The 56,366-nt window shown below is 68.7% G+C and carries 55 protein-coding genes and 1 tRNA gene (1 of these 56 only partly in view); 22 read left to right on the forward strand and 34 right to left on the reverse strand.

Annotated elements, in window-relative coordinates; all coding sequences use genetic code 11:
• Positions 1-172: 172 nt before the first annotated feature.
• Positions 173-1,771: a ribosomal protection-like ABC-F family protein gene (abc-f, locus tag RIN43_RS08545; protein ID WP_309128484.1), complete on the reverse strand. Its 1,599-nt coding sequence runs from the start codon at positions 1,769-1,771 to the stop codon at positions 173-175.
• A gap of 162 nt (positions 1,772-1,933) precedes the next feature.
• On the opposite strand from abc-f, the gene RIN43_RS08550 reads away from it, so the two are divergent.
• From RIN43_RS08550 to RIN43_RS08565, 4 genes are all read left to right on the forward strand, one after another.
• On the forward strand, positions 1,934-2,602 hold the full coding sequence (locus RIN43_RS08550; protein WP_309128485.1) for a DedA family protein: 669 nt from the start codon (positions 1,934-1,936) through the stop codon (positions 2,600-2,602).
• 5 nt (positions 2,603-2,607) lie between these two features.
• Entirely contained in the window at positions 2,608-3,831 is a 1,224-nt protein-coding gene (locus RIN43_RS08555; RefSeq protein ID WP_309128486.1) for a sensor histidine kinase, read from the forward strand.
• Positions 3,828-4,499 carry a response regulator transcription factor gene (locus tag RIN43_RS08560; protein WP_309128487.1) on the forward strand — a complete coding sequence of 224 codons (672 nt, stop codon included), beginning with the start codon at positions 3,828-3,830 and terminating at the stop codon, positions 4,497-4,499. The genes RIN43_RS08555 and RIN43_RS08560 overlap by 4 nt, the downstream gene beginning before the upstream one ends.
• Before the next feature lie 121 nt (positions 4,500-4,620).
• The gene (locus RIN43_RS08565) at positions 4,621-5,913 is read left to right on the forward strand and encodes an acyltransferase (protein ID WP_309128488.1); all 1,293 of its coding nucleotides are present in this window, start codon (positions 4,621-4,623) and stop codon (positions 5,911-5,913) included.
• Between the two features lie 12 nt (positions 5,914-5,925).
• Here the strand turns inward: RIN43_RS08565 and RIN43_RS08570 are convergent, their stop codons facing one another.
• Genes RIN43_RS08570 through RIN43_RS08580 form a run of 3 tightly spaced genes read right to left on the reverse strand, consistent with a single transcriptional unit; the run spans position 5,926 to position 7,800 of the window.
• The gene (locus RIN43_RS08570; protein WP_309128489.1) at positions 5,926-6,522 is read right to left on the reverse strand and encodes an energy-coupling factor transporter transmembrane protein EcfT; all 597 of its coding nucleotides are present in this window, start codon (positions 6,520-6,522) and stop codon (positions 5,926-5,928) included.
• Positions 6,519-7,244: an ABC transporter ATP-binding protein gene (locus tag RIN43_RS08575; RefSeq protein ID WP_309128490.1), complete on the reverse strand. Its 726-nt coding sequence runs from the start codon at positions 7,242-7,244 to the stop codon at positions 6,519-6,521. The genes RIN43_RS08570 and RIN43_RS08575 overlap by 4 nt, the downstream gene beginning before the upstream one ends.
• Entirely contained in the window at positions 7,225-7,800 is a 576-nt protein-coding gene (locus RIN43_RS08580; RefSeq protein WP_309128491.1) for a biotin transporter BioY, read from the reverse strand. The genes RIN43_RS08575 and RIN43_RS08580 overlap by 20 nt, the downstream gene beginning before the upstream one ends.
• A gap of 76 nt (positions 7,801-7,876) precedes the next feature.
• Between RIN43_RS08580 and RIN43_RS08585 the strand changes: the two genes are divergently transcribed.
• Positions 7,877-8,428, forward strand: coding sequence for a TetR family transcriptional regulator (locus tag RIN43_RS08585; protein ID WP_309128492.1), 552 nt, complete (start codon positions 7,877-7,879; stop codon positions 8,426-8,428).
• Here the strand turns inward: RIN43_RS08585 and RIN43_RS08590 are convergent.
• From RIN43_RS08590 to sufB, 7 genes are all read right to left on the reverse strand, one after another.
• Positions 8,403-9,809 (reverse strand): MFS transporter, encoded by a 1,407-nt coding sequence (locus tag RIN43_RS08590; protein WP_309128493.1) that lies wholly within the window; start codon positions 9,807-9,809, stop codon positions 8,403-8,405. The two genes, RIN43_RS08585 and RIN43_RS08590, sit on opposite strands and share 26 nt — an antisense overlap.
• Positions 9,806-10,975 carry an aminotransferase class I/II-fold pyridoxal phosphate-dependent enzyme gene (locus RIN43_RS08595; RefSeq protein WP_309128734.1) on the reverse strand — a complete coding sequence of 390 codons (1,170 nt, stop codon included), beginning with the start codon at positions 10,973-10,975 and terminating at the stop codon, positions 9,806-9,808. The genes RIN43_RS08590 and RIN43_RS08595 overlap by 4 nt, the downstream gene beginning before the upstream one ends.
• Before the next feature lie 78 nt (positions 10,976-11,053).
• Complete coding sequence (locus RIN43_RS08600) at positions 11,054-11,383, reverse strand: metal-sulfur cluster assembly factor (protein ID WP_309128494.1); 330 nt, start codon at positions 11,381-11,383, stop codon at positions 11,054-11,056.
• A gap of 9 nt (positions 11,384-11,392) precedes the next feature.
• Positions 11,393-12,163 carry a Fe-S cluster assembly ATPase SufC gene (gene sufC / locus RIN43_RS08605; protein WP_309128495.1) on the reverse strand — a complete coding sequence of 257 codons (771 nt, stop codon included), beginning with the start codon at positions 12,161-12,163 and terminating at the stop codon, positions 11,393-11,395.
• Positions 12,164-12,490, reverse strand: a complete 327-nt coding sequence (locus tag RIN43_RS08610; RefSeq protein WP_309128496.1) for a non-heme iron oxygenase ferredoxin subunit — start codon at positions 12,488-12,490, stop codon at positions 12,164-12,166.
• Complete coding sequence (gene sufD / locus RIN43_RS08615) at positions 12,487-13,716, reverse strand: Fe-S cluster assembly protein SufD (RefSeq protein WP_309128497.1); 1,230 nt, start codon at positions 13,714-13,716, stop codon at positions 12,487-12,489. The genes RIN43_RS08610 and sufD overlap by 4 nt, the downstream gene beginning before the upstream one ends.
• A gap of 1 nt (position 13,717) precedes the next feature.
• Positions 13,718-15,136 (reverse strand): Fe-S cluster assembly protein SufB, encoded by a 1,419-nt coding sequence (gene sufB / locus RIN43_RS08620; RefSeq protein ID WP_309128498.1) that lies wholly within the window; start codon positions 15,134-15,136, stop codon positions 13,718-13,720.
• Positions 15,137-15,372: 236 nt separating this feature from the next.
• Between sufB and RIN43_RS08625 the strand changes: the two genes are divergently transcribed.
• Positions 15,373-16,485 (forward strand): COX15/CtaA family protein, encoded by a 1,113-nt coding sequence (locus tag RIN43_RS08625; protein WP_309128499.1) that lies wholly within the window; start codon positions 15,373-15,375, stop codon positions 16,483-16,485.
• A gap of 74 nt (positions 16,486-16,559) precedes the next feature.
• Here RIN43_RS08625 and RIN43_RS08630 read toward each other — a convergent pair whose 3' ends face one another.
• On the reverse strand, positions 16,560-17,474 hold the full coding sequence (locus tag RIN43_RS08630; protein ID WP_309128735.1) for a heme o synthase: 915 nt from the start codon (positions 17,472-17,474) through the stop codon (positions 16,560-16,562).
• A 231-nt stretch (positions 17,475-17,705) separates the two neighbouring features.
• Here RIN43_RS08630 and tkt point away from each other — a divergent pair, with 231 nt between their 5' ends.
• The 6 genes from tkt to pgl are packed head-to-tail and all read left to right on the forward strand — an operon-like array spanning position 17,706 to position 25,820.
• Positions 17,706-19,811, forward strand: coding sequence for a transketolase (gene tkt, locus RIN43_RS08635; protein ID WP_375163725.1), 2,106 nt, complete (start codon positions 17,706-17,708; stop codon positions 19,809-19,811).
• Positions 19,808-20,920, forward strand: a complete 1,113-nt coding sequence (gene tal / locus RIN43_RS08640) for a transaldolase (protein ID WP_309128501.1) — start codon at positions 19,808-19,810, stop codon at positions 20,918-20,920. The genes tkt and tal overlap by 4 nt, the downstream gene beginning before the upstream one ends.
• Positions 20,917-22,521 (forward strand): glucose-6-phosphate isomerase, encoded by a 1,605-nt coding sequence (locus RIN43_RS08645; RefSeq protein WP_309128502.1) that lies wholly within the window; start codon positions 20,917-20,919, stop codon positions 22,519-22,521. Before tal ends, RIN43_RS08645 begins: the two co-directional genes overlap by 4 nt.
• A 32-nt stretch (positions 22,522-22,553) precedes the next feature.
• The gene (gene zwf / locus RIN43_RS08650; RefSeq protein WP_309128503.1) at positions 22,554-24,104 is read left to right on the forward strand and encodes a glucose-6-phosphate dehydrogenase; all 1,551 of its coding nucleotides are present in this window, start codon (positions 22,554-22,556) and stop codon (positions 24,102-24,104) included.
• A complete protein-coding gene (locus tag RIN43_RS08655; RefSeq protein ID WP_309128504.1) occupies positions 24,101-25,030 on the forward strand; it encodes a glucose-6-phosphate dehydrogenase assembly protein OpcA in 930 nt (309 codons plus the stop codon). The genes zwf and RIN43_RS08655 overlap by 4 nt, the downstream gene beginning before the upstream one ends.
• A 10-nt stretch (positions 25,031-25,040) precedes the next feature.
• Positions 25,041-25,820 carry a 6-phosphogluconolactonase gene (gene pgl / locus RIN43_RS08660; protein ID WP_309128505.1) on the forward strand — a complete coding sequence of 260 codons (780 nt, stop codon included), beginning with the start codon at positions 25,041-25,043 and terminating at the stop codon, positions 25,818-25,820.
• On the opposite strand, the gene RIN43_RS08665 is transcribed toward pgl, so the two are convergent.
• Positions 25,814-26,884 carry a DMT family transporter gene (locus RIN43_RS08665; RefSeq protein WP_375163726.1) on the reverse strand — a complete coding sequence of 357 codons (1,071 nt, stop codon included), beginning with the start codon at positions 26,882-26,884 and terminating at the stop codon, positions 25,814-25,816. The genes pgl and RIN43_RS08665 overlap by 7 nt on opposite strands.
• A gap of 55 nt (positions 26,885-26,939) precedes the next feature.
• Between RIN43_RS08665 and def the strand changes: the two genes are divergently transcribed.
• Both def and RIN43_RS08675 read left to right on the forward strand, forming a co-directional pair.
• A complete protein-coding gene (gene def, locus RIN43_RS08670; RefSeq protein ID WP_309128506.1) occupies positions 26,940-27,506 on the forward strand; it encodes a peptide deformylase in 567 nt (188 codons plus the stop codon).
• Positions 27,507-27,630: 124 nt separating this feature from the next.
• A complete protein-coding gene (locus tag RIN43_RS08675) occupies positions 27,631-28,143 on the forward strand; it encodes a septum formation family protein (RefSeq protein WP_309128507.1) in 513 nt (170 codons plus the stop codon).
• A gap of 133 nt (positions 28,144-28,276) precedes the next feature.
• Here the strand turns inward: RIN43_RS08675 and RIN43_RS08680 are convergent.
• The 5 genes from RIN43_RS08680 to dusB all read right to left on the reverse strand — a co-directional run bounded on the left by RIN43_RS08680 (position 28,277) and on the right by dusB (position 33,680).
• A tRNA-Asn gene (locus RIN43_RS08680) sits at positions 28,277-28,352 on the reverse strand.
• A gap of 89 nt (positions 28,353-28,441) precedes the next feature.
• Entirely contained in the window at positions 28,442-29,209 is a 768-nt protein-coding gene (locus tag RIN43_RS08685; protein WP_309128508.1) for an ATP-binding cassette domain-containing protein, read from the reverse strand.
• Between the two features lie 34 nt (positions 29,210-29,243).
• The gene (dnaG, locus tag RIN43_RS08690) at positions 29,244-31,106 is read right to left on the reverse strand and encodes a DNA primase (protein WP_309128509.1); all 1,863 of its coding nucleotides are present in this window, start codon (positions 31,104-31,106) and stop codon (positions 29,244-29,246) included.
• Positions 31,106-32,515, reverse strand: coding sequence for a deoxyguanosinetriphosphate triphosphohydrolase (locus RIN43_RS08695; RefSeq protein ID WP_375163727.1), 1,410 nt, complete (start codon positions 32,513-32,515; stop codon positions 31,106-31,108). The genes dnaG and RIN43_RS08695 overlap by 1 nt, the downstream gene beginning before the upstream one ends.
• Positions 32,505-33,680: a tRNA dihydrouridine synthase DusB gene (dusB, locus tag RIN43_RS08700; protein WP_309128511.1), complete on the reverse strand. Its 1,176-nt coding sequence runs from the start codon at positions 33,678-33,680 to the stop codon at positions 32,505-32,507. The genes RIN43_RS08695 and dusB overlap by 11 nt, the downstream gene beginning before the upstream one ends.
• 60 nt (positions 33,681-33,740) lie before the next feature.
• On the opposite strand from dusB, the gene RIN43_RS08705 reads away from it, so the two are divergent.
• Both RIN43_RS08705 and RIN43_RS08710 read left to right on the forward strand, forming a co-directional pair.
• A complete protein-coding gene (locus RIN43_RS08705; protein WP_309128512.1) occupies positions 33,741-34,244 on the forward strand; it encodes a glutathione peroxidase in 504 nt (167 codons plus the stop codon).
• Between the two features lie 116 nt (positions 34,245-34,360).
• The gene (locus RIN43_RS08710; protein WP_309128513.1) at positions 34,361-35,566 is read left to right on the forward strand and encodes a metallophosphoesterase family protein; all 1,206 of its coding nucleotides are present in this window, start codon (positions 34,361-34,363) and stop codon (positions 35,564-35,566) included.
• Between the two features lie 78 nt (positions 35,567-35,644).
• Here RIN43_RS08710 and RIN43_RS08715 read toward each other — a convergent pair whose 3' ends face one another.
• Complete coding sequence (locus tag RIN43_RS08715) at positions 35,645-36,319, reverse strand: DsbA family oxidoreductase (protein WP_309128514.1); 675 nt, start codon at positions 36,317-36,319, stop codon at positions 35,645-35,647.
• A 52-nt stretch (positions 36,320-36,371) separates the two neighbouring features.
• Here RIN43_RS08715 and RIN43_RS08720 point away from each other — a divergent pair, with 52 nt between their 5' ends.
• On the forward strand, positions 36,372-36,926 hold the full coding sequence (locus RIN43_RS08720; RefSeq protein ID WP_309128515.1) for an AAA family ATPase: 555 nt from the start codon (positions 36,372-36,374) through the stop codon (positions 36,924-36,926).
• Positions 36,911-37,498, forward strand: coding sequence for an AAA family ATPase (locus tag RIN43_RS08725; protein WP_309128516.1), 588 nt, complete (start codon positions 36,911-36,913; stop codon positions 37,496-37,498). The genes RIN43_RS08720 and RIN43_RS08725 overlap by 16 nt, the downstream gene beginning before the upstream one ends.
• Before the next feature lie 32 nt (positions 37,499-37,530).
• On the opposite strand, the gene RIN43_RS08730 is transcribed toward RIN43_RS08725, so the two are convergent.
• The gene (locus RIN43_RS08730; RefSeq protein WP_309128517.1) at positions 37,531-38,334 is read right to left on the reverse strand and encodes an isoprenyl transferase; all 804 of its coding nucleotides are present in this window, start codon (positions 38,332-38,334) and stop codon (positions 37,531-37,533) included.
• The gene (recO, locus tag RIN43_RS08735; protein WP_309128518.1) at positions 38,331-39,074 is read right to left on the reverse strand and encodes a DNA repair protein RecO; all 744 of its coding nucleotides are present in this window, start codon (positions 39,072-39,074) and stop codon (positions 38,331-38,333) included. The genes RIN43_RS08730 and recO overlap by 4 nt, the downstream gene beginning before the upstream one ends.
• 36 nt (positions 39,075-39,110) lie before the next feature.
• Between recO and RIN43_RS08740 the strand changes: the two genes are divergently transcribed.
• Entirely contained in the window at positions 39,111-39,797 is a 687-nt protein-coding gene (locus RIN43_RS08740; protein ID WP_309128519.1) for a TRIC cation channel family protein, read from the forward strand.
• A 137-nt stretch (positions 39,798-39,934) separates the two neighbouring features.
• Here the strand turns inward: RIN43_RS08740 and leuA are convergent, their stop codons facing one another.
• Positions 39,935-41,689 (reverse strand): 2-isopropylmalate synthase, encoded by a 1,755-nt coding sequence (gene leuA, locus RIN43_RS08745; RefSeq protein WP_309128520.1) that lies wholly within the window; start codon positions 41,687-41,689, stop codon positions 39,935-39,937.
• A gap of 199 nt (positions 41,690-41,888) precedes the next feature.
• Between leuA and RIN43_RS08750 the strand changes: the two genes are divergently transcribed.
• Entirely contained in the window at positions 41,889-42,542 is a 654-nt protein-coding gene (locus tag RIN43_RS08750) for a hypothetical protein (protein WP_309128521.1), read from the forward strand.
• Between the two features lie 5 nt (positions 42,543-42,547).
• Here the strand turns inward: RIN43_RS08750 and RIN43_RS08755 are convergent, their stop codons facing one another.
• From RIN43_RS08755 to lepA, 12 genes are all read right to left on the reverse strand, one after another.
• Positions 42,548-43,495 carry an NADP-dependent oxidoreductase gene (locus RIN43_RS08755; RefSeq protein WP_309128522.1) on the reverse strand — a complete coding sequence of 316 codons (948 nt, stop codon included), beginning with the start codon at positions 43,493-43,495 and terminating at the stop codon, positions 42,548-42,550.
• Between the two features lies 1 nt (position 43,496).
• The gene (gene era / locus RIN43_RS08760; protein ID WP_309128523.1) at positions 43,497-44,393 is read right to left on the reverse strand and encodes a GTPase Era; all 897 of its coding nucleotides are present in this window, start codon (positions 44,391-44,393) and stop codon (positions 43,497-43,499) included.
• Positions 44,386-45,681, reverse strand: coding sequence for a hemolysin family protein (locus tag RIN43_RS08765; RefSeq protein ID WP_309128524.1), 1,296 nt, complete (start codon positions 45,679-45,681; stop codon positions 44,386-44,388). Before RIN43_RS08765 ends, era begins: the two co-directional genes overlap by 8 nt.
• Complete coding sequence (ybeY, locus tag RIN43_RS08770; RefSeq protein WP_309128525.1) at positions 45,678-46,136, reverse strand: rRNA maturation RNase YbeY; 459 nt, start codon at positions 46,134-46,136, stop codon at positions 45,678-45,680. Before ybeY ends, RIN43_RS08765 begins: the two co-directional genes overlap by 4 nt.
• Positions 46,133-47,158: a PhoH family protein gene (locus RIN43_RS08775; protein WP_309128737.1), complete on the reverse strand. Its 1,026-nt coding sequence runs from the start codon at positions 47,156-47,158 to the stop codon at positions 46,133-46,135. Before RIN43_RS08775 ends, ybeY begins: the two co-directional genes overlap by 4 nt.
• Positions 47,159-47,225: 67 nt before the next feature.
• Entirely contained in the window at positions 47,226-47,573 is a 348-nt protein-coding gene (locus RIN43_RS08780; RefSeq protein WP_309128526.1) for an HIT domain-containing protein, read from the reverse strand.
• 42 nt (positions 47,574-47,615) lie between these two features.
• On the reverse strand, positions 47,616-48,344 hold the full coding sequence (locus RIN43_RS08785) for a 16S rRNA (uracil(1498)-N(3))-methyltransferase (RefSeq protein ID WP_309128527.1): 729 nt from the start codon (positions 48,342-48,344) through the stop codon (positions 47,616-47,618).
• 21 nt (positions 48,345-48,365) lie between these two features.
• Positions 48,366-49,472, reverse strand: a complete 1,107-nt coding sequence (dnaJ, locus tag RIN43_RS08790) for a molecular chaperone DnaJ (RefSeq protein ID WP_309128528.1) — start codon at positions 49,470-49,472, stop codon at positions 48,366-48,368.
• 43 nt (positions 49,473-49,515) lie between these two features.
• Positions 49,516-50,559: a heat-inducible transcriptional repressor HrcA gene (gene hrcA, locus RIN43_RS08795; protein ID WP_309128529.1), complete on the reverse strand. Its 1,044-nt coding sequence runs from the start codon at positions 50,557-50,559 to the stop codon at positions 49,516-49,518.
• 210 nt (positions 50,560-50,769) lie between these two features.
• Positions 50,770-51,990 carry a radical SAM family heme chaperone HemW gene (gene hemW, locus RIN43_RS08800; protein ID WP_309128530.1) on the reverse strand — a complete coding sequence of 407 codons (1,221 nt, stop codon included), beginning with the start codon at positions 51,988-51,990 and terminating at the stop codon, positions 50,770-50,772.
• On the reverse strand, positions 51,990-52,640 hold the full coding sequence (locus tag RIN43_RS08805; protein ID WP_309128531.1) for a DUF1990 family protein: 651 nt from the start codon (positions 52,638-52,640) through the stop codon (positions 51,990-51,992). The genes hemW and RIN43_RS08805 overlap by 1 nt, the downstream gene beginning before the upstream one ends.
• A 69-nt stretch (positions 52,641-52,709) precedes the next feature.
• A complete protein-coding gene (lepA, locus tag RIN43_RS08810) occupies positions 52,710-54,563 on the reverse strand; it encodes a translation elongation factor 4 (protein WP_309128532.1) in 1,854 nt (617 codons plus the stop codon).
• A 263-nt stretch (positions 54,564-54,826) separates the two neighbouring features.
• Between lepA and RIN43_RS08815 the strand changes: the two genes are divergently transcribed.
• Both RIN43_RS08815 and RIN43_RS08820 read left to right on the forward strand, forming a co-directional pair.
• A complete protein-coding gene (locus tag RIN43_RS08815; protein ID WP_309128533.1) occupies positions 54,827-55,810 on the forward strand; it encodes an ABC transporter permease in 984 nt (327 codons plus the stop codon).
• A gap of 1 nt (position 55,811) precedes the next feature.
• Positions 55,812-56,366, forward strand: the 5' portion of a protein-coding gene (locus tag RIN43_RS08820) for an ABC transporter permease (RefSeq protein ID WP_309128534.1). It continues 378 nt past the right edge of the window; the window shows 555 of its 933 coding nt (coding positions 1-555); it begins with the start codon at positions 55,812-55,814; its stop codon lies off the right edge, out of view.

Below are 56,366 nucleotides of genomic sequence, written 5' to 3' on the forward strand. Positions count from 1 at the left end.
CGCAACCGATGTGCGATCGCGAATCTCCCGCTGTGGACAGATCGCGCACAATCGTCCGCGGTGCAGAACGCCCAGCGCCGCAGATCTGTACAACTTCGCAGGCAGGCGGCAGAACGGCTGCGAAATACGGCAGATCTGTGGAGTTGCGACGAAGCGCCGGCCCGCGCCGGGGTCAGGCAAGCTCGATGAGGTCCTGGTACTCCTTGCTCCAGATGTCCTCCACGCCGTCGGGCAGGATCAGCACCCGCTCGGGATTCAGCGACTCCACCGCCCCCGGATCGTGCGAGACGAGCACCACCGCGCCCTCGTAATGCGCCAGCGCACCGAGGATCTCCTCGCGCGAGGCGGGATCGAGGTTGTTGGTCGGCTCGTCGAGAAGCAGCATGTTCGCCGACGACACCACCAGTGTCGCGAGCGAGAGCCGGGTCTTCTCACCGCCGGAGAGCACACCGGCGGGCTTGTGCACGTCGTCGCCGGTGAAGAGGAACGAGCCGAGGACCTTGCGCGCCTCGGTCTCGTTGAGGTCGGGCGCGGCGGAGATCATGTTCTCGAGCACCGACCGCTGCACGTCGAGGTTCTCGTGCTCCTGCGCGTAATATCCGACCTTGAGGCCGTGGCCGGGTTCGAGCTGGCCCGTGTCGGGCTGGTCGACGCCGGCCAGGATGCGCAGCAGCGTCGTCTTGCCGGCACCGTTGAGCCCCAGGACGACGACCTTCGAACCGCGGTCGATGGCCAGATCCACATCCGTGAAGATCTCCAGCGAGCCATACGACTTCGACAGCCCCGACGCCATGAGCGGCGTCTTGCCGCATGGCGCCGGCTTCGGAAAGCGCAGCTTCGCCACCCGGTCGACCTGGCGTACCTCATCCAGACCCGACAGCAGCTTCTCGGCGCGAGCCACCATCTGGTGCGCCGCGGCAGCCTTCGACGCCTTGGCCCCGAAGCGTGCGGCCTGCAGCTGCAGCTGGGTGGCCTTCTTCTCGGCGTTCGCGCGCTCCTTCTTGCGGCGCTCCTCGTCCGCCACCCGCTGGCGCAGGTAGTTCTTCCAGTTCATGTTGTAGATGTCGATCACCTGACGATTGGCGTCGAGGTAGAACACGCGGTTGACCGTCTCGCCGACGAGCTCGACGTCGTGACTGATCACGATCAGGCCGCCCTTGTAGCCCTTCAGGAACTCACGCAGCCACACCACGCTGTCGGCGTCGAGATGGTTCGTCGGCTCGTCGAGGATCATCGTGCCGGCATCCGAGAACAGGATGCGGGCGAGCTCGATACGTCGGCGCTGACCTCCCGACAGGGTCTTCAACGGCTGCTCGAGGATGCGGTCGGGCAGAGAGAGGTTGTTGGCGATGGAGGCCGCCTCAGCCTCGGCCGCGTAGCCGCCCAGCGCCTCGAACCGCTCGGTGAGGCTGGCGAACTTCTTCATCGCCTTGGCCGCCACGGCCTCGTCTGCCGAGCCCATCTCCTCGGACGCCTTCGCGATGCCGAGCTGCAGTGTGCCAAGGCCGCGCGCGTCGAGGATGCGGGTGCGGGCGAGCATCTCAGGGTCGCCGGTTCGCGGATCCTGGGGCAGATACCCCAGCTCACCTGACCTCGTGACCTTGCCCTCGGAGGGCAGCACGTCGCCGGCCAGCACCTTCGTCAGCGTGGTCTTGCCCGCGCCGTTGCGCCCGACGAGTCCGATCTTGTCGCCGTCGGCGACGCGGAACGACACGTCCGACATGAGTACGCGCGCTCCCACGCGTATCTCGAGTTCATGCACGGCAAGCACAGCAGATGTCCGTTCGTCAGGGGTGAGCGGCCGAAGGGCCAGCCCCCCAGTATAGAAGTCGGAGCTGCATGGAGCCCCGCACCTCGAATGCCCCTCTGGAGTATGACGCGGGCGATACTCCAGAGTGATGTGCGTGTGCGCGGCGCTTCGTAGCGTCGAGACGTGGAGATCATCAACGAGCTCATCCTGCAGGCGACGGCCTCCCCCTGGCTGTACCTGGTCATGTTCGCGACGGCCGTGATCGACGGGTTCTTTCCTCCGATCCCCAGCGAGACCGTACTCGTCGCAGCGGCCGCCGTCGCCGTCTCCACGGGGCAGGCAAACATCCTTCTGCTGTGCGCCGTAGCGGCGGCGGGGGCGATGCTCGGCGACAACATCGCGTACGCGATCGGCCGCTCGGTGGGGACCGCTCGGTTCGCCTGGATGCGGCGGCCTCGGGTCGCTGCCGCGTTCCAGCGGGCGCAGAGCGCACTCGACCGCAGCGGCGCACCGCTCATTCTCGGCGCCCGGTACATCCCCGTCGGCCGCGTCGCGGTCAACATGTCCGCCGGAGCGCTCGGCTATCCGTGGCGCCGCTTCCTGCCTCTGAGCGCCGTCGCCGGCGTCACCTGGGCGCTCTACAGTGCGGGGATCGGGATGCTGGCCGGCCAGTGGCTCGCCGACCAGCCACTGCTCAGCCCGGTGTTCGGCGTCGCCGTGGCACTCGTGATCGGGTTCGCGATGGACCGGGCTGTCGTCATCGCGCGGCGCAGGCGTGCACGCCGGGAAGTCACGACCGCGCAGGAGCGCAGCGGGGCGGGCGAGGCCGAGCGCGTCCCGGTGGCAGGATGACTCCCATGGGTGCGAGACGAAGACGGCGTGATCCCTCCCGCCGTCTCCGCCTGTGGCCGCGCGAACGCGGCACGGCGCTGATCGTCGTTCTCGCGGCGATCGCCGTCGCGCTCTACTCCGTTGTCGTCCCCGTGCACACCGCGGCGTACGGCAGCCCGGTGGCCACCACCATGGCGCTGGCACTGGGCGCGGTGACCGCTCCCCTGGTGTCACTGCGGCATCCGAACATCGCGATCGCCGTGTTCACCGGGTCGGCAGTGCTCATGCCGCTGATGGTCAGCCGCGATGCCGCCGTCGGGGCGCCGTGGCCCTGGTCGGTTCCGATGCTGATCGCGTTCGGCGTCGCCGTCATCGCGATCACGTTCCGGCACGGCTGGAGACCCGGACTGATCCAGCTGGCCCTCGGGACCGCAGCCGGGATCACCGTCGCGGTCATGCTGCCCTCCATACCCGCCGGCACGTCGATCATCGTGACGACCTCGGTGGTGTCGGGCGTCTACCTCATCGCGGTGCTGCTCGCGGGTCGACTCCGGCTGGGTGCTGAGCTCACCCGCGAGCGTGCGCACACCGCTCAGGAGCAGTCCAGACGGGAGCTGGTCGAGGAGCGCACCCGGATCGCACGGGAGTTGCATGACGTCGTCGCTCACAGCATGTCGCTGATCCAGGTGCAAGCGTCCACGGCGCGCTACCGCGTTCCGGACCTCCAGCCGTCCGCGGCGTCCGAGTTCGACGACATCGCGGCATCCGCCCGGTCTGCGCTGACCGAGATGCGCCGGATCCTCGGGGTGCTGCGCACGGAGGACCACACCGCCGAGCTCGCGCCCCAGCGCGGGATCGACGACATCTCCTCGCTAGTGGAAACGACGCGTCGCGCGGGTGCGACGGTCTCGCTCAGCCATTCCGTCGCAGACGAGGTCTCCGCCTCGACGCAGCTGGCCGTCTACCGCATCACCCAGGAGGCCATGAGCAACGCGGTGCGGCATGCCCCCGGTTCGCCGATCTCGATCTCGCTGATCGGCGGCGACGACGACATCTCGGTCGTCATCCGCAATCCGTACTCCGGCGAAGCGCAGCAGGCGCCGGGCGGCCACGGCATGCGGGGAATGAAGGAGCGCGCCGCGTTGCTCGGAGGCTCGGTGACGGCGGGTCCGGACGGCGCGGGCTCCTGGGTCGTCGACGCTCGGATGCCGCGGCACCCCGCTGTTGTAGCCCAGGAAGGATCCCAGTGACGATCGAAGTGCTCATCGCCGACGACCAGGCGATGGTCAGGGCCGGTTTCGCCGCTCTGCTGGACGCGCATGACGGCATCCGCGTCACGGGGCAGGCGGCGAACGGCGCGGAGGCGGTCAGCCTGTCGGCGCGGTTGGACCCCGACGTCATCCTGATGGACGTGCGGATGCCTGAGCTCGACGGCATCGAGGCGACGCGCCGCATCCTGGGACCGTCCTACCCCGCTGCGAAGGTGCCGCGGATCCTCATGCTGACCACCTTCGACATCGACGATTACGTGTACGACGCACTGCAGGCCGGGGCCAGCGGGTTCCTGCTGAAGGATGCGCTGCCCGACGAGCTGGTGCACGCGGTGCGCGTCGTCGCGTCCGGCGACGCCCTGCTGGCACCGAGCGTGACGCGCCGAATGATCGAGCACTTCTCGTCTCGACGGCCACGTACCCCGCGCGCGGTCGGCGCCCTCGCCGAGCTCACCGAACGCGAGCGCGAGGTGCTGACCCTCATCGGGCGCGGACGGTCGAACGCCGAGATCGGCACCGAACTGTTCATCGCCGAACAGACCGTGAAGACGCATGTCGGCAAGGTCTTCGCGAAGCTGGGCCTGCGCGATCGCGTGCAGGCGGTCATCCTGGCGTACGACGCCGGGCTCGTGGAGCCGGCCGGCTGAGCCGTCAGGGCGGCCGCCCGCACGACGGCACCACGGTATGAGGGACATCGACCCTCTGGTGTGATGACCGTAAGGTCGACGGATCCATAGCCTCCGGGGAATGAACTCAGGAGGCCTCCTCATGACCACCCTCACTCCGACTCGCGACCGCGCGGTCGATCTCGTCCGCGCGCTGTGCATCGCAGGTGTCGTCGTCCTGCATTCGCTCATGGTGGGCGTCACGATCGGACCCGAAGGCCCGGTCTTCGCCAACGCGGGAGAGGCGGGCACGTGGCTCGTCCCCGTGAGCTGGCTGTTGCAGGTGATGCCGCTGTTCTTCGTGATCGGCGGGTTCTCCGGCGTGACGGCGTTGCGCGCAGCGCGGCGACGGGGCGAGAGCGGAGCTGATTTCGCGGCGGCGCGCGTGCGTCGTCTGCTGCTGCCTGCGGTGGCGGCGGTCGGCAGCGCTGGGGTGCTCCTCGTCCTGCTCGGCGATGCGGGCGTCGACCCTGAGATCATCGGCATCGCGGGCCACCGGTTCGGGCAGCCGCTGTGGTTCCTCGGAGTGTTCCTGCTCTGCCAGACCCTGCTGCCCGTGCTGGTGCGCCTGCACGAGCGTGCACCGCTGCGCACCGTCACCGCTCTCGTCTGCCTTGCCCTGCTGGTCGATGCGGTGCGCGCGGTCACGGGGACGGCCGGCATCGGCTTCCTGAATCTCGTCTTCGTCTGGCTGGCGATGCAGCAGCTGGGTTTCCTGCTCGCAGACGGGTGGATCGATCGTCTCTCCCGCGCGACTCGTCTGTGCGCGGCGGGCGCATCGCTCGGGCTGTTGGCGGCCTCGTTCGCGTTCGGGTTCCACTCCCCCGATCTGATCGCAAACATCAATCCTCCGACCACTGCCCTGATCCTGGTGGCCGTGGTCCACACGTGTGCGTTCTCGCTGCTACGCGGACGCCTCGCCGTGGCAGCATCCCGCCCCCTGCCCGCGCGGTTCACGCGTTTCGTCACTGCGCGGGCGATGACCATCTACCTCTGGCACATGCCCGTGCTGCTGACGCTCGCGGGGATCTCGGCGCTCGTGGGCATGAGCACCGGCGCGCCGCTGCCTGCACCCGCTTCCCCGGAGTGGTGGCTGACCCGACCGCTGTGGCTGGTCGTCGCCCTCACGGCGACGGCGCTGCTCTCGGTGCCCCTCGCCCGACTCGAGTCCTTCAGGACCCGTTCCTTCACCGTCACCGGCGGTGCGGCGACGGCGGCAGCGTCGATCGGCATCGCGGGAGTCGCACTGCTTCTGCTGGTCGGCACCTCGCCCACGACCGCGGTCGTCGCGGTCACGGCGTGGCTGCTCGCCCTGCTCGTCACATCTCCGGTGCGGGCGGCGGTCGCAGCCCGTGCCGAGCAGCCGGCTTCGGCTCAGCCGAAGTACAGCGCGTGATGCGCTCGCGCATCAGCGCGCGATCCCGCGCGCCACGATGGCGTCGCCGACATCGTCGGCGTGGCGCATGGTGAGAACGAGCAGTGGCAGCGCCGCGCGCGGCCCGAGTCGTGCACCTCTGGCCCGCTGGGCATCTCGCACCTGGTCCGCGAAGCCCGCGACGACCGGGACCATCGCGATCGTCAGGGAGACGGTGAGCGCGACCGGCCCGGGGTCGACTCCCAGCCTGCGGAGCGGCGCGAGGGCGCGAGTGAGTACGTCGAGGATGGCGCCCGTGCGCGTGGTCGCGGTGACCACGCTTGCCAGCAGCAGCAGGGTCACCACCCTCCCTGTGCTCGTCATCGCCTGAGCCGGAGAGGTGAAGAGCCAGAGCGCGCCGCCCAGCACGACGACGAGCCAGCGCAGGCGCCACCATGCCTCGAGGAGTGTCGCCAACGGCAGCCCGCTGAGCGGGTGGAGTGCCGACGCCGCGATGAGGGTCGCCGCGGTGCCGGCGACGCCAAGCGGGACGAGTGACAGTGCGAGCGCGCATGTCGCGAGCGCCGCAAGCTTCACACCGGCCGGCATCCGGTGGAGGACGCCGGTACCGGGTCGGTAGAGCGAGATCACGCGCAGCTCCTGCGATATTCGTCGATGACGGATGCGGGGTCACCGGCAGAGCGCACCGTGCCGTTCTCGAACAGCACCACCTCGTCGCATCGGGCCGCGAGCTCGAGATCGTGGGTGACGAGCACCAGCGGCGACTCGAGAGAGAGCAGCAGGTCGCCGATGCGGCGGGAGTTGCGCAGGTCGAGCAGCGTGGTCGGCTCGTCTGCGACCACGAGCGCCGGGCCTGTCGCGAGCACGGCGGCGATGGCGAGCAGCTGCCTCTGCCCGCCCGAGAGCGCCGAGACGGGCACGTCGCCCTGCTCGGCAAGCCCATACAGCTCGAGAAGCGTCCGCACCTGCTCTGCGCGCACGTGACGGGGCAGGTCGCGCAGCGACAGGGCGAGATCCTCCGCCGGGGTCGGCATGAGGATCTGCGCCTCGGGGTTGGTGAACACGAATCCGACACGACGGCGCAGCTCGGCGCAGTCCCGTCGCGGATCGAGTCCCTGCACCCGGATGCGGCCGCTGGTGATCGGGCGCAGTCCGTTCAGCAGCCGCGCGAACGTCGATTTCCCCGAGCCGTTGGCGCCGATGACAGCGGTGCGCGGCGCGCTCAGCTCGAGACTGACGTCGCGCAGCAGCACCGCGCCGTCGACCGCGACCCGGACCCGATCGAGCGCGATCGCCGCACCGCCCGTGGTCGCCTCGGCGCGCGACGCCCGCTCAGATCGCGTACGACTCACGTGCACGGCCGGGGAAGGCGCGCGGGTAAGCCCGCCGCAGCGCCACCGCCAGCGTGGTCGCGGCGGCGGCCTTCAGGAGGTCGCCGGGCAGGAACACCACACTCGAAAGCGCGGTGGGACCGAGCGGCACTCCGGTGACGAACGCCTGGACGGGGATGCCGAAGAGGTAGACGACGACGATACCGCCAGCGAACGCACCGAGTGCCGCCCGCCACCACGTGAAGGTTCGGTGGTGGGCGATCACCCCCACCACGACCGAACCGACGATCCAGCCCGCCATGTACCCTGCAGTCGGTCCCATGAACGCCCCCAGACCTCCGCGTCCGCCGGCGAGCACCGGCAGGCCCACTGCAGCCAGCGCGAGCACGACCAGCACCGAAAGCGGAGCGCGGCGAGCGCCGAGCACGAGCCCGGCGAGCATGACCCCGAGCGTCTGAGCGGTGACGGGCACGCCCGAGGGCAGGGGGATGGTCACGGTGCCGAGCACGACGATCAGCGCCGCGAACACGGCGACCCTCGCGAGATCGGCGCCGAGGGGTCGGGTGGGTTCGGACATCGGGTTCCTTTCCGAGGCGCGGGATCTCCGCACCTGAACACTGTTCACCTGAACGGTGTTCACTATACTGATTCCCATGTCTCCCGCACGCCACGATCGCCGAAGCGTGGTCGAGCGCGCCCTGCGGCTGCTCGACGACGTCGGCCTGCCCGACCTCTCGATGCGCCGGCTCGCGACCGAGCTCGATGTGCAGCCGAGTGCGCTGTACTGGCACTTCCCGAACAAGCAGCAGCTTCTCGCGGCGGTCGCCGACCGCATCCTCGAGGCGGTGCCGCAACCGGACGCTGGGGCCCCTGTGCCCGACACGGCCCGCGCCATCCGCGACGCGCTGCTCGCGTACCGCGACGGTGCGGAGGTGGTGATGAGCACCTATGCGCTGCGTCTCGGCGCACGGAGGGCACAGGACGCGCTGACCGCATCGCTCGGAGGTGACGCCGGTGAGACGCTCGCGGATGCCGCGTTCGAGTTCATCCTCGGCCACAGCGCGCTGCTGCAGCAGCGCATGCATGCGCAGAGCATCGGAGCCGTGGAGGCGGACTCCGCAGACCCGGCGCATCGAGCCGACCTGGTGTTCGACGCCGGCATCCGCAGCTTCGCCGCGCTCAGCGGCGCCCGTCGCCCATCCTGAGGCCGGGCAGCAGCGACACCAGCAGGATCGCCGCAGCGATCAGATAGACGGTGAGGTAGCCGGAGCCGCCGATCGGCAGCAGCACGAAGCCGAGACCGGCGAGTGCGATCATCACCGCGGAGCCGGTCGAGTCCGAGATCGACAGAGCGGCGGAGTTGAAACCCTCGTCCGCCGTCGTCGAGTATGCGAGCGTCAGCACCGTGAGGCGCGGATAGATCAGCCCCATGCCCGCTCCCGCCAGCCCCCAACCGACCACCGCCACCCAGGGCGCCGCGTCGACGATCACGACGAACAGGATGGATGCGACCGCGAGCATCATCAAGGGGACCCCGACCATCACGATCCTGGTGCTGCCGAGCAAGTCGCCGTAGCGCCCCTGCACGGCCGAGGCCGTCGACCATCCCAGCGCGGCGAGAGTGAGGGCGAGCCCGGCGATCGTGGGCGAGAACTCGAAGCGGTCCATCAACAGCTTCGGAACATACGCCTCCGCGGCGAAGAAGGCGCCCGCGGCGAGCCCCCTCATCAGCACGGTGCTCGGCAGCCCGGCTGACGCACGCAGGGTTCCGCGCGGCAACAGGGGCAGGATCGCGATTCCGATGACCAGGATCGACGCCAGCGCGATCGGCGCGCCGAACGCGGGCGGAGCGTCGGCCGAGAAGCCCACCGCCACGGCGCACACGGCCACGACGACGGCGAGCAGCATCCGGGTCACGATTCCGCCGCGCCGAGCGGGGGCGGGAGATTCGGGTCGCACGCGGTCGGCCTGCGGATCGGCCGGCTCATCGGCGTCCTTCGCCAGCGACACCCCCCGCAGTCGCGCCGCCACCAAGGTGAAAGCGGCGGCCGTCAGCACCGCGACACCGAGGAACGCCCAGCGCCAGTGCAGGAACTCCGCCACGGCTCCGGCGAGGAACGGGCCGATCATCGATGGCACGACCCACGCGGCCGCATATGCGGCGAAGATCCTGCCGTGCAGGTGCGACGGATACACCCTGGCGACCACGACGTACACCGCGACCGTCTGGCCACCGGCGCCGAGTCCCTGGATCAGCCTGCCGACGATGAAGGTGTACATATCGAGCGCGAAGCCCGATACCAGGAGCCCGACCGCGAACAGCAGCACCGCCGTGTACAGCGGGGCGCGGGGCCCGGATCGGTCGCTCCACGCTCCTGCGCCGACCATACCGATGACGCCGGTCGCGAGCGTGCCCGAGAACGCGACGGCGAACAGCGCCTCGCCGTGCAGATCAGCGCTGACGACGGGCATCACGGTGGTGACCGCGAGTGCCTCGATGGCGGCGAGGAAGATCAGTGCGACGGTGCCGACGGTGATGCCGAGCCTGGTGCGATCCCAGATGCTCGCCGCTGCTGTGCTGCTCACTCCTGCGCCGCGCCCGACGCGGCCCGCACCCGTCCGATGCGCTCGAAGGCCTCGGTGAGGATCTCCGGACTGGTGCCGAAGTTCACCCGGACATGCCCCTCTCCCTCGGCGCCGAACGCGGGCCCGAAGTGCAGGGCGACCTTCGCCTCGCGCAGGATGTGCTTCGCGGGGTTCGCCCCCCAGCCCAGCTCAGTGAGATCGATCCAGGCGAGATACCCGGCATCGGGCAGTCTGTATCGCGCCTCGGGCAGGTGATCGGCGAGCAGGTCGGCGATCAGCCTCCTGTTCTCGTCGAGCGTCGCGAGCAGACCGTCCAGCCACTCATCACTCTCAGGTGCGAAAGCCGCCACCGCCGCAAGCATCCCGAACTGACCCGTGCGCCATTCGACCTCGACCGGCAGCCCTCGCAGCAGCGCCGCGTTGGCGTCGGACGCGGCGATCATGAGCGCGCATTTGAGCCCGGCGAGATTGAACGCCTTGCTCGCGCTGACGACCGCGAACCCGACGCGCTCGGCCGCCTCGCCGCTCGCGAGGAACGGGGTGAAGCGCACGCCGGGCTGCGTCAGCGGGGCATGGATCTCGTCGGAGATCACAGCCGCTCCGTACTGCTCGGCGAGCCGGGCCAGCGCGTCGAGGCTCTGAGCGAAGTGCACTGTGCCGGTGGGATTGTGCGGATTGCACAGCAGCACCGCCCTGGCTCCCCCGGCCAGCGCATCCTCGATGCCGTCGAGATCGAGTTCCCAGCCATCGCCCGTGTCGCGGAGCGGCACCCGCTCGACGACCCCGCCCGCCTCATCGACGAGGTCGAAGAACGGCGGGTACACCGGCGGGTTCACGATGACGCGCTCCCCGGGCTGGATGACCCTGCGCAGGATCTCGACGATACCCATGCTGACATCGGCGGTGGAGCGCATGCGCGCGGCATCCGGATGCCAGCCGAAGCGCCGCTGCGCGAAGCCGGCGTAAGCGGCCGCCAGGGGAGTTCGCGATGCGACGTACCCGGTGTCGCCGGTGCGCACCGCCTGCTCGAGCGCACGGGTGATCGCTGGAGCCAGCGGGAAGTCCGTCTCCGCGACGAACAGCGGAAGGACATCCTCCGGATACTCGCGCCACTTCTCGCTGCTGCGCTCGCGAAGCTGCGGAAGGCTCAGGGCTCTGACCGGCATCGTCATACTCTCAGCCTACGCGCGCAGGCGGCCGTCCCTCACGGGGCGACCGCCTGCGGAATGCGTGTGTGAAGCGGATCAGATCGCGAAGCCGAGCGCCCGCATCATGTCGCGGCCATCGTCGGTGATCCGCTCAGGGCCCCACGGCGGCATCCACACCCAGTTGATGCGGAACCGCTCCACGACGTTGTCGAGGGCCTGAGCGGTCTGCTCCTCGAGCACATCGGTCAGCGGGCAGCCGGCACTGGTGAGCGTCATGTGGATGACCAGCGCGTCGTTCTCGTCGTCCCAGGCGAGGTCGTAGATCAGGCCGAGATCGACGACGTTGATCCCGAGCTCAGGATCCATGACGTCCTTGAGAGCCTCGGTGACCTCGTCGTACTTCTCCTCGGTCAGCGTTGCGGTCATGACACCAGCCTACGCTTCGACGGGCGCGCCGGGGTCGAGGAACCGGTCGTAGCCCTCGTCCTCCAGGCGGTCTGCCAGCTCGGAGCCGCCCTCCTCGACGATCTTTCCCGCCACGACGACGTGCACGTAGTCGGGGCGGATGTAGCGGAGGATGCGGGTGTAGTGCGTGATGAGCAGCACGCCGAGGTTCGTGGACTCCTTGGCGCGGTTGACGCCCTCGGACACGATCTTCAGCGCGTCGACGTCGAGACCCGAGTCGGTCTCGTCGAGCACGGCGAGCTTGGGCTGCAGCACCTCGAGCTGAAGGATCTCGTGGCGCTTCTTCTCTCCGCCTGAGAAGCCCTCGTTGACGTTGCGCTGCGCGAACTTCGGGTCCATGCGCAGGTTGGCCATCGCGCCCTTGACATCCTTGGTCCACTGACGGATCGAGGGTGCCTCGCCGTCGAGAGCGGTCTTCGCGGTGCGCAGGAAGTTCGTCACGGTGACACCCGGGATCTCGACCGGGTACTGCATGGCGAGGAAGAGGCCGGCGCGGGCGCGCTCGTCGACGCTCATCGCCAGCACGTCCTCACCGTCGAACGTGATGGAGCCCTGTGTGACGGTGTACTTCGGATGCCCGGCGATGGTGTAGGCCAGAGTCGACTTGCCGGAGCCGTTCGGGCCCATGATGGCGTGTGTCTCTCCGGTGCGGATGGTCAGGTCGATGCCGTTGAGGATCGGCGTGGTGCCCTCATCGGTCTCGACCGTCACGTGCAGATCGCGGATCTCGAGAACAGACATTCAGACTTCCTTCGTGACAGTGGGGTCGATGAGCACGTCGTCGCCGTCGATCTCGACGGCGTAGACGGGGACGGGCTCGTAAGCGGGGAGGTTCAGGGGCTTTCCGGTGCAGAGCGAGAACGCCGAGCCGTGCGCCCAGCACTCCAGCGTCTTACCCTCGACGAAGCCCTCGGACAGCGAGATGTCGCCGTGGGTGCAGGTGTCGCCGATCGCGTGGATCTCTCCGTCGGAGTCCTTCACGATCGCCATGGGGACGCCGTCGAGCTCGACGCGCAGCGGGGCGTCCTGCTCGAGCTCGGCGACACCGCAGGCGCGCTGTGCGCTCACTTGGGCTCCCCCTGGGTAGTCAGCGCCTCGAGAGCGTTCCCCTGTGCGAGCTCGGCCTCGATGGCGGCCAGCAGCTCCTGCTGCAGGGAGGGGATCCCGATGCGCTGCACGATATCGGTGAGGAATCCGAGCACGACGAGGCGACGGGCCTCCTCCTCGGTGATACCGCGGGCCTGCAGGTAGAACAGCTGCTCGTCGTCGAAGCGACCCGTGGCGCTGGCGTGACCCGCGCCGACGATGTCGCCGGTCTGGATCTCGAGGTTCGGGATCGAGTCGGCACGTGCGCCCTCGGTGAGCACCAGGTTGCGGTTCGCCTCGTACGAGTCGGTGCCGGTGGCATCCGGTCCGATCAGCACGTCGCCGATCCACACGCTGTGAGCGCTCGTCCCCTGCAGCGCACCCTTGTAGAGCACGTCACCGACGGTGTGGGCGCCCTTGTGGTGCAGGTAGACCTGGCTCTCGAGGTGCTGCCCCGCGTCGGCGTAGCTGAGGCCGTACATGCGTCCCTCGGATCCCGCTCCGGCCAGCTCCAGGGTCGGGTTCACCCGCACGACGCCGCCGCCGAAGCTGACGACGATGTGGGTGAGCTTCGCATCGCGGTCGACACGGGCCTGGTGGGCTGCGCTGTGGATCGCGTCGTCCTGCCACTGCTGCACCGATACGACGGTCAGCTGTGCGCCGTCGCGCACGATGATCTCGACGTTCTGCGCATACTGCGCGGTGCCGGTGTGACGGAGCACCACCGTGGCCGAGCTGTGCGTCCCGGCTTCGATGACGACGTGCCCGTCGGCACGGCCGCCACGGCCGTCGATCCGCACCACGACGGGTTCCGAGAGCTCCTCGTCGTTCGGGATGCGGATGTGCATCGCCTCATCGGCGCCCTGCCATGCCACGGCGGAGACAATGTCCTCAGGGCGGAAGAACTCACCGCGCGGCGCGTCGCCGTGCGCGAGCGCGGGGCGGATCGCCCCGCTGTGGCTGACCGAGTACTCGACGCCGTCGTTCGACGTCGCCACCTCGAAGAGCGGCTTCAGCTGTGCGACGGGAGTGTGCTTCCAGTTGACCTCGCGACCGTTCGGAGCGCCGAAGTCGGCAGGGTCGAACGAGACGGGCCGCTCGGAGCGGGTCTGCACCGGCACGAAGCCTGCGTTCGCGACCTGGGCGGCCGGGTCGATGTGCGCGTTCGCGTGCGGCGCCTGCTCGGGCGCCTGGGTGGGGGCCGTCATATCAGCCGACCGATCCTTCCATGCCCATCTCGATGAGCTTGTTCAGTTCCATCGCGTACTCCATCGGCAGCTCGCGCGCGATCGGCTCGATGAAGCCGCGCACGATCATCGCCATGGCCTCGTCCTCGGGCATGCCGCGGGACTGCAGGTAGAACAGCTGCTCTTCGCTGACCTTGGAGACCGTGGCCTCGTGGCCCAGCTGCACGTCGTCGACCCGGATGTCGATCGCGGGATACGTGTCGGAGCGCGACTTGGTGTCGACCAGCAGGGCGTCGCAGCGCACGGTGTTGGCCGAATGATGCGCAGCGGCATCCACCCGCACCTCGCCGCGGTAGCCGGCGCGACCGCCGCCTCGCGCGATGGACTTCGAGATGATCGACGACTGCGTGTACGGCGCCATGTGGATCATCTTCGCGCCGGCGTCCTGGTGCTGACCGGGGCCGGCGAACGCGACCGACAGGGTCTCGCCCTTGGCGTGCTCCCCCATCAGGAAGATCGACGGGTACTTCATCGTGACCTTGGAGCCGATGTTGCCGTCGACCCATTCCATGGTCGCACCCTCGTGCGCGACGGCACGCTTGGTGACCAGGTTGTAGACGTTGTTCGACCAGTTCTGGATCGTCGTGTAGCGCACCCGCGCGTTCTTCTTGACGATGATCTCGACGACGGCCGAGTGCAGCGAGTCCGACTTGTAGATCGGCGCGGTGCAGCCCTCGATGTAGTGGACGTAGCTGTCCTCGTCGGCGATGATCAGGGTCCGCTCGAACTGGCCCATGTTCTCGGTGTTGATGCGGAAGTAGGCCTGCAGCGGGATCTCCACGTGCACGCCCTTGGGCACGTACACGAAGGAGCCGCCCGACCATACCGCCGTGTTCAGCGCGGCGAACTTGTTGTCGCCGGCGGGGATCACGGTGCCGAAGTACTCTTCGAAGAACTCCGGGTGCTCGCGCAGCGCGGTGTCGGTGTCCATGAAGATGACGCCCTGCTGCTCCAGGTCCTCTCGGATCTGGTGATAGACGACCTCGGACTCGTACTGCGCGGCGACACCGGCGACGAGCCGCTGGCGCTCGGCCTCGGGGATGCCGAGGCGCTCGTAGGTCTCGCGGATCTCCGCGGGGAGATCCTCCCAGGTCTGCGCCTGCTTCTCAGTGGAGCGCACGAAGTACTTGATGTTGTCGAAGTCGATCTCGCTGAGGTCTGCGCCCCAGGTCGGCATCGGCTTGCGATCGAAGAGGGAAAGTCCCTTGAGGCGCGTCTTGAGCATCCACTCCGGCTCGTTCTTGAGCGTGGAGATGCCGCGGACGACCTCTTCGGAGAGACCGCGTCTGGCGGTGGCGCCGGCGGCGTCCTCATCGTGCCAGCCGAATTCGTACACCCCCAGACCTTCCAGTTCCGGGCGGTCGATCAGCACATCCGACATCACACACTCTCCTCAATCGGGCCTCAACGGTGTCATCCGCCCCGACACACCTGATCTCCGTCGAGTATGCGGAGATCGGATGCCGCTGGTGGGCCCTCATCATCGGCGCTCGCGTCGCGCCTAAACTGTCAGTGATGGACGTCGCGCAACGCGCACCATCCCGAACAATCCGATTCTACAGGTTCCACCTGATCAGCGGGCCGTGCCCGCGGTCGATCGGCGAGCCCGGAGGCATCATGACCGAAACCGCCGCACCCCGAACGAACGAGCGCTCGAAGGGGTCTCAAGGCGGCGCCGTCGACGGGCTGCCCGGCGCCGGCAGGGGGCTGAGGGTGTTCGCCTGGCTGTCGTTCCTCGCCGAGGTGATCATCATCGGCACCGGCGGTGCGGTGCGTCTGACGGGCTCGGGTCTCGGGTGCTCGGAATGGCCGCTGTGCACGCCCGACTCGCTCGTACCGCTGCCCGAGCAGGGCATCCACGGCATCATCGAGTTCGGCAACCGGACGATGACCGGAGTGGTGGGACTGATCGCGCTGGCGGTCGTGCTCCTCACCCTGCACGCTGTGAGCGGTCGCGCGGCCGTCATGCGCGCGCTCGGCTTCGCGGTCGGAGGCGTGATCCTCGGCGTCCTGGTCTACATCGCCGCGTCCGTCCTGTCCCTGCCCGCCGCGGCGCTGATGTCCGGGGCGCTGCTGCTCGCCGTGCTCGTCGGTGCGGTCGACTCGCTCCGGCGCCCGATGCTGCGGCGCGATCTGGCGGTACTCGCCTGGATCGTGCTGGCCGGTGTCATGGCGCAGGCGGTCGTCGGCGGCTTCACCGTGCTGAGCCAGCTCCATCCGTTCATCGTGGGCTTCCACTACACGGCATCACTGCTGCTGGTCTGCGTGACCGCCGCGTATCTCGTACGTCTCGGCTCCGTCCCGGGGCCGCGCACGCACGCCGTTCCGCTCTGGTTCGCGATCACGACCCACGTCACGGGCCTCGCCCTCGCGGCGACGATCCTCTTCGGCGTGCTGACAACCGCCTCCGGTCCGCACTCGGGCGATCTCGCCGTGATCCGCAACGGCTTCGATGCGACGGTGCTCGCCCACGTGCACTCCTGGCCCGGCTACATCCTCGGCGCGCTCGTCGCAGTACTCGCGGTCTCGGCATGGGCTCTCCGGCTGCCACTGCGCCGGTGGCTGCTCGTGCTCGTCCTCGCGATCCTCGTCCAGATCGGCGTGGGCGTGTGGCAGGCCCGCGAGGGGCTGCCACAGCTCCTCGTCGGCATCCACATGGTGCTCGCCTCGCTGTCGGCCGCGGCCTACACGGTCGTGGTGCTGAAGCTGAAGCGCCCCATCGAAGACTGAGGCCCACGGTCCTGCCGTGTCCGCCGCCCGTGCTCCGTGGCACGCAGGCGTGCTGACGGCGCGCCGGGCGCGGATCAGAAGGGCAGCAGCGGGTCGACCGCGACCGCGAGGAAGATCAGCGTGAGGTACGTGATCGAGGCGTGGAAGACGCGCATCGGGCGGGCTTCGCCGCCGCGCACGGCGCGGTTGTAGAGGCGGTGCGACTCGTAGATGAACCAGCCGCCGAACACCAGTGCCGAGACGGTGTACACGAGCCCCATGTGCGCCACGGGCACGAGCAGCAGCGAGCACGCCACCGTGGCCCACGCGTAGAGGATGACCTGCAGCCCGACCTGGGACGCCGAACGCGTGACACCCAGCATGGGCACGTCGACGTCGTCGTAGTCGTCCTTGTACTTCATCGAGAGCGGCCAGTAGTGCGGTGGCGTCCAGAGGAAGACGAGCGCGAAGAGCACGAGCGGCGGCCAGTCGAGGGAACCGGTGACCGCGGTCCACCCGATCAGCACCGGGAAGCATCCGGCGATACCGCCCCAGATGATGTTCTGCTCGGTGCGTCGCTTGAGGATCATCGTGTAGATCACGACGTAGAAGAAGATGGCGCCGGCCGACAGCGACGCCGCGAGCCAGTTCGTGGTGACGAGCAGCCAGATCGTGGAGACGACGGCCAGCACCCAGGAGAAGACCAGCGCACCGCGCGGTGACACCTCGCCCGTCACGAGCGGGCGGTTCTCGGTGCGCTTCATGTGCACGTCGATGTCGCGATCGAGATACATGTTGAAGGATGCCGCGGAGGCGGCGCTCATCGCCCCGCCGATCACCGTCGCCAGCACCAGCCACATGTCGGGCAGTCCGCCTTCGGCGAGGAACATGACCGGCACCGTGGAGACCAGCAGCAGCTCGAGCACGCGAGGCTTGGTGAGCGCGATGTATCCGCGGAACTTCTGACCGAACGAGTGGCTCGTCCCGATGGTCTGCGACGTCGTCGAGATCGCGATCGCCTCCTCCTGCGCGCATGTGGACACTCCTTCCAGTCTATGCCACCCGGCGTGTCGGACCGCTCCCCCGCGCACCCCCTTCGCACGAGGAAATCTGCCCCCGTCGCGTGGTGGCGCCCCGCTATGCTGAAAGCCACTCGCGCGCCTGGCGCTGTGCACTTCCACCTCCGTGACGACGCGGACCGCGCAGGGAATACGGGCGCCTTCGCAAGTGTCAGAAGGAGCATGGCCGTGACAGAACTTCAGTGGGACGAGATCGACCGGCGCGCGGTGGACACCGCGCGTGTTCTGGCGGCGGATGCCGTCGAAAAGGTCGGGAACGGCCACCCCGGCACTGCGATGAGCCTTGCTCCGGTCGCCTACCTGCTCTACCAGCGCGTGCTGCGTCACGATCCGAGCGACACCGACTGGCTCGGCCGCGACCGTTTCATCCTGTCGGCAGGGCACTCGTCGCTCACCCAGTATGTGCAGCTGTACCTCGGCGGGTTCGGACTCGAGCTGGAGGATCTCGAGTCCCTGCGTACCTGGGGGTCCAAGACGCCGGGTCACCCCGAGTACGGGCACACCGAGGGGGTCGAGATCACCACGGGGCCGCTCGGACAGGGCCTCGCCTCGGCCGTCGGCTTCGCGTACGCGGCGCGTTACGAGCGCGGCCTGTTCGACCCGGATGCGGAAGCGGGCACCAGCCCGTTCGATCACCACGTCTACGTGATCGCGGGTGACGGCGACCTGCAGGAGGGCGTCACCAGCGAGGCGGGCTCGCTCGCCGGTCACCAGCAGCTGGGCAACCTCATCGCGATCTACGACTCGAACCAGATCTCGATCGAGGATGACACGGACGTCGCCTTCACCGAAGACGTCGCGGCACGCTACGAGGCGTACGGATGGCATGTGCAGACGGTGGACTGGAAGAAGTCCGGCGAGTACGTCGAGGACGTTGCGGAACTGAACGCAGCGCTGGAAGCCGCGAAGTCGGAGACGGCCAAGCCCTCATTGATCATCCTGAAGACGATCATCGGCTGGCCCTCCCCCGGCAAGCAGAACACCGGCAAGATCCACGGCTCGGCGCTCGGCGCGGATGAGCTCGCGGCCACCAAGAAGGTGCTGGGCTTCGACCCGGAGAAGAGCTTCGTCGTCGCGGACGACGTGATCGAACGCACCCGCTCGGCGCTGGCGGAGAAGGCGAAGACCGCGCGCGCCGAATGGCAGAGGTCGTTCGACGCGTGGGCGGAGGCGAACCCCGAGCGCAAGGCGCTGCTCGACCGACTCGAAGCGGGTGAGCTCCCCGAGGGCATCGCGGACGCGCTGCCGGTCTTCGAGGCGGGCAAGGACGTCTCGACCCGCGCCGCGTCCGGACAGGTGATCAACGCTCTGGCCGCCGAGCTGCCCGAGCTGTGGGGCGGTTCCGCCGATCTCGCGGAGTCGAACCTGACGACGATCAAGGACGCGCCGTCGTTCATCCCGTCCGAATGGTCGACGCACGAGTGGAAGGGCGACCGCTATGGTCGCGTGCTGCACTTCGGTATCCGCGAGCACGCCATGGGCGCGATCGTCAACGGCATCGTCCTGCACGGCCCGACTCGTGCGTTCGGCGGCACGTTCCTCATCTTCAGCGATTACATGCGCCCGGCCGTACGTCTGGCCGCGCTGATGAACATCCCCAGCATCTTCGTCTGGACGCACGACTCCGTCGCGCTCGGCGAGGACGGACCCACCCACCAGCCGGTCGAGCAGCTCGCCTCGCTGCGCGCCATCCCGAACCTCACGATCGTCCGCCCCGCGGACGCCAACGAGACCGCGGCCGCATGGCTCGAGCTGCTGCGCCGCCAGGCCGGCCCCGCAGGCATCGCGCTGACGAGGCAGAACATCCCCGTGTTCGCTCGCGGCGACGGAGACGCCTCCGGCGACACGTTCGCGTCGGCGGAGAACACGGCGAAGGGCGCCTACGTGCTCGCGGAGGCGCCGAACGGCACCCCCGACGTGATCCTCATCGCGACCGGCTCCGAGGTGCAGCTCGCCGTCAGCGCCAGGGAGACGCTGGCCGCCGAGGGCGTGAACGCGCGCGTCGTGTCCGCTCCGTCGCTGGAGTGGTTCGCGGAGCAGGACGAGGAGTACCGCGAGACGGTGCTGCCCGCATCCGTCACGGCCCGCGTATCGGTCGAGGCGGGGTCCGTGCTGAGCTGGCGGGGAATCGTCGGCGACCGCGGCCGCTCGGTCGGCATCGACCACTTCGGTGCGTCGGCCGACTACAAGACCCTGTTCCAGAAGTTCGGCATCACCGCCGAGGCCGTCGTCGAGGCGGCCCGCGAGACTCTCAAGGAGAACTCATGAGCACCCCCACCGCAGACCTTTCCGCCGCCGGCGTCAGCATCTGGCTGGACGACCTCTCTCGCACCCGCATCGCCACCGGCAACCTGCAGCACCTCATCGAGAGCCGCAACATCACCGGCGTCACCACCAACCCGACGATCTTCGCCGGCGCCATCACGAATCCCGACGACACGTCCTACGACGCTCAGGTCGTCGAGCTTGCGGCATCAGGAGCGAGCGCCGAGGAGGCCGTGTTCGCCGCGACCACGCAGGACGTGCGCGACGCCCTCGACGTGTTCCGGCCGGTGTGGGAAGCCACGAACCACGTGGACGGCCGCGTCTCGATCGAGGTCTCCCCCGACCTCGCGCACGACACCGAGGGCACGGTCGCACAGGCCAAGGAGCTGTGGTCGAAGATCGACCGCCCGAACCTGCTCGTCAAGATCCCCGCCACCAAGGCCGGACTTCCCGCCATCAGCGCGGCCATCGCGACCGGCATCAGCGTGAACGTGACACTGATCTTCAGCCTCGAGCGCTACGAGGAGGTCATCGACGCCTACCTGACCGGGCTCGAGCGGGCGCACTCCGCCGATTTCGACCTGTCGAGCATCCATTCCGTCGCGTCGTTCTTCGTCTCGCGCGTCGACTCCGAGACCGACAAGCGCCTCACCGAGATCGGCACCGACGAGGCACTAGCCCTCAAGAGCAAGGCCGGCCTCGCCAACGCACGGCTGGCATATGAGCTCTTCGAGAAGAAGTTCGCCGAGAAGCGCGCACAGGACCTTCTCGCGCTCGGCGCCAACCTGCAGCGTCCGCTGTGGGCGTCGACCGGCGTCAAGGACCCTGCGCTCCCCGACACCCTGTACGTCACCGAGCTCGTCGCTCCCGGCGTCGTGAACACGATGCCGGAGAAGACCCTCGAGGCGACGTTCGACCACGCCGTCGTCACCGGGGACACCGTCACCGGCGGCTATGAGGAGGCGCGCGAGGTGTTCGCCGGGCTGGCTGCGGTCGGCGTCGATTTCGACGACGTGACGCGGGTGCTCGAGGAAGAGGGCGTCTCCAAGTTCATCGACTCCTGGCATGGTCTGCTCACCCAGGTCACCGAGGGGCTGGAAGCCGCGCGATGACTGTCTCGGTGCACGTGTCGCAGGCGGCCAGGTCCGCCGTCGACGAGCTCGTGCCAGGGCTGGTCGCGGGCCTGATCGCATCACGTGTCACCGCCGGCGACGCCGGCCTGTGGGGTCCGGATGCCGAGCCCGAGGCGGCGATCCGCCTCGGGTGGGTCCAGACGGTCTCGGTGTCCCGGCCGCTCGTCGACGAGATCACGGCGCTGCGGCGCGATCTCGCAGCGAGAGGCGTCGACCGCGTCGTACTCGCGGGGATGGGCGGATCCTCCCTCGCCCCCGAAGTCATCGCGAACACGGCGGGCGTGCCGCTCACCGTGCTCGATTCCACCTCGCCCGCTCAGGTGCTGGCCGCGTTGGACGGGGACCTCGCGCGCACGGTCCTCGTGGTCTCGTCGAAATCCGGGTCGACCGTCGAAACCGACTCGCAGCGACGCGTCTTCGAGGCGTCCTTCCGCGACCTGGGGCTGGATCCCGCCGAGCACATCGTCGTCGTCACCGACCCGGGATCTCCGTTGGACGAGTCGGCGCGCGAAGCGGGGTATCGCGTCTTCAACGCGGACCCCGAGGTGGGAGGGCGCTACTCCGCGCTCACCGCGTTCGGACTGGTCCCCGCGGGCCTGGCGGGCGCCGACATCGCCGAGCTGCTCGACGAGGCCGAGGCCTCGATGCTGCAGTTCGCGGTCGATTCCGCGGAGAACCCCGCGCTCCGTCTGGCAGCGGCGATCACGGGCGTCGCACCGCGACGCGACAAGCTCGGCCTCGTCAGCGACGGGACCCACATCGCGGGTCTGCCCGACTGGATCGAGCAGCTGATCGCGGAGTCGACCGGCAAGAACGGCACCGGCATCCTGCCCGTCGTCCTGCTCCCGGTGTCTCCCGAGCTCGAATCACGACCGCGGGATCTGCAGATCGTGCGACTGGTCGACGATGCGGACGAGTTCCACATGTCGGAGCGTCACCCCGGCGAGATCCTGGTCAGCGGAACCCTCGGAGCGCAGTTCCTCCTCTGGGAGTACGCGACGGCGATCGCCGGGCATCTGCTCGGGATCAATCCCTTCGATCAGCCTGACGTCGAATCCGCCAAGGCGGCGGCCAGGGGCCTGCTAGACGCGCAGCCCAGCACGGCGGCTCCCGCCTTCGTGCAGGACGGCGTCGAAGTGCGCGTGTCCGATCCGCGCCTCGCCGCATCCGGGACGATCGAGGGGGTGCTCGACTCGCTGTGGGCCACGCTCCCCGCCGACGGGTACGTCTCGGTCCACGCGTACGTGAACCGCCTCGATCTCGGACAGCTGCAGGGACTTCGCGAGATGGTCGCGGCCGACTCCGGCCGCCCTGCCACCTTCGGGTGGGGTCCTCGTTTCCTGCATTCCACCGGCCAGTATCACAAGGGCGGGCCCGCGCAGGGTGCGTTCCTGCAGATCCTCGAGCGCAGCGAGGTCGACCTGGAGATCCCGGGCCGCCCGTTCACCTTCGGCCGGCTGCTCGAGGCTCAGGCCGCCGGCGATGCCGAAGTGCTCGCCGCGCACGGTCGTCCCGTCGTGACTCTGACGATCACGGATGCGGTCGACGACGTCCTCGCCCTCTTCGAAGCCGCTCAGTAATCCTCTCGGAACCCTGGAGATAGCCCCCACCGATGACTGCCCCTGTCTCACGCGGAAGCAACCCGCTCCGCGACCCAGATGATCGCCGCCTGAACAGGATCGCCGGCCCGAGTGCGCTGGTGATCTTCGGCGTCACGGGCGACCTTTCCCGCAAGAAGCTCATGCCCGCGGTGTACGACCTCGCCAACCGGGGTCTCCTTCCTCCCGGTTTCGCGCTCGTCGGATTCGCCCGTCGTGACTGGGAGGATCAGGACTTCGCCCAGGTCGTCTACGACGCGGTGAAGCAGCACGCCCGAACGGAGTTCCGTGAGGAGACGTGGCAGCAGCTGTTGCAGGGCATCCGGTTCGTGCAGGGCACCTTCGACGACCCCGAGGCGTTCCGGCGACTGCGTGAGACGGTCGAGAAGCTCGACGTCGAACGCGGCACCATGGGCAACCACGCGTACTACCTGTCGATCCCGCCGAAGGCCTTCGCCGAGGTGGCCAGGCAGTTGCGTGAGTCGGGGCTGGTCGGGCCGGACAGCGACGACGCCTCGCACTGGCGCCGCGTGGTCATCGAGAAGCCCTTCGGCCACGACCTGGAATCCGCGCGCGCGCTCAACGAGGTCATCGAGCAGACGTTCCCGGTCGATTCGATCTTCCGCATCGACCACTACCTCGGCAAGGAGACGGTGCAGAACATCCTCGCGCTGCGCTTCGCCAACGAGCTGTACGAGCCGCTGTGGAACCGCAACTACGTCGACCACGTCCAGATCACGATGGCAGAGGACATCGGAGTCGGCGGGCGCGCCGGCTACTACGACGGTGTCGGCGCGGCGCGCGACGTGTTCCAGAACCACCTGCTGCAGCTGCTCGCGCTGACCGCCATGGAGGAGCCGATCAGCATGTCAGCCGACCACCTGCGCGCGGAGAAGGAGAAGGTCCTCGAAGCCGTGCGTCTGCCCGACGACCTGTCGCTCGCCACCGCGCGCGGCCAGTACGCCGGCGGGTGGCAGGGCGGTGAGCGGGTCAACGGCTTCCTCGAAGAGGAGGGCATGGACCCGCAGTCCTCGACCGAGACGTACGCGGCCGTCAAACTGGAGATCGACACGCGCCGCTGGGCCGGGGTGCCCTTCTACCTGCGCACGGGAAAGCGGCTGGGCCGCCGCGTGACCGAGATCGCCGTCGTGTTCAAACGCGCGCCCGAGCACCTGTTCGGACGCGCCCAGACGGCGGAGCTCGGCCAGAACGCCCTGGTCATCCGCGTGCAGCCCGACGAGGGCGTCACCATCCGATTCGGCTCCAAGGTGCCGGGCAGCGGCGCGAACGTGCGCGACGTGACCATGGACTTCGGTTACGGTCACGCATTCACCGAGGCCAGCCCGGAAGCCTACGAGCGTCTCATCCTGGATGTGCTGCTCGGCGATCCGCCGCTCTTCCCCCGGCACGAGGAGGTCGAGCTGTCCTGGAAGATCCTCGACCCTGTCGAGGAGTACTGGGCCTCGCTGCACGCGCCTCTGGAGCAGTACGCCCCCGGCTCGTGGGGCCCCGCGTCCGCGGACGCACTACTCGCCCGCGACGGAAGAGTCTGGAGACGCCCGTGATCATCGACCTTCCCGACACCACCGTCAGCCAGGTGGCGAAGCAGCTCGTGAAGGTTCGCGAGGAGGGCGGCGCAGTCGCCCTCGGCCGGGTGCTGACACTGCTCATCATCGCCCGCCACGGTGTGGCGGAGGCGGCCATCGACGCCGCGAACGACGCCTCACGCGAGCATCCGATGAGGGTGATCGTGCTGATCACCGACGAAGGGGAAGCGCATCTGGATGCGCAGATCCGCGTCGGTGGCGACGCCGGGGCCAGCGAGGTCATCGTGCTGCGGGCGTACGGCGAGGCATCCAGCAACACCGAGAGCCTGGTGACGGGTCTTCTCCTGTCCGACGCTCCCGTGGTCGCGTGGTGGCCGGAGGAGGCGCCGGTGGATGCTGCGGCCTCACCTCTGGGCCGCATCGCGCAGCGGCGCATCACCGACGCCGCCACCGCGCGCGACGTGCCAGAGAGACTCGCCCTGCTGGGCAGGACGCATGCACCGGGCGACACCGACCTGGCATGGACGCGTCTGACGCATTGGCGCGAGCAGCTGGCCGCTGTGCTCGATCAGCCGCCCTATGAGCGGGTCACCGGGGTCGAGGTGCGCGGAGCGGCCGCATCGCCGTCGACGGCCCTGCTCGCGGCATGGCTGCGTATGGCCCTGGATGTGCCGGTGACCTGGTCGTACGAAGACCCGGAGCACTGGCAGGAGGGCATCAAGTCGGTGCGCCTGACGCGTGCGAGCGGCGACATCCTCCTCGAGCGACCCGAGCCGGGCGTCGCCGTGCTCACGCAGCCGGGTCAGCCCGACCACGAGCTGCACCTTCCTCGCCGCACACTGCGCGAGTGCCTCGCCGAGGAGCTCAGGCGCCTGGACGCGGATCTGCTGTACGGTCGGGTGATCACCGAAGGATGGGATCGGCTCGGGCCGGCGGGGAAGTGAGCAGGAGAACATGAAGGTGCAGGGATCGACAAAGACCGTCGTCGTCGAGCCGACGCCCGCCGCGCTGGCGGCACGGGTCGCCGATCGATTCCTCACCAGGGTGGTCGCGCGCACGCGCAACGGCCGACTCGCGCACATCTGCCTCACCGGAGGGTCGATGGGCGGCGCCGTGCTCGCGGCCGCCGCCCACGATGAGCGCATACGCACCATCGACTGGTCACAGGTGCATTTCTGGTGGGGTGACGAGCGCTTCGTGGAACTCGACGACGCCGATCGCAACTCGCGCCTTTCGCGTCAAGCGCTCCTCGACCGTCTGACGATCCCGGCCGAGAACATCCATGAGGTGGCCGCTCCCTCTTCCGGGCTGGATCTCGATGAGGCCGCGGCAGCCTATGCGGCGGAGCTGGCGCGGTTCGGCCGCGCCGACGAGCCGTGGCCGTCGTTCGCCGTGTGCTTCCTCGGTGTCGGGCCCGACGGGCACATCGCCTCGCTGTTCCCGGATCGGGCCGAGGTCACGGTGACGGATGCCGCGGCGCTGGCGGTGCGCAACTCGCCCAAGCCGCCACCGGAGCGGGTCACACTCACCCGCCCGGTGCTGAACGCATCCAAGCGCGTGTGGCTGGTCCTCACAGGCGCTGACAAGGCGTCGGCGCTGGGGCTGGCCCTGGCCGGCGCCAGCTATCAGAGCGTTCCCGCCGCCGGGGCGAAGGGGCGACGGCGCACGGTGTTCTTCGTCGACGAGGCGGCCGCGGCCGAGGTCTCCCCCGACCTCATCGACCGCGACTACTGACTGTCGCGGCCGTCCGGGGCGCCCGGATCGGTGGGTGGATGATCGGGCCCTAGCGGCCACTGCGGCTTGGCGCCGTCGTGTCCCTCCCCCTGCGCCGCAGGCGTTCCGTCGCTCCCGCGGCGGATGGCGAGCTCCTGGCTCTCGCTGAGCACCTGTGGATGGTAGCGGGCCAGCCCGAACACACCCCACACGGCGATCGCCCCGGCGATGACGAAGACGATCACGACCCACAGCGGCGCCGCCTCGGCCTCGCCGAGCACAAGCGCGCCGATGAGGACCGCCACGATCGGGTCGATGACGGTGAGCCCGGCGATCACGAGATCGGGCGGTCCTGAGCTGTACGCGGTCTGCACGAAGTACGCACCGACGACACCGGCGGCGATCAGCGCGATCACGCACACGACGGTCAGCCACTCGAAGTTCCCCGCCTGGATGCGCTTGATGACGGCCTTGGCGAGGGTGGCGACGAACCCGTAGAGGATGCCGGCGCCGGTGACGTAGAACAGCGCGCGCATGCGGTGCCGCAGGATCAGCCAGCAGGCGCCGAGCACGATGATCACCAGTAAGAGCACGGTGAGGATCGTGAAGAGGTCCTCGTTGCTGATCTCCCGCTCTGTGGCGTACAGCGCTGCAAGCGCGACGAAGAGGAAGATGCCGCCCAGACAGCACCCGATCGCGATCATCGACTGCCTCGTCGGCGCGTGGCCCGATATGCGGGCGTTGAGCAGCGTGGTGATCACGAGGGCGACGGCGCCGAGCGGCTGTACGACGATCAGTGGCGCGATCGCGATCGCACTGAGCTGGCACACGATCGCGAATCCCAGCATGACGGTGCCGACGATCCACGAAGGACGTCGCAGCAACCCCCGAAGCTGAGCGCCGCTGAGACCGGTCGTGCCTTCGACGCCGGTGATCCGCTCGACCTTCTCGACGCCGCGATGCTGGTACTGGGCACCGAGCGACATGAAGACAGCGCCGGCGAGGGCGAGGGGGATGCCCAGCAGCAGCGCCGGGTTCTCGAATACGCCGACCAGCTGGTCGCCGACTCCCTCAGCGATCTCCACCCCATGATGCACAGTACGACCTTACCGGCCGTGGGCCGCCCAGTAGTGTTGTGGCGTGGCTGTTCTTCCGATCCGCATCATGGGCGACCCGGTCCTGCACTCCCCCGCGAGCGAGGTGGGCGAGGTGACCGACGAGATCCGCACGCTCGTCGCCGACATGTACGAGACCATGGATGCCGCTCCCGGCGTCGGGCTCGCGGCTCCGCAGGTGGGCGTGCCGCTGCGGATCTACGTGTACTCCTATGTCGACGACGACGAGCGGCCGTGGCGTGGCGTGATCCTGAACCCGGTGCTGTGGATGACGCCGCCCGAGCCCGGCTCGCCCGACCCCGATCTGGAGTCGGAAGGGTGCCTGTCGTTCCCCGGTGAACGGTTCCCGCTGCGACGCGCCGACCGAGTGATGGTGACCGGCACCGACCTCGGCGGCGCCCCGGTCCGCATCGAGGTGGACGGGTGGCGCGCTCGCATAATGCAGCACGAGTTCGATCATCTGGACGGCATCCTGTACATCGACCGTCTGTCGGACAGCGACTGGAAGACCGTGCAGAAGATCGCCCGCAAGCGCGGGTGGGGACGCCCCGGCGCCAGTTGGATGCCCGGCGTCGACAACCTCGAGGGCTGATGCTCGCCGTCGCCGAGTTGCTCTCTTCGCCGCGCGGTCAGTAGCGTCTTCCTGGCGGGTTCTCCGCCGTTCCCCCATTTTCTCTTTCGCCTTCACATGGCCCTGTTCAAGGGAGCAGTCCAGCATGCCCGCCAACCGCACACGCCGCACCATCGCCTTCACCGGAACCGCCGTCATCCTTGCCGCAATGCTGTCCGGATGCAGCATCGCCGGCAGCGTCTTCGGCGGCGGAGACGCCCAGCGCGACGAGGACGGCAACGTCACCCAGGAGAAGGAGATCGACATCTTCTCGCTCAAGGTCGGCGACTGCCTCACCGAGGCCGCCCTGAGCGGCGGCGAGACCACGACGGCACCGGTCATCCCGTGCGACGAGGCGCATCCCTACGAGGTGTACGCGGAGTTCGAGCTCGAGGACGGCGAGTTCCCCGGCACCGCCGCGATCGAGACTCCGGCCGACGAGTTCTGCCTCACCGAGTTCGAGAAGTTCGTCGGCGTCGCCTACGACGCCTCGGCACTCGCCTACACCTGGTTCGAGCCGACCGCCGAGAGCTGGTCTGCGGACGATCGGCTGGTGCAGTGCGTCATCGGCGACCCCGCGGGCGACGTCGAGGGCAGCCTCAAGGGCGTCAAGCGCTGATTCCTGATGATGGAGGCAGCGCCTTGGGGCCTGCCTCCATCATGGACACCGAGCGCGTGCATCGAGCGCACGGCGTCTCGGACCGATGCGCCACGGGAACGACGAAGCCCCGCCACAGGGGCGGGGCTTCTGTTGGCTCCCCGGCTTGGACTCGAACCAAGAACCTGCCGGTTAACAGCCGGCTGCTCTGCCAATTGAGCTACCGAGGATCATGTTCCCCGCCGTGCGGGCAACTCCCCCAGCTTAGCAAACTCCGGCGCGACTCCCGAACACGGGCAACCTCCCGGGCGTGGCGCACTCAGCGCTGGGAATCCGACTCCTTGTTGGGCGCCCAGATGAGGTTGCGACCGACGCCACGAGCGACCACGTGTCCTGCGCGGAGCATGAGCGCCTCGGCGTCCAGCTCCCTGATGAAATCGGCATCGTTCGTCACCAGCAGCGCAGCCATCGACCGCTCCGTACGCCGACGCGTGATCGCGTCGAACACCACTGGCCTGACCTCGAGATCGAGGTTCGACAGCGGCTCGTCGGCGATGAGCACACGGGGCTCCATCACCAGCGCCCTGGCGATCGCGACGCGCTGACGCATCCCGGCGCTGAGCTCGTAGGGGAACTTCGACGCCGCGCCGAGCGGAAGGTGCAGTTCGTCGAGAAGCGATGCCACGCGGATCGCCAGGGCCTTGCTGTTCACCTTCTTCTCGCGCCGGGTGATCGGTTCTGAGATCACCTCACCCACCGTGAGTCGCGGCGGGAGGTTCGCTCCAGCGCCCTGGCCCACGTAGCCGCTCAGCGCCGTGAGCACCCGGAGCCTGCGTCCTGGTCGGCGCACGTTGACCCCGCACACCTGGGCCTGGCCGCCGGCCACCTTGAGCGACGCGTCCCCCATGCCGGCCAGCGCCGTCACCAGTGTGGACTTGCCCGACCCGGTCGGCCCTCCGACGCAGAGGAGCTCGCCGGGCGGGATGCGGAAGGTCACACCGTCGATCGCGCGCGTGACTCCGCCATGACCGATACGATCGATCACCAGGTCGGAGCACTCGATCGCGTTCTCAACGTCGGCAGGCATGTTCCCATCCTGCCCGTTCCCGACACCTTCGCGCTCAGGACTCGGCGAATCTGAGCCGCTCGACGTCCAGGTCGCGTAGCCGCATGCGCAGTGCGCGACCGCCGTCGGAATCGGCCGGCACGCGCTGAACCGCGCCGAGCAGCTCGTTCTTCTCACGGTCGATGCCGCGCAGGATCAGCCGACGGCAGAGGTCTGCGGCAGAGGCCAACGCCCCCTCCTCGTCCCGTGCGGGGAACGGCATCATCAGCAGCTCGCCCGCAAGCCCGCGGTACGGTTCGCGGACCGCATCCGCCGCCTGCGTTGCCCATCCGACCCTGGTGCGGTCACCGACCGCCGCGACCGACTCTCGGACCGCGTCGAGCGCGGGGTGGCGGAACGGCTCCGCCAGGGCACGCGAGAGCAGATCGACGTCGATCCGGTGTCCGTACTGCAGCACCCCCATCAGCGCGTCCCGCTCGATCGCTACGTCGGCGCTCCGAGGCAGGTCGGCCAGCCGCACACGGGTGGTGGGTGCTCCCTCTGCTTCCTGGCCCGGCCGCGCCGCCTGTTTGGGGTCCTGCCTGCCGTTCGATGCCGCGCCGCGCGCGGCGCGCACGACCTGCTGGTGCACGGCCGTTGGATCCATCCCCAGGCGCCTGGCCAGCACGCGCTCGTAACCGGGTCGGAGCAGCTCATCCCGGATCTCGGCGACGATGGGCGCGGCGGCGCGCAGCGCGCCGACCTGCCCCTCGACCGTGGAGAGCTCGTACCCGGCGAGTTTGCGGTCGATCGCGAACTCGAACATGGGCACCTTGGCGTCCATCAGACCGCGCACGGCGGCGTCACCGCGCTGCAGCCGCAGATCGCAGGGGTCGAGCCCGTCCGGTGCGACGGCGACGAAGGTCTGCGCGGTGAAGCGGGAATCCTCCGAGAACGCACGCAGCGCCGCCTTCTGTCCCGCCTCGTCGCCATCGAAGGTGAACACCACCTCGCCGGCCGCGGAGTCGTCGCCCATCACCCGCCGCAGCACCTTGATGTGCTCGGGACCGAATGCCGTGCCGCAGGTGGCGATGGCGGTGGTCACGCCGGCGAGATGGCAGGCCATCACGTCGGTGTAACCCTCGACGACGACCACGCGGCGGGGGTCGCCACGGGCGATGTCGCGCTTGGCGAGATCGAGCCCGTACAGCACCTGCGCCTTCTTGTAGATCGGCGTCTCAGGGGTGTTCAGGTACTTCGGCCCCTGGTCGTCGTCGTAGAGCCTGCGCGCCCCGAAGCCGATCGTCTGTCCGGTCACGTCGCGGATAGGCCAGACCACCCGCCCGCGAAAGCGGTCGTACACGCCGCGCTGACCGGTCGACACCAGACCAGCGGCGCTCAGCTCGTCACGGGTGAAACCCTGAGCGGTGAGGGCCTTCAGCATCCCGTCCCAGCCTCGCGGCGCGTAACCCACCCCGAAGTGCGCCGCGGCGCCCGCATCGAACCCGCGCTCGCCCAGGAACCGCCTGGCACTCTCCGCCTCGGGGCTCAGCAGCTGCGACCGGAAGAACTCCCCCGCAGCGGTGTTCGCGGCGTACAGCCTGCTGCGGCCGCTGGTCTCGGGGGCGGCGCCGCCGTCCTCGTAGTGCAGGGAGAATCCGATGCGTCCGGCGAGCCGTTCCACGGCCTCGGTGAAGCTGACGTGGTCCATCTCGCGGAGGAAGGAGTACACGTCGCCTGATGCCCCGCATCCGAAGCAGTGGTAGTAGCCCACCTGCGGTCGCACGTGGAAGCTGGGGCTCTTCTCGTCGTGGAACGGGCACAGTCCCTTCAGCGACCCGACGCCGGCGGACTTCAGCGCGACGCGCTCCCCGACGATGTCGGCGATGTTCGTGCGGGTTTTGACCTCTTCGACGTCGGCCTGCCGGATGCGGGGCATCAGACGGCCCCTTCGACGACCGCCTGCGCCTCGGCACGCCTGTGCGCGCCCGGGCGCGCGTGACGCGGCGTCCAGATCCCGACCTCGGCGGGATCGATCTCGCCCACGAGCCGGTTGTGCCAGTCGACGGCCGTCTGATCGGTGAGGCTGGCCACCTGATCGACGACCACGCGAGCGCGCGCCGCGTCGTCGGTCGCCGCCATGAAGTCGGCCGCGAAAGCGGGCTCGAGCACGTCGGCGCCGGCCGACCACAGGGCATCGGTCGACCACAGGGCGTCGGCGAGTCGCTTGAGCACGCGGCGCTGCTCCTTGTAGACGCCCTTGCGCGCGTCGATCGTCACGATCGACTGCCCCATGATGCCCTTCAGCACGGCGATCTCCGCCTCGACGACGCGCGGGACCACCACGTGCGCGTTGTAGCGCGCGAGGGTGGGCCCGCCGTACGCTTCGCGCGTGGCGGCGACGGCCGCGCGCGCGAAGCGTCCGATCAGGTCGCTGGTGAGGTTCTTCAGGCGGGCGAGATCCTGCCGTGACCGGTCGAACGACTTCAGCCACATCGGCTGCCTGGTGAGCCTGTACAGCGCGTCGGCGAGCTCCTCGCGCGTGAAGTCGTAGCCGACCCACTGCTGGATCCGCCCGACCAGCGGGTGGTGCTCGACGGGGTCGGAGAGCTGGGCGACGTCGAGGTAGCCGTTCACGATGGCGTCCTCGAAGTCGTGCACGGAGTAGCCGATGTCGTCGGAGAGATCCATGATCTCGGCCTCGATGCAGCGCAGACGACCCGGCGCGCCGTCGCGCATCCAGCGGAACACCGCCTCGTCCTCGGGGTACACCCCGAACTTCAGCCGTCCGCCGGGGTCGGGCAGCGGACTGTCGACCGTCCACGGGTACTTGCAGGTGGCGTCGAGGCTGGCGCGGGTGAGATTGAGGCCGACCGAGTGGTCGTCGTCGTCCAGCACCTTGGCCTCGAGACGCGTGAGGATGCGCAGCGATTGCGCGTTGCCCTCGAAGCCGCCGATGGGCTCCGCCCAGTCGTTCAGGGCGCGCTCGCCGTTGTGCCCGAACGGCGGATGCCCCAGATCGTGACTCAGGCACGCAGTGTCGACCACGTCGGCCGAGACGCCCAGTGCGTGGGCCAGCTCACGACCGACCTGCGCGACCTCGAGGGAGTGGGTCAGTCGGTTGCGGGCGAAATCGGCCGTGCTCGCGGGGCTCAGCACCTGGGTCTTCGCCGCCAGGCGTCGCAGTGCCGCAGAGTGCAGCACCCTGGCCCGGTCCCTCGAGAAGTCGTCGCGCTCGGAGCGGTGCGTCTCGGCGAAGAAGCGCTCGGCGTCGTGCGCGTCGTAACCGTCGACGAGGCGCGCGCCCGCGGTCTGCGGTGCGGACGCCGCGAACGCCTCAGCCACCACTGTTCTCGATCTCCGCCCCGCGCATCATGTCGCCGGTCTCGGCGGCGATGTCGCGCGACTCCAGCCACCCCTCCGGCAGTGCCGTGCGCTTCGGTGAGCCGGCTCGCCCGCGCTGCCCCTCGGCTCCCGCACCGGGGTAGGGGGCGTCTTCGACCGGCCCCAGCAGGTCGTCGATCTCCTGCAGCGTCGACACTCTGGCGAGCGACGCGCGCAGCTCACCACCGACCGGGTAACCCTTGAAGTACCAGGCGACATGCTTTCGCACGTCCTTGCAGCCGCGATCCTCGTCCTCGAAGAACTCGACGAGCAGCTGGGCGTGCCGTCGGAACGCGGCAGCCACGAAGTGCAGGGTGGCGTCGACCTTCGGCGCCGACACGGCACCGGCCGGCCCGAGGGCGTCGGCCAGCTCGCCGAAGAGCCAGGGCCGCCCCAGGCAACCGCGCCCCACCACGACTCCGTCGCAGCCGGTCTCGGCCATCATGCGCACGGCGTCGTCGGCCGACCAGATGTCACCGTTGCCGAGCACCGGGATGCTGGTCACGGCCTGCTTGAGTTCGCCGATGGCGCTCCAGTCCGCGTGGCCGGAGTAGTACTCCGACGCGGTGCGGGCGTGCAGTGCGACCGCGGCGGCCCCCGCGTCCTCGGCGGCACGACCGGCGTCCAGGAACGTCAGGTGGTCGCGGTCGATGCCCTTGCGCATCTTGACCGTGAGCGGGATGTCACCGGCCGCCTTCACCGCGCGCTGCACGATGTCGGCGAAAAGCGTCGTCTTCCACGGCAGGGCTGCTCCCCCGCCCTTGCGGGTGACCTTGGGCACCGGGCAGCCGAAGTTGAGGTCGATGTGGTCGGCTCGGTCTTCGGCCACGATGATGCGAACGGCCTCGGCGATCGTCGCCGGGTCGACGCCGTACAGCTGGATCGACCGAGGCGTCTCGCTCTCGTGGTGCTGGATCAGCCGCATCGTGATCGCGTTGCGCTCCACGAGCGCACGCGACGTGATCATCTCACTGACGTACAGACCGGCGCCGTACTCGCGGCACAGGCGGCGGAACGCCGTGTTCGTGATGCCGGCCATGGGAGCGAGGACCACCGGCACGTCGAGCTCGATCGGGCCGATGCGAAGCGCGGGCGCGGGCGCGAGGGAGGGGGCAGTGGCGAGAGTCATGTCCTCTCCATTGTCCCAGACGAAGACGCTCGGGGGCGGCACCGGAATTAGGGTGGGGATATGACAGAGACGCCGCTCCGCCAGATCCCGTTCGCAGACGCCGCAGGCGACCGGAAGACCCTCGACGACTACGGCTCCGACGTCGTGCTCGTGGTCAACGTGGCCTCGAAGTGCGGGCTCACCCCGCAGTACGAGCAGCTCGAGCAGTTGCAGCGCGACTACGGCGATAGGGGTTTCACCGTGCTCGGCTTCCCCTGCAACCAGTTCCTGGGGCAGGAGCCCGGCTCGATGGAGCAGATCCTGGAGTTCTGCTCGACGACGTACGGCGTCAGCTTTCCGGTGAACGACAAGGTCAAGGTCAACGGCAGGAACGCCCACGAGCTGTACAAGGCGCTCAAGCAGACCGCTGATGCCGACGGCAAGGCGGGCAGGGTGGAGTGGAACTTCGAGAAGTTCTTGGTCGGCCCGGACGGCTCGGTCCAGCGCTTCCGTCCGAAGCAGCGCCCCGACGCCCCGGAGATCATCGCCGCGATCGAAGCCGCGCTGGTCACTGCCCGTCGCTGACGATCCGCCTCGGTTCGCACGGCTCCCTTCGTTCACCTGCTCGTCGTCCTCGCGCCATCTGCTCCTCCTAGTCTCACGGCGGCGATCTCCGCCGCAGACGACAGAGGAGTACAGGAATGCCCGACCGAATGCCGATGAGCCGACGTGCCGTCATCACCGCAGGGGCGCTCGGCGCCGTCAGCGCGGCGCTGCCGATCGGTGCAGCGCATGCAGCCCCGGCGACCCCAGCCGGCCCCGTATCCGGGCGCCCGGGCCCGAAGGCTCCGCGCCTGCGATTCCGCACCGACGGAACGTTCAAAGTGGTGCAGTTCAACGACACGCAGGACGACGAGCGCACGGACCGGCGCACGGTCGAGCTGATGGAGAAGGTGCTCGACCAGGAGAAGCCCGACTTCGTCGTGATCAACGGCGACGTGATCACGGGCGGCTGCGAGACCCGGCTCGCGGTGAAGCAGGCGATCAACAACGTCGTCTGGCCGATGGAGTCCCGCGGGATCCCGTGGGCGGTCACCTACGGGAACCACGACGAGGACTCGCTGCCCCAGTCGGGCGTCGATGAGGCGGGCATGCTCGAGATCTACCGTTCGTACGACCACAACATGAACGCCGAGAACGAGCGCGGATTGACGGGCACCAGCAACACGATCGTGCAGATCTCGTCGTCGGTGAAGAAGAACCGTGAGGCCTTCGCCCTGTGGCTGCTCGACTCTGGCCGGTACGCGCCCAAGACGATCAACGGTCAGGACTTCGCCGGCTATCCGACGTGGGACTGGCTGCGCATGGACCAGGTCACGTGGTACCGCGAGCAGTCGCAGCGACTCGAGCAGCATCACGGCCGCAAGCTGCCTGGACTCATGTTCCTGCACATCGCGCTGTGGGAGCACCGCTTCATGTGGTGGGGCGGCGTCGACACCCGCACGGCCGCGGACGCAGCGCGGGGCAAGGCCCGCCACGGCATCATCGGCGAGCGCAACGAGGACGAGTGCCCCGGTCCGATCAACTCGGGGATGTACAACGCGATCCTCGAGCGCGGCGATGTGAAGGGCGTGTTCGTCGGCCACGATCACATCAACGACTACGTGGGCGACTACTACGGCGTCATGCTCGGCTACGCGCCCGGTACCGGCTTCGGTGCATACGGCCTCCCCGGCGCACAGCGCAACCGCATGCGCGGGGGCCGCGTGTTCGAGCTCACCGAGAACGGCGACGACGTCGCGATCGCGACCCGCGTGGTCTACGCCCGCGATCTGGGCATCGACCTGACGGCGAACGATCAGCCCATGGAGCCGCTGCCGCTGGCGCCGAAGCAGCAGCAGCTCTGACCCGAGTAAGCGCGCGGCGGCGCGGCAGGTGCTCGCGATCGAGCGACCGTCGCGCCGCCGCGATGTTCGGCGGTCTTCTCAGGCCTGGACGGGCGTTCCGCGCTTGGCCCACATGTCGCGCAGCACGTTCTCGAACGCCGCAGGCGGCTGCGCCCCTGAAATCCCGTACTGGCCGTCGAGTACGAAGAACGGCACGCCGTTGATGCCGTACGCGCGCGCCTGTGCCTGATCTGCGCGCACCGCGTCGAGGTACTCGGCCGACTCCAGCGCCGCGCGCGCCTCGTCCGCGTCCAGCCCCACCTCGACGGCGAGTTCGACCAGGTCGTCGATGCGGCCAACGTGCCTGCCCTCGGTGAAGTAGGCCGACATCAGCCGCTCCTCCATCTCGGACTGCAACCCCTTCGCCTTCGCGAAATGCAGCAGCTCGTGGGCCTTGACGGTGTTCGTGTGCTGCAGCAGGTCGAAGCGGTACTGCAGGCCGGCACCGGCGGCGACGTCCGTGACGTTGGACAGCATCTGCTCGACATGCTCGCGCGGCATGCCCTTGTGGCCTGCGAGGAAGTCCACCTCGTCGCCGTCGAAGTCGACCGGGGTGTCGGGCGAGAGCTCGAAGGAGTGGAAGGTGATCGTGACCTGCGGGGCGTCCGCGTCGCCTGCCGTCGCGGCGATTCCCTTCTCCAGATTGCGCTTGCCGATGTAGCACCAGGGGCATGCGATGTCGGACCAGATGTCGATGGAGATGGGTTCGCTCACATTGAGGCCAACCGCGCCCGCGCCGAACGTATTCCGTTGATAGCATCTTCGGATGCTCTCAGCCGGCGATCCGCTCCCCTTGCGGCCTGAGCGCGTGCTCATCGCAGGGGTGACAGGATCGGGCAAGACGACACTCGCACGGCGGCTGGCCGCCCGCTGGGGTCTCGTCCATCATGAGATCGACGCGCTGTTCCACGGACCGGACTGGACGCCGCGTCCTGAGTTCCTCGACGACGTGCGCGCCTTCGCCGCGACCGACCGCTGGATCACCGAATGGCAGTACACCAGCAAAGGCACCGGCGAGATCCTCCCCGGTCGCGCGGATCTCGTCGTCTGGCTCGACTATCCGTTCCCTCTGGTCCGCCTTCGGCTCCTACGGCGCACGGTGAAGCGCCGCCTCCTGCGCACGCGACTGTGGAACGGCAACGTGGAGCCTCCCCTGTGGAGCCGCGAGGCGTGGAGCGGGGACAACGACATCCTGCGCTGGCAGAAGGATACGCGCGGGAAGTGGGACGAGCGGATGCCGCAGGTGGAGGCATCCTTCCCGCATCTCACGATCGTCCGGCTGCGTCATCCGCGCGAGACCGAACGGTGGCTGAATCCGTGAGGGCACCGATGCTGAACGCCCGCGACCCGCTCCCCTTCCGGCCTGAGCGCGTGCTCATCGCAGGGGTGACAGGATCGGGCAAGACGACAATCGCACGGCGGCTGGCCGCCCGCTGGGGTCTCGTCCATCATGAGATCGACGCGCTGTTCCACGGACCGGACTGGACGCCGCGTCCTGAGTTCCTCGACGACGTGCGCGCCTTCGCCGCGACCGACCGCTGGATCACCGAATGGCAGTACACCAGCAAAGGCACCGACGAGATCATGACACCTCGCGCCCAGCTGGCGATCTGGCTCGACTATCCGTGGCCGGTGGTGCGTGCACGACTGCTGCGACGCACGCTCGGCCGCAGCATCTTGCGGACGGCAATGTACAACGGCAACGTCGAGAAGCCGCTGTGGCGGCTGGTGGCGACCCGCGATCCGTACGAGAACATCCTCGCGTGGCAGACCAGAACACGCTCCTTCTGGACCGAGCGGATGCCGCAGAAACGACAGCAGTTCCCGCACCTGACGATCGTCCGTCTCGCCCACCCGCGTGAGACGGAGCGCTGGCTGCGCCACCTCCCCTGATCGGCGGCCGAGGCCGGCCCTTCTCGTGTCGCTCAGCGAGACGAGTCCGGCGCGTCCACGGCACCGCCGAATCGGCGGTCGCGCGACAGGTAGATCTGGATCGCCCGCCAGAGCTCCTCACGGGAGAAGTCCGGCCACAACGTGTCGAGGAACACCATCTCGGCATAGGCCGACTGCCACAGCAGGAAGTTGGAGGTGCGCTGCTCTCCCGAACTGCGCAGGAACAGATCCACATCGGGCATGTCGGGCACGTACAGGTGGCGCCGGATCTGCTTCTCGGTAATGGCGCCCGGCTTCAGGCGGCCCGCCTTCACGTCCTCCGCCATCGCGCGCACGGCGTCGACGAGCTCGACCCTGCCGCCGTAGTTCACGCACATCGTCAGCGTGAGCACGTCATTGCCGCGCGTGAGCTGCTCGGCGTACTGCAGCTCCTTGATCACGGAGCCCCACAGTCGCGGCTTGCGGCCGGCCCAGCGCACGCGCACGCCCCATTCGTTCAGCTGGTCGCGCCGGCGGTGCAGCACGTCGCGGTTGTACCCCATCAGGAAGCGCACCTCCTCGGGCGAACGGGCCCAGTTCTCGGTCGAGAACGCGTACACCGACAGATGCTTCACCCCCGCTTGGATGGCGCCGGCGACCACGTCGAGCAGCACTTCCTCACCGGCCTTGTGCCCTTCGATCCGGTTCAGCCCCCTGCGGTTCGCCCAGCGGCCGTTGCCGTCCATGACGATCGCCACATGGTTCGGCACGGCGGCGAACGTGGGAGGGTGCACTCCGGTCCAGTCCAGCGGCCGGTACGGCACGGCGTCCTTGTGCGTGTACGGTTTCGGGGTCACCTGGTTCCTTCCGAGCGGCCGTCCGAGACATGGGCGAGCGAGCGGATGCCGCGCTCGAGGTGGTACTGGGCATAAGCGGCGATGGTGCCGGATGCGGCGGCCGTGTCCGGCACCGGCGCGGCGTCCACCGTGTGCCAGTCCCCCGCCATCAGGGCTCGCAGCAGCGCGAGCGCTGACGGCGCGATGCGTGGGCTGCCGGCCGGCGCGCATGCGGAGCAGACCAGCCCGCCCAGTGGCGCGCCGAACGTCGCGTGCGGCCCCGGTGCGCCGCAGCGCGCGCAATCATCCAGCGCGGGAGCCCACCCCGACAGCGCCATGACCCGCAGCAGGTACGAATCGAGGATGCTGCGAGCGGCGTGCTCGCCGCGTGAGAGCGCGCGCAGACCCCCGACGAGCAGGAGATACTGCTCAAGGGTCGCCTCGGCTTCGTTGAGCCTGTCCGCGGTCTCGACCATGGCGTTGGCTGCGGTGAACCGTTCGTAGTCCGCGGCGATCTCGGCGCCGTAGGCGCCCAGCGACTCTGCCTGCTGCACGATGTCGAGGGAGCGCCCCCTGTACAGCTGGACATCGGCGACCATGAACGGCTCGAGACGGGAGCCGAACTTCGACGAGGTGCGCCGCACGCCCTTGGCGACGGCGCGGATCTTGCCGTTTCGCCGTGAGAGCATCGTGACGATGCGATCCGCCTCACCCAGCTTGTGGGTGCGCAGGATCACCGCTTCGTCTCGGTAGGTGGGCATCCATCGATTATCCTCCGCGCACGCGAGAATGGACGCGTGACAGAACCGCTCTTCACCATCCCGCTGTGGGCAGATCTGCTGGGCGTCGGCCTCGGCGGCATCCAGGGTGCCATGTTCGCCTCCGGGTTCCAGGGGCAGCGTCGGCTCGACTGGCTGGGCGTCGCGATCATCGGCGTCATGATCGGCATGGGCGGCGGCCTCATCCGGGATCTGCTGATCGGCCAACCTCCGGCGACGCTGCAGAGCAATTGGTACCTGCTCACAGCTGTGGGTGCCGCGCTGTTCGGCATGCTGCTCGCCGGCGTCTTCAACCGCATCAACACATTCATCGTCGTGCTCGACGCCCTCGTCATCGGCATGTTCGGCGCGTTCGGCGTGAGCAAGGCCATCGCGGTCGGATTGCCCGAGGTGCCAGCGGTGTTCATCGGCGTCTGTGCGGCGGTAGGGGGCAGCGTGCTGCGTGACATGCTGATGGGCCTTCCCGTCGCCATCATGCACGTGGGCTCGCTGTACGCCGTGGCCGCAGGCGCCGGGTGCGTGTTCATCGTGGCCGCACACGCCTTCGGCATGCAGATCAGCCTGGCCGCCGTCATCGGCATCATCGTCACCGCGGTGATCAGGGTGCTCGCCGTGGTGTTCGACGTGTCGCTGCCCGAGCAGCGCCGCATCTACCGGCGCAAGGTCGCTGCGGAGACCGGCGTCGTGCCGACGATCAAGCCGTAGGGGTGCGCGGCCCTTCGCACGACGGCGCCCCGGATGCGGTATGTGCTTCCGGGGCGCCCTCGCGATCGCACGGACGGGTGGTCACGGGCGGACGCTCCACGCACGGGTGACGGCGCGGAGGCGGATCTGGGTGGCAGTCAGACCGCGGCCAGCTCACCCTGGCGGGTGCGGATGGAGCGGTTCACGCACGACACGATGGCCTTCAGGCTCGCGGTGGAGATGTCGCCGTCGATGCCGACGCCCCACAGCCGCTGGTCGTCGACCTGCAGCTCGATGTACGCGGCTGCCTGGGCGTCTCCACCGGTCGAGAGAGTGTGCTCGACGTAGTCGTACAGCGAGATCTCGAACCCGCGTTCGCGCAGCACCTCGATGAACGCCGCGATCGGTCCGTTGCCGCGGCCGGAGGTCTCGATCCGCTCGTCGTCATCGCGCAGCACGACGTCGAGCGAGACCTCGCCCGACATGTCGCTTCGGGTCTGCGTGCCGAGCAGCTCGAAGCGCCCCCACTTGGCGGCGCTGTCAGCGGCCGGAAGGTACTCGTCGGTGAAGATCGACCAGATCTGGTCGCTGGTCACCTCACCGCCCTCGGCGTCCGTCTTCGCCTGGACGACGCCCGAGAACTCGATCTGCAGCTTGCGCGGCAGGTCGAGCGCGTGGTCGGTCTTCAGCAGGTAGGCGACGCCGCCCTTGCCGGACTGCGAGTTGACGCGGATGACGGCCTCGTACGAGCGCCCGAGATCCTTGGGATCGACCGGCAGGTAGGGAACGGCCCATTCGATCTCGTCGACCGTGACGCCCTCGGCTTCCGCCTTGGCTGCCATCGCCTCGAAGCCCTTCTTGATCGCATCCTGGTGCGATCCGCTGAACGCGGTGAACACCAGGTCGCCGGCCCAGGGGCTGCGCTCGGGCACCGGCAGCTGGTTGCAGTACTCGACGGTGCGCTTGACCTGGTCGATGTCGCTGAAGTCGATCTGCGGGTCGATGCCCTGAGTGAACAGGTTGATGCCGAGCGCTACCAGGTCGACGTTGCCGGTGCGCTCGCCGTTGCCGAACAGGCAACCCTCGATGCGGTCGGCCCCGGCCATGTAACCGAGCTCGGCCGCCGCGATCGCCGTGCCGCGGTCGTTGTGCGGGTGCAGCGAAAGGATGACGTTCTCGCGCTGCGCCAGGTGCCTGTTCATCCACTCGATCGAGTCGGCGTAGACGTTCGGCGATGCCATCTCGACCGTCGCCGGCAGGTTGATGATCACCTTGCGATCGGGGGTGGGCTCGAGCACTTCGATGACGGCGTTGCAGACCTCGACGGCGTATTCGAGCTCGGTGCCGGTGTAGCTCTCCGGCGAGTACTCGTAGTACACCTGCGTGCCGGGGATGCGCTTCTCGAACTCGCGGCACAGCCGGGCGCCCTCGAGGGCTATCTGCTTGACGCCCTCGCGGTCGGACCGGAACACCACCTCGCGCTGCAGCACGCTGGTGGAGTTGTAGAAGTGGACGATGGCCTGTTTCGCACCGGCGATCGCCTCGTACGTGCGCTCGATGAGGTGCTCGCGGCACTGCGTCAGCACCTGGATGGTGACGTCGTCGGGGATGAGGTTCTCTTCGATGAGCTGACGCACGAAGTCGAAGTCGGTCTGGCTCGCCGACGGGAAGCCGACTTCGATCTCCTTGTAGCCCATGCTGACGAGCAGCTCGAACATGACGCGCTTGCGCTCGGGCGACATCGGATCGATGAGAGCCTGGTTGCCGTCGCGCAGGTCGACGGCGCACCACCTCGGCGCCTCGGTGATGCGCTGGGACGGCCAGGTGCGGTCGGGCAGATCGAAACGGATCTGCTCGTGGAACGGCCGGTACTTGTGCACCGGCATCGAGGAGGGCTTCTGGTTGTTCTTCATGGTGGGAGTGCTTCTCTTCGTCAGGAATTGTGCTCAGGCCAACACGAGCGCCGCGACGAGAGAGGCCCGAAGATCAGGACTCGTCGCGGCAGCTAAGAAGAAGCAGTCCGCCCAGAGGCATGGGTCGATCGTAACAGCATCCCCGGCCTGCTCGCACGACGACGGTGAGACGATCCGCTCACGGCTGACACTAGAGATCATGAGCACAACGCCCAGAACCCCGGCGCTCGCCGGCATCGCCCTTGTCGGAATGCTCAGTCTGAGCGCGTGCGCCGGCTCCCCCGGTTCGCGCCCTCCGGCTGACGGCGCGTCTTCAGAACCGGCACTCGCGACCGCCGTGCCAGCGCCGCCTTCCGGGGAGGTGATCGGAACCGGCACGGTGATGGACATCGGCGGGTCCGTCGAGCTCTGCCTCGGCGCGGTCGCCGAGTCGTATCCCCCGCAGTGCGCGGGCGTGCCGATGACGGGCTGGACGTGGGACGGAGTCGAGGGGGCCGAGCGGAGCGGTGAGGTGAGCTGGGGCGCCTACGCGGTGACCGGCCGCTACGACGGCGAGACGTTCACTCTGACCGGGCAGCCGATGCTGCTCGCCCTGTACGATCCGATGGCTCCGGAGGATCCCACCGGGGGCGGCACGGGCGACACGGCCGAACCGCGGCTGATCGAGATCCAGGACCAGCTTCCCGAGCTGCTCGGCGATGACGGCGCAAGCTACCTGGGCTCGTTCCCTGACCGCGGCTACCTGTGGGTGGACATGGTGTGGGATGACGGCACGCTGCAGGACGCCGCGGACGAGGACTTCGGCGATGACGTCGTGGTCATCCGCTCGGCGTTGCGGCCGGTCGAGGGCTGAACCGGTCAGGGGACCAGCGCCACCTTGCCGCCGGGGTGTCCGTCGGCGAGGAAGCGGAGCGCGGCAGGGGCGTCGCTCAGCGCGAACATGCGCGACATCGGCACGACCAGCCGTCCTTCCTCGGCGAGCTCGACCAGGCGGGCACGCACGCCGTCACGGAAACGTGCACTCTCCGGCTGCGACCCTGCGATCGCCCGGAAGCCGTGCTGCTCGGCGCGGCCAGCCGCAGCGATCGTGACCACGCGCGAGAGGTCGGACAGGAGCGCGAGCGAGACGTCCACTGCCTCGTCCGTGCCGACCGCGTCCAGGGCGGCGTCGATGCCGGCCGCTCCCGACGCCTCCACCGTCTCCAGCACCCGCGCCAGCAGACCGTCGCCGTAGGCGACGGGTACCCCTCCGAACCGGCGGACGACGTCGAAGCGTGCTCGTCGCGCAGTGCCGATCACCCGGATGCCGCGCAGCGCTGCCAGCTGGAGAACGCTCACCCCGACCGCACCCGAGGCGCCGTGCAGCAGCACGGTCTCCCCTGGCGCCGCGCGGACGGTCTGCAGCATGTCGGCCGCCGTCGTCCCTGCCAGCAGCAGGTTGGCCGCCTCGGGATGCGACAGCGTCGCGGGCTTGCGCAGCACCTTCTCGGCGGGGACCGTCAGCTCGTCGGCATAGCCGCCGCGCACGCGGAACGCGATCACCTCGTCGCCGACGGCGACCGCACCAGTCACGATCTCGGTTTCAGGGCCCACCGCCGTCACCACGCCTGAGACCTCGTACCCGATCGGCACCGGCAGCTCGACGCCGGTCCGCGGGGCGGCGACGTGCTTCGCGTCGGCCGGGTTCACGCCCGCGGCGAGCGTCCGGATCGTGACCTCCCCGCGCCGCGGCGCCGGAGGTTCGTATTCGACCAGGCGCCACCCGTCAGGCGATCCCCAGTTCTCGGCGATCCAGCGGTGTGCCATGTCAGAAGCCGAGACGACCCAGCTGCTTGGGGTCGCGCTGCCATTCCTTCGCGACGCGCACGTGGAGCTTCAGGAAGACCCTGGTGCCGAGCAGCTGCTCGATGCCTTCGCGTGCGTTCGCGCCGACATCGCGCAGGCGTGCGCCCTTGCGCCCGATGATGATCGCCTTCTGACTGTCGCGCTCGACCACGATCGAGGCATGCACATCGGTGAGGTCGCTGTCCTCACGGGGCTCCACCTCGTCGACGACCACGGCGATCGAGTGCGGCAGCTCGTCCCGCACCCCCTCGAGCGCCGCCTCCCGAATGATCTCGGCGATGCGGTCCTCGTCCGACTCATCGGTGACGATCCCGGCGTCGTACAGGCGCGGACCTTCGGGCAGGAGCTGCAGCATCTCGTCGGCGAGCACGTCCAGCTGCTCGCGCGTGAGCGCTGACAGCGGGATCACCGCCGCCCAGTCCTCGCGCAGGGAGTCGACCTCCATGAGGCGCTCGACGATGTCGTCCTTCTCGGCCGCATCCGTCTTGGTGACGATCGCGACCTTCTTCGCACGCGGGTAGCCGTCGAGCGACGCGGCGATACGGCGGTCACCAGGACCGACTTTCTCGGTCGCCGGAACGCAGAAGCCGATCACGTCGACATCGCCCAGCACCTGCTCCACAAGGTCGTTCAACCGTTCACCGAGAAGCGTACGGGGCTTGTGGATACCGGGCGTGTCGACGATGACGAGCTGGCCGTCGGGTCGGTTCAGGATGCCGCGGATCGCCCGCCTGGTGGTCTGCGGCTTCTCGCTGGTGATCGCGATCTTCTCCCCCACGAGAGCGTTCGTCAACGTCGATTTGCCGACATTGGGCCGCCCTACGAACGTCACGAACCCACTGCGCGTGTTCTCAGTCATTCCGCTGTCCTCCGTCATCCTCGCCCGCCTCTGTCTTCTCGGGGGCACGCTCGACGAACACCGTCGCGATCCCGCGGCCTCGTCCGCGCGATGCGCCGCCGGTGAGCACAAGACCGTCCACGGTCGCGCTCGCGCCCGGCTGCGGGACCTGGCCGAGTGCCTTGCCGAGCAGGCCGCCGATCGAGTCGACGTCCTCGTCCTCGAGTTCCAGTCCGAACAGGTCTCCGACGTCTTCGAGGGGCAGCCGCGAGTTCACCCTGAATCGCCCGCCTGCCAGCTCGACGATCTCGGCTGGACCTCGGTCATACTCATCGGCGATGTCGCCGACGAGCTCCTCGATCAGATCCTCGAGGGTGATGATCCCCGAGATGCCGCCGTGCTCATCGACGACGATGCACACGTGCACGGCGTCGCGCTTCATCTGCTGCAGCAGTGTCTCGGCGCGCATCGACTCGGGAACGAAGACCGCGGGGCGCGCGATGGGCCGCACGGGCGCACCTCGCCAGGCGCTCTCATCGCGGTAGGCGAACTGCACCAGGTCCTTGAGATACAGCACCCCGACGACATCGTCCGCGTCGTCGTCCACCACGGGCATCCGCGAGACGCCGGTGCGCAGGAAGAGCTCCATTGCCTCGGTCGTGGTCGCCGCGGCATCCACCGTCATCATCTCGGTGCGGGGCACCATCACGGCACGTACGAACTGGTCGGTGAAGTCGAACACCGAATGGATCAGATCACGGTCGTCCTCTTCGATCAGTGCGTTCGAGGCGGCCTCGTCGACCATGCTGAGCAGCTGCTCCTCCGAGGCGAAATTGCTGCGTACCCCACCAGGGGTTACCCGGCGACCGGCGGCGACCAGAAGCTGAGCGAGTGGGCCGAGCAACGTCCTCACCCCGCGCACCGTCGGTGCCCACGCGCGCAGGATCCCGGGGGCGCGCAGGCGGCCGTACGACCGCGGGCTCGCCCCGACCAGCACGAACGTGATGCCGGTCATCAGCACGGCTGCGGCCAGCATCGCCCACCAGATGCTGGGCAGCAGGGCATCCAGCGCGACGGTGACCAGCACGGCGGCGGTCGTCTCCGAGAGCACGCGCATGAACGCCACGGCGTTCACGTGCGGGTCGGGGTCGTCGGCGATGCGCTGCAGCGCCTTGGCGTTCCGCCCCGTCGAGGCGAGCTCTTCGAGGTCTGCTCTGGAGCTCACCGAGAAAGCGGCATCCACCGCGGTCATCAGGCCGCCGAACGCGACCAGCAGCACGGCGGCCGCAAGGAGTATGGCCGGGGTCATCGGCGGCGTTCGGCGTGGGCGAATCCCTCGATCAGCGACCGCTGCAGCCCGAACATCTCACGCTCCTCTTCCGGCTCGGCGTGGTCGAAGCCCAGCAGATGCAGCAGGCCGTGCGTGGTGAGCAGGATGAGCTCGTCCATCAGCGAGTGGCCTGCGGTCTGCGCCTGCGCCTCGGCCACCTGCGGGCACAGCACGATGTCGCCGAGCAGCCCGGGGGCGGTGGGGCGGTCGGGCGTGCCAGGACGCAGCTCGTCCATCGGGAAGCTCAGCACATCCGTCGGACCGGGCTCGTCCATCCACTGCACGTGCAGCGACTCCATAGCGCCCTCATCGACGAGCACGATGGCGACCTCAGCGTCGGGGCTGACGTGCAGCTGCGCGAGGTTGAACTCGGTGAGCCGCTGCAGCACCGTCTCGTCGACGCTGACCGCCGACTCGTTGTTGATCTCGATCATTCCAGGCCTCGCTTCGGCTTGCGGTCTCGGAGGTTGGGGCGCATCCCCGCACGCCGATCGGCGCGGTTCGCGAACTCATGCGCCTGCTCGCGTTCGACCCGCGCGGCGGTGCGGCGCTCGTCGTACTCGCTGTACGCGTCGACGATGCGTCCGACGAGCGAATGGCGCACCACGTCGTCACTCGTCAGCCGTGAGAAGTGGATGTCGTCGATGTCGCCCAGCACGCGCGTGACCAGGCGCAGCCCTGAGGCACCGGTGGGCAGGTCCACCTGCGTGATGTCACCGGTGACGACCATCTTGGTGCCGAAGCCGAGCCTGGTGAGGAACATCTTCATCTGCTCGGGCGTGGTGTTCTGCGCCTCGTCGAGCACGACGAAGGAGTCGTTCAGCGTGCGCCCGCGCATGTACGCCAGCGGGGCGACCTCGATCGTGCCCGTCGCCATCAGCCGAGGGACGATCTCGGGGTCCATCATCTCGTTGAGAGCGTCGTAGAGAGGGCGCAGGTAGGGATCGATCTTGTCGGTCAGCGAACCGGGGAGGAATCCCAGCCGCTCTCCCGCCTCCACGGCCGGACGGGTCAGGATGATGCGCTGCACCTCCTTGCGCTGCAGCGCCTGCACCGCCTTCGCCATCGCCAGGTACGTCTTGCCTGTTCCGGCCGGTCCGATGCCGAACACGATCGTGTTCTGCTCGATGGCGTCGACATACTCCTTCTGGCCGAGGGTCTTGGGGCGGATCACCTTGCCGCGGGTGGACAGGATCGCCTCGCCCAGCACCTCACTGGGCCGCGGTCCCTCCTCGCGCCTCAGCATCCTGGCCGAGTTCTCCACGTCGCTGGGAACGAGGTCGTAGCCGGAACGGGTCATCTCTAGCAGTTCCTCGACGAGCTTCCTCGCCGCCGCGACGTCTGCCTCGGTGCCGCCGAGGGTGATCTCGTTGCCGCGCACGAGCACCTGCACGCGTGGATGCTGCTTCTCGAGCACACGCAGCAGGCGGTCCTGCGGGCCGAGCAGCTGAACCATCGCGACGCCGTCGGCGAAGATGCGCTCGGTGTGCTCGGGCTGAGCGGGAAAACGGGGTGTGGGTTCGTCAGAAGCCAACGAGCTTGCTCTCCTCGATGTCGCCGAGCACGTGTGCATGCACATGGAACACGGACTGGCCGGCGCTGGCGCCGTTGTTGAATATGAGTCGGTACTCGCCGCCGGCGTGCTCGTCGGCGAGACGCTTGGCCATCGCGATCATCGCGGCCAGCAGTTCCGGGTCGCCCTGAGCCAGCTCGGTGACGTCACGGTACCGCTCGGTCTTGGGGATCACGAGCGCGTGCAGCGGGGCCTGGGGGTTGATGTCGCGGATCGCGAAGACCCGGTCGTCGTCGGCGAGCAGCTCGCCGGGGATCTCCCCGTTCAGGATGCGGGTGAAGATCGAGGGTTCCGTCATGGGGTTCAGTCTACTTACCGGCCGCAGCCGCCGGCCGGATGCTCACCAGCGTCCGAGCATGGCCGACAGCACGGCGATCGCCGCCGGCCCTGCGGTCGACGTGCGAAGCACCGTGTCTCCGAGGCGCACCCGCTCGGCTCCCGCCGCCTCCAGTCGCTCGAGCTCCTCGGGCGCGATCCCACCCTCGGGCCCCACGACCAGCACGATCTCCCGTCCGTCCGGCCTGATGCTCGACAGCTGCGTGTCCGCCCAAGGGTCGAGCAGCAGCATCCGAGATCCGGCAGCCCGCTGCGCCAATCGAGCGGTCGACTGCACCTCGGCGACATCGGGGATCCACGCCCGGTGCGCCTGCTTGGCCGCCTCCCGGACGATGCTCGACCAGCGCTCACGCCCCTTCGCCGCCTTCGCCCCCTCCCAGCGGGAGACGCTGCGCGCCGCCTGCCATGGCACGATCTCGTCGACGCCGAGTTCGCACGCCGCCTGTACGGCCAGCTCGTCCCGGTCGCCCTTCGCGAGCGCCTGCGCCAGGACGATCCGTGATTCGGGCTCATCCTGCACGGAACGGCGTGCGATGCGAACGCTGACCTGCGACGCCGACACGTCCTCGACCGAGCCCTCGAGCCAGACGCCGGATCCGTCACCGATCGAGACGCTCTCGCCGACTCGGACCCTTCGCACGACGGCAGCGTGCTTGGCCTCCGCCCCCGTGAGCGTGATCAGCTCGCCGACGTCTGCGGTGGAGCAGTCAGGAACGATGAAGTGCAGTGCCATGAGGCTCCGATCCGGGGTCGATCAGTGGCTGCGGAACCGGTCGCGAAGCTTCGAGAACAGTCCCTGCTGGAACTGCGCCAGCTTCGGAGCAGGCGCCTTGGCGCGCTTGGCGAAGTCCTCGATGAGCTTGCGTTGAGCCGAGTCGAGCCTGGTGGGGGTCAGCACCTGCACTCCCACCCGCAGATCGCCGCGCTGGGTTCCCCTCAGCGGGGTGATGCCGCGTCCGCCGATGGTGAGCACATCGCCCGACTGCACTCCTGGACGCAGTTCGAGCTCCACCGCGCCGTCGAGTCCGTCGATCGTGGTCGTCGCGCCGAGGATGGCGTCCGTCATCGACACCTCCAGCGTCGCCAGCAGGTCGTCCCCGTCGCGGCTGAACACGGCGTGCGGCGCGACGGTGACCTCGACGTACAGGTCGCCGTTCGGACCGCCGGCCCTGCCGACCTCGCCTGAACCGGGAAGCTGCAGTCGCAGACCGGTCTCGACGCCGGCTGGGATGTCGAGCGAGACGGTGCGACGCGAGCGCACCCTCCCCTGCCCTGCGCACGTGCCGCACGGATACGGGATGGTGGTGCCGTAGCCCTCGCAGCTGCCGCAGGGCTGAGTGGTGACGACGTTGCCCAGCAGGCTGCGCACCTGTCGCTGCACATGCCCGCTGCCGCCGCACACGTCGCAGGTCACCGGCGCCGTGCCCTCCTGGCAGCAGCTTCCCTTGCACGTCTCGCAGAGCACGGCCGTGTCGACCTCGATGTCCCTGTGCACACCGAAGACGACGTCGCCGAGGTCGAGGTTGATGCGCACCAGCGCGTCTTGGCCGCGCTCGCGCCGTGACCGCGGTCGTGCTCCCCTGCCACCGCCTGCGGCGCCGAAGAACGTCTCGAAGATGTCGCCGAAGCCCCCGAACCCGCCGAAGCCGCCGTTTTCGCCGCCGCCCATGTCGTAGCGGCGCCGCGATTCCTCGTCGCTGAGCACGTCGTACGCGTGCGTCACCAGCTTGAAGCGCTCCGCGGCGTCGTCACCGGGATTGACATCCGGGTGCAGCTGCCGCGCCAGCCTGCGGTAGGCCTTCTTGATCTCATCCTGGGTGGCGTCGCGAGACACCCCGAGAACCTCATAATGGTCCGCCACGATCACCTTTCTGCGTGTGCGTGCTGCTCTGCGGCCGACCGCGTCAGCGGCCGGCCTCGTCTTCCTCGAGCATCCGCGACAGGTAGCGGGCGACCGCCCGTGCCGCTGCGAGGTTGCTCGGATAGTCCATGCGCGTCGGGCCCATGACCCCGACGCGTGCCGTGCCGCCGGGAGCGGCGTAGTTGCTAGCGACGATCGACGCCTCACCGAGTCCGAACGGTGCGTTCTCGGTGCCGATACTGGTCGCCAGGCCGTGCTCGTCTGTGACCATCTCGCTCATCAGCCGCAGCAGCGTCACCTGCTCCTCGATGGCCTCGAGCAGTGGGTGGATGCTGCCGCGGAAGTCGTGCTCCCTGCGTGCGAGGGTCGCCGCGCCCGCCATCACCAGTCGCTCCTGCCTGAACTCGGCAAGCTCCTCAGCGATCACCGTCCCCAGCGAGAGCAGAGCGGGATGCAGGCGCGCGGCCGGCGAGCCCGGTTCGGGGTGGACGAGGGAGGCGAGCCGATCTGCGGCGTCACTCACCGCGCGGCCCGTGATCAGCGACGAGAGGCGCGCTCGGAGAACCGCCACATCCTCGTCGTCGACCTCGACCGGCAACGGCGAGATGCGCTGGGAGACACCGCCGGCATCGGTGACCAACACCACCAGAATCCGGTTCGGCGCGAGGGCCACGAGCTCGATGTGCGTGATGTTCGCGCGAGCGAACGAGGGATACTGCGCGAGGGCGACCTGACCGGTGAGCTGCGTGAGCACTCGCACGGTGCGAGCCATGAGATCGTCGAGGTCACTGGGGTCGGCGAGGAACGTCTCGATCGCGCTGCGCTGCGCGGCGGAGAGCGGCCGCAGCTGCGCGAGGTGGTTCACGAAGAGGCGGTAGCCCTTGTCGGTGGGGACGCGGCCGGACGAGGTGTGCGGAGCGGTGATGAGCTCTTCATCCTCGAGCAGGGCCATGTCGTTGCGGATGGTCGCCGCCGAGACGCCGAACGCGTGCCGCTCCACGATCGACTTGCTGCCGACCGGCTCGTGGGTCTCGACGTAGTCCTGCACGATCGCGCGGAGGACCTGCAGCCCTCTCTCTGTGACCATGACCCCTCCCGCTGGCACTCCAACCTTCTGAGTGCCAATCCTACTCGTGTCCGCCTGGGTCGAGCCCGAGACCCTCCGCGTTATCGCGTCGAGGCCGCTCGGCGAGATCGGAAACGCCTCTGAGGACTCGCTCCGCCACGCATCACCGATCCCGACCGGCGGGGCTGCGGGTGGGGCTGCGTCAGAGGGCGCGAGGGGCGGCGGCCAGGATCAGTCCGTGAGCGCACGCACCACCGCGTCCGCCAGGAGTCGTCCGCGCAGGGTGAGGCGAACGCGCCGTTCCCGCAACGCAGCGGTGGGGTCGACGAGGCCGTCGGAGAGCAGACCCGCGACCCGATCGCGACGATCTGCGGCGATCTCGTCGATGGCCAGCCCTTCGACGAGGCGGCTCTGCAGCAGCACCCGCTCGAGCAGCCTGGCCTCCGCGTCGGGGCGCTCTCTGCCCGCCGCCGGCGAATCTCCGGCGTCGAGCCGCTGGGCGTACGCTGCCGGGTGCTTGACGTTCCACCATCGCAGTCCGGCGACATGACTGTGCGCGCCCGGCCCGAAGCCCCACCAGTCGCTGCCCCGCCAGTACGCCAGGTTGTGCCGCGATCGGTTGCCGTCGTGACGCGCCCAGTTGCTCACCTCGTACCAGGCGAAGCCCGCTGCCGACAGTCGGGCGTCGGCGGCCTCGTACATGTCGGCCTGCAGATCGTCGTCAGGGGCCGGGACCTCGCCGCGTCGGATCTGCCTGGCCAGCTTCGTGCCGTCCTCGATGATCAGGGCGTATGCCGAGATGTGGTCGGGCTCCAGTGCGAGGGCGGCGTCGAGCGACGTCTCCCAATCGGCGAGCGACTCCCCCGGCGCGCCGTAGATGAGATCGACGCTGACGTCGAGGCCGGCGTCTCGCGCGGCGTGCACCGCGGTGCTGACGTTCTCGGGCCGATGGGTGCGATCCAGCGCCGCGAGCACGTGCGGAACCGCGGACTGCATCCCGATCGACATCCGCGTCACGCCGGCATCGGCGAGTGTGCGCACCACCTCGGGTGTGACCGTGTCGGGGTTCGCCTCGACCGTCACCTCGGCGCCGTCGCGGATGCCGAACGCCGAGACGACGCCGTCCAGCATCCGCCCGAGATCTCCGGCCGGCAGCAGTGTCGGGGTGCCGCCTCCGAAGAAGACCGTGTCGAGCGGGCGGAGTGCGTCCGCATCGGACAGGACTCCCTGCGCCAGCGCCACCTCCCTCAGGAGAGTCGACGCGTAGTCCTCCTGCTTCGCGCCGCGCAGCTCGCCCGAGGTGTAGGTGTTGAAGTCGCAGTAGCCGCAGCGGACCCGGCAGAAGGGCACGTGCAGGTACGCGGAGAACGGTACGGCGATATCGGGCGTGAGGTCAGCGGGCAGTCGCCCGTCTGCGGGTGCGGGATCGCCCAGCGGAAGTGCACCCGCCATCAGATCGGTGTCGCGTACAACGGGGAGATCGCCCGAAGATAGAGCGCGAACAACTCGCGTCGGCGTCGCTTGACGAGACCGGGAAGCCGATACAGCATCGACACCGGAGCGTCGAAGGCCCGCACCGTGAACCAGACCTCGTCGGTGTCCTCGCGCCAGTCGACGTCGAACGACTCCTCGCCACTGACGACCGAGCCGCCGATGGTCCCCAGCACGAAGCCGATGCGGCGCCGCTCCTCGGTGACCGAGATGACCCGCAGCTCGGCATCGGCGCGCATGCCCTTCACGCGGCCACGCAGCTTCAGCGTCATGCCGGGTGCGACGAACGGGGTGCCCTCGGCGTCGAATCGCTGCTCGACCTGAGTGCGGTTCGGTGCGATCGGCGATCCCTCCGCGTCGAAGCTCACACCCGTGTACGCCGTGCCCGAGGCCGGACGGACGTCGGAGAGCTCGAGCCCCGCGGCGCGCTGAGCCGTCCAGGACAGCAGTGCCTCGCCGGCACTGCGGAATCGTTCCTCGCCGCTGCCGATACGCCAGGACTCCTCGGCGGGGATGCTGCGCTCCGGCGGATACTGCATCAGATCGGGGGCGTGCGTCGCCCCGACCGCGGCATAGTCCACCGTGCCTTCTCGGAATGTCCCGCGACGCATGGGCTCAAGCCTACGTGAGCTGCCTGGACAGCGGCTCACGACCCGCAGCATCCGAGGATGCCGCGGTGATCACTTCTTGTCCTTGCCCTCGACGTCGCCCGAGAGCGCGGCGATGAACGCCTCCTGCGGCACCTCGACGCGGCCGACCATCTTCATGCGCTTCTTGCCCTCCTTCTGCTTCTCGAGCAGCTTGCGCTTGCGGCTGATGTCACCGCCGTAGCACTTGGCGAGCACGTCCTTGCGGATCGCGCGGATCGTCTCGCGCGCGATGATGCGTGCGCCGATGGCCGCCTGGATGGGCACCTCGAACTGCTGACGCGGGATCAGCTTGCGCAGTCGCTCGGCCATCATGGTGCCGTAGCTGTACGCCTTGTCGCGATGCACGATGGAACTGAACGCGTCGACCTTCTCGCCCTGCAGGAGGATGTCGACCTTGACCAGATCGGCCTCCTGCGAACCTGCGGGCTCGTAGTCGAGCGAGGCGTAGCCCTGGGTCTTCGACTTCAGCTGGTCGAAGAAGTCGAACACGATCTCACCCAGCGGCATGTTGTAGCGCAGCTCGACGCGCTCCTCGGAGAAGTACTCCATGCCCAGCAGTGAGCCGCGCCGCGACTGGCACAGTTCCATCACGGTGCCGACGTAGTCCTTCGGCAGCAGGATCGCCGCCTTGACCATGGGCTCGGAGACCGAGCCGATGCGCCCGTCGGGGTACTCGCTCGGGTTGGTGACGGTCACCGTCTCGCCGGTGTCGCTGGTCAGCACCTCGTAGATGACGCTGGGCGCGGTGGTGATCAGGTCGAGCCCGAACTCCCGCGACAGCCGCTCGGTGATGATCTCGAGGTGGAGCAGGCCGAGGAAGCCGCAGCGGAACCCGAAGCCGAGCGCGACGGAGGTCTCCGGTTCGTACTGCAGCGACGCGTCGGACAGCTTGAGCTTGTCGAGCGCCTCGCGCAGCTCGGCGTAGTCGCTGCCGTCGATCGGGTAGATGCCCGAGAACACCATCGGCTTCGGGTCGGTGTAGCCGGGCAGGGCATCGGATGCCGGCTTCCGCGCCGTCGTGACCGTGTCGCCGACCTTGGACTGGCGGACGTCCTTCACACCGGTGATGAGGTAGCCGACCTCTCCGACGCCGAGCCCCTTGGACGGGATCGGCTCCGGACTCGAGACGCCGATCTCGAGCAGCTCGTGGGTCGCCCCCGTGGACATCATCTGGATGCGCTCGCGCGGAGCCAGATTCCCGTCCACCATCCGGACGTAGGTGACGACGCCGCGGTAGGCGTCGTAGACCGAGTCGAAGATCATCGCGCGCGCCGGCGCCTCGGCATCGCCGTGCGGCGCCGGGATCTCCTGCACGAGGCGGTCGAGCAGCTCTTCCACCCCTACTCCCGTCTTGCCCGACACCCTCAGCACATCATCGGGGTCGCCGCCGATGAGCGAGGCGAGTTCCTTGGCGTACTTGTCGGGGTCGGCGGCCGGGAGGTCGATCTTGTTCAGCACCGGGATGATGTGGAGGTCGTTCTCCAGCGCCAGGTACAGGTTCGCGAGGGTCTGCGCCTCGATGCCCTGCGCCGCGTCCACGAGCAGGATCGCTCCCTCGCACGCCGCGAGCGAACGAGACACCTCATAGGTGAAGTCGACGTGCCCAGGGGTGTCGATCATGTTCAGAGCGAAGGTGTCACCGTCGATCTGCCACGGCATCCGCACCGCCTGGCTCTTGATCGTGATGCCGCGTTCGCGCTCGATGTCCATCCGGTCGAGGTACTGCGCGCGCATGTCGCGATCGGAGACGACCCCGGTGATCTGGAGCATCCGGTCGGCGAGGGTCGACTTGCCGTGATCGATGTGGGCGATGATGCAGAAGTTGCGGATCTGCGACGGCGGCGTCGCGGCAGGCGGGAGCGGAGTGAGAGCGCGGGGAGACATGTGGTCCTTGGAAGTCCGAAAGGGTTCTGATGATTCTACGTTCAGGGCGGCCTAATCCCCCATTCACGCTGAGCGGTGATAGTCTCGCGAAGTTGCCTAGGCGGAACCGGTGAGACCGGATGCCGCGTGCGACAGGACTCCGTCACAGCCCGAGTGCGGAAGCGGATGTGCGTAACCCTACGGATGATGCTTGAATTGCATCCCGACCCAGCGTTGCGTCGGCAGATCCCGCGCACGGCTGTAGAAGAGAAAGAATCACCACCTTGATCAAGTATCTCGTGCGCCGGACACTCGGCTGGCTGCTCATGATCGTGGTCGCGACCAACATCACGTATTTCCTGGCCTGGTCCTTCCTCGATCCTCGAAGCAACTACGTGGCCAGAAGGCCCCCTCTCAGTCCGGAGCAGATCGAGAATCTGCTTGCTCCGCGCAACCTCAGCGACAGCGTCCCGCTGATCGAAAGGTGGTGGAACTGGTTCACCGGCATCCTGCTGCGGTGGGACTGGGGAGTCAGCCCCACCGGCGGCTCGGTCAACGAGCAGATCGGCTTCCGCATGTGGGTGAGCGCCGAGCTCGTCCTCGGTGCGACCGTCATCATGACGGTGCTGGGCATCGCGATCGGCGTGTACACCGCTTCGCGTCAGTACAAGGTCGGCGACCGCATCTGGCAGGCCGTGTCGATCGTCACGATGAACATCAACATCATCGTGGCGGCTCTGGCCGTGGTGATCCTCGCGATCAACTTCAACAACTGGGTCGGCGAGCGGGTCTTCTACGTCACGGGGTCCTCGTCCGAGGGCGTGACCGGGTTCTTCCCCGTCATCATCGACACCCTGCAGCACCTGATCCTGCCGACGATCGCGTTGGTGATCACGGGCTATGCGGCGACGCACTTCCTGCAGCGCTCGCTGCTGCTCGACAACATCAAGGCCGACTACGTGCGCACCGCACGTGCCAAGGGGCTCACCAAGCAGCAGGCGATCCGCCGTCACGCGCTGCGCACGGCCCTCATCCCGGTGTCCACGCAGGTCGCTTTCGCCATCCCCGGCATCTTCACCGGCGCCATCCTGACCGAGTCGATCTTCGCCTGGCAGGGCATGGGCCGCTACTTCCTGACCACCATCAACGGCAACGACGTGCACGGCGTCGTCGCCGTCGCGGCCTTCGGCGCCGTGCTGACCGCGATCGGCGCCCTGCTCGCCGATATCGCCGTCGTGGTCCTCGACCCGCGAGTGAGGGTGAGCTGACATGAGCACCGAGATGATCGATCCCCAGGTCCAGCCGCCGGTCGGCCCTGAGACCACGGCCGAGCGCATCCCCAGCAAGCAGCTCTCCAAGTGGACGCTGTACACGCGGCGCTTCATGCGCAACAAGCCCGCAGTGGTCGGCGTGGTGATCTTCGTGCTGATGGTGCTGTACTCCATCGTCGTGCCGCTGACGTCGCCGTACACGATCGAGGACATGGACTTCCTGAACCTCAGCACCGGCCCCTCGGCCGAGCACTGGTTCGGAACGGACGCCTCCGGTCACGACATCTGGACCCAGACCGCCGTCGGCCTGCAGCGCTCACTGATGATCGCGGTGACGGTGTCGGTCGGCGTCACCGTGCTCTCCGCGATCGTCGGCGCCGCCGCGGCCTACTTCCGCGGCAGGGTCGAGCGCTTCACACTGCTGGTCATCCACTTCCTGATGGTGATCCCCACCTTCCTGATCCTCGCCCTCGTCTCCAACAACGCGGGCGGCGACTGGCGGGTCATCTCACTGGCCATGATCTTCATCAGCTGGTTCTTCCCTGCTCGCGTG

The sequence above is a fragment of the Microbacterium sp. genome (genome assembly GCF_031178445.1).
Lineage (GTDB): Bacteria > Actinomycetota > Actinomycetes > Actinomycetales > Microbacteriaceae > Microbacterium.

What these genes read in the sequence shown, in the direction of transcription:
- RIN43_RS08555 (WP_309128486.1), top strand. Translation starts at nt 2,608, where the DNA reads ATGGGTGCGAGACGAAGACGGCGTGATCCCTCCCGCCGTCTCCGCCTG.
- RIN43_RS08565 (WP_309128488.1), top strand. Translation starts at nt 4,621, where the DNA reads ATGACCACCCTCACTCCGACTCGCGACCGCGCGGTCGATCTCGTCCGC.
- RIN43_RS08580 (WP_309128491.1), bottom strand. Translation starts at nt 7,800, where the DNA reads ATGTCCGAACCCACCCGACCCCTCGGCGCCGATCTCGCGAGGGTCGCC.
- RIN43_RS08585 (WP_309128492.1), top strand. Translation starts at nt 7,877, where the DNA reads ATGTCTCCCGCACGCCACGATCGCCGAAGCGTGGTCGAGCGCGCCCTG.
- RIN43_RS08595 (WP_309128734.1), bottom strand. Translation starts at nt 10,975, where the DNA reads ATGCCGGTCAGAGCCCTGAGCCTTCCGCAGCTTCGCGAGCGCAGCAGC.
- RIN43_RS08600 (WP_309128494.1), bottom strand. Translation starts at nt 11,383, where the DNA reads ATGACCGCAACGCTGACCGAGGAGAAGTACGACGAGGTCACCGAGGCT.
- sufC (WP_309128495.1), bottom strand. Translation starts at nt 12,163, where the DNA reads ATGTCTGTTCTCGAGATCCGCGATCTGCACGTGACGGTCGAGACCGAT.
- sufD (WP_309128497.1), bottom strand. Translation starts at nt 13,716, where the DNA reads ATGACGGCCCCCACCCAGGCGCCCGAGCAGGCGCCGCACGCGAACGCG.
- sufB (WP_309128498.1), bottom strand. Translation starts at nt 15,136, where the DNA reads ATGTCGGATGTGCTGATCGACCGCCCGGAACTGGAAGGTCTGGGGGTG.
- RIN43_RS08625 (WP_309128499.1), top strand. Translation starts at nt 15,373, where the DNA reads ATGACCGAAACCGCCGCACCCCGAACGAACGAGCGCTCGAAGGGGTCT.
- tkt (WP_375163725.1), top strand. Translation starts at nt 17,706, where the DNA reads ATGGCCGTGACAGAACTTCAGTGGGACGAGATCGACCGGCGCGCGGTG.
- tal (WP_309128501.1), top strand. Translation starts at nt 19,808, where the DNA reads ATGAGCACCCCCACCGCAGACCTTTCCGCCGCCGGCGTCAGCATCTGG.
- RIN43_RS08645 (WP_309128502.1), top strand. Translation starts at nt 20,917, where the DNA reads ATGACTGTCTCGGTGCACGTGTCGCAGGCGGCCAGGTCCGCCGTCGAC.
- zwf (WP_309128503.1), top strand. Translation starts at nt 22,554, where the DNA reads ATGACTGCCCCTGTCTCACGCGGAAGCAACCCGCTCCGCGACCCAGAT.
- pgl (WP_309128505.1), top strand. Translation starts at nt 25,041, where the DNA reads ATGAAGGTGCAGGGATCGACAAAGACCGTCGTCGTCGAGCCGACGCCC.
- RIN43_RS08675 (WP_309128507.1), top strand. Translation starts at nt 27,631, where the DNA reads ATGCCCGCCAACCGCACACGCCGCACCATCGCCTTCACCGGAACCGCC.
- RIN43_RS08685 (WP_309128508.1), bottom strand. Translation starts at nt 29,209, where the DNA reads ATGCCTGCCGACGTTGAGAACGCGATCGAGTGCTCCGACCTGGTGATC.
- dnaG (WP_309128509.1), bottom strand. Translation starts at nt 31,106, where the DNA reads ATGCCCCGCATCCGGCAGGCCGACGTCGAAGAGGTCAAAACCCGCACG.
- dusB (WP_309128511.1), bottom strand. Translation starts at nt 33,680, where the DNA reads ATGACTCTCGCCACTGCCCCCTCCCTCGCGCCCGCGCCCGCGCTTCGC.
- RIN43_RS08705 (WP_309128512.1), top strand. Translation starts at nt 33,741, where the DNA reads ATGACAGAGACGCCGCTCCGCCAGATCCCGTTCGCAGACGCCGCAGGC.
- RIN43_RS08710 (WP_309128513.1), top strand. Translation starts at nt 34,361, where the DNA reads ATGCCCGACCGAATGCCGATGAGCCGACGTGCCGTCATCACCGCAGGG.
- RIN43_RS08720 (WP_309128515.1), top strand. Translation starts at nt 36,372, where the DNA reads ATGCTCTCAGCCGGCGATCCGCTCCCCTTGCGGCCTGAGCGCGTGCTC.
- recO (WP_309128518.1), bottom strand. Translation starts at nt 39,074, where the DNA reads ATGCCCACCTACCGAGACGAAGCGGTGATCCTGCGCACCCACAAGCTG.
- leuA (WP_309128520.1), bottom strand. Translation starts at nt 41,689, where the DNA reads ATGAAGAACAACCAGAAGCCCTCCTCGATGCCGGTGCACAAGTACCGG.
- RIN43_RS08750 (WP_309128521.1), top strand. Translation starts at nt 41,889, where the DNA reads ATGAGCACAACGCCCAGAACCCCGGCGCTCGCCGGCATCGCCCTTGTC.
- RIN43_RS08755 (WP_309128522.1), bottom strand. Translation starts at nt 43,495, where the DNA reads ATGGCACACCGCTGGATCGCCGAGAACTGGGGATCGCCTGACGGGTGG.
- era (WP_309128523.1), bottom strand. Translation starts at nt 44,393, where the DNA reads ATGACTGAGAACACGCGCAGTGGGTTCGTGACGTTCGTAGGGCGGCCC.
- RIN43_RS08765 (WP_309128524.1), bottom strand. Translation starts at nt 45,681, where the DNA reads ATGACCCCGGCCATACTCCTTGCGGCCGCCGTGCTGCTGGTCGCGTTC.
- ybeY (WP_309128525.1), bottom strand. Translation starts at nt 46,136, where the DNA reads ATGATCGAGATCAACAACGAGTCGGCGGTCAGCGTCGACGAGACGGTG.
- RIN43_RS08775 (WP_309128737.1), bottom strand. Translation starts at nt 47,158, where the DNA reads ATGGTTCAGCTGCTCGGCCCGCAGGACCGCCTGCTGCGTGTGCTCGAG.
- RIN43_RS08780 (WP_309128526.1), bottom strand. Translation starts at nt 47,573, where the DNA reads ATGACGGAACCCTCGATCTTCACCCGCATCCTGAACGGGGAGATCCCC.
- RIN43_RS08785 (WP_309128527.1), bottom strand. Translation starts at nt 48,344, where the DNA reads ATGGCACTGCACTTCATCGTTCCTGACTGCTCCACCGCAGACGTCGGC.
- hrcA (WP_309128529.1), bottom strand. Translation starts at nt 50,559, where the DNA reads ATGGTCACAGAGAGAGGGCTGCAGGTCCTCCGCGCGATCGTGCAGGAC.
- hemW (WP_309128530.1), bottom strand. Translation starts at nt 51,990, where the DNA reads ATGGCGGGTGCACTTCCGCTGGGCGATCCCGCACCCGCAGACGGGCGA.
- RIN43_RS08805 (WP_309128531.1), bottom strand. Translation starts at nt 52,640, where the DNA reads ATGCGTCGCGGGACATTCCGAGAAGGCACGGTGGACTATGCCGCGGTC.
- lepA (WP_309128532.1), bottom strand. Translation starts at nt 54,563, where the DNA reads ATGTCTCCCCGCGCTCTCACTCCGCTCCCGCCTGCCGCGACGCCGCCG.